This is a genomic window from Pradoshia sp. Z5_111, from assembly GCF_058267535.1.
The window spans coordinates 403,700-461,370 of record NZ_JBZCPQ010000002.1; the positions used below are offsets into that span (position 1 = coordinate 403,700).

Genomic DNA, 57,671 nt, shown 5'->3' on the forward strand with positions numbered 1-57,671 from the left:
AGCCCGGTTCCACGATTAAGCCGCTGCTATATTACACAGCTTTAGAAAAAGGATTCACACCATCGACGACCTTACGAAGTGAAGTGACCACCTTTTCATTTGATGGAGGAAAAGAAGAATATACACCCCATAATTTTAATAACCGATATGCCAATGAATCGATTACACTGGCTCAGGCCCTGGCAGTTTCAGACAATATATTTGCCGTCAAAACACATCTGTTCCTTGGAGAGGATGAACTGGTTAAGGCTGTAAAGCGATTTGGATTAACCACTCCTATGGCCAAGGTTCCCTCACTGGCGCTTGGAACGTCCGGAGTTAAACCTTTGGAGATGACTAATGCCTATAACTTATTTGCCAACGGAGGAAAAAAGGTTAAACCTTACTTTATCACTAAGGTTACAGGGCGTGACGGCGAGGTTCTATATCAGAAAAAATTAGAACGGACAGCCGTACTGAAGCAAGAGGACGCCTATGTCATGACACAAATGCTGACAGGTGTGTTCGATAAAAAGCTAAATGGTTACGCATCCGTGACAGGTGCCTCGATTGCCCCTAAGCTTTCAAGGCCCTATGCCGGAAAATCAGGTTCAACTGAATATGATAGCTGGATGATTGGCTATACTCCACAGCTTACAACAGGTGTTTGGACCGGATATGATCGTTCTCAGAAAATCGAAACCAAGCAAGATAAAATCGCGGCCAAGGAAATTTGGGCGAGCTTTATGGAGCAATCCCTAGAGGATGAGCCTGTTAAAGAGTTTAAACAGCCGAAAAATATTGTTGCAGTAGAAATTGATCCTGAAAGCGGCTTGCTTGCACATGGAGCCTGCCCGGTTAAACGCCTTACTTATTATAAAAAAGGAACCGAGCCGAAACAGTATTGCCATGATCACAGGGGAAGCGACCCAGCCCCTTCTGATGAAAAGAATAAAGAAAAGTCACATGATCCGTGGTACAAGAGAGTGTGGCCATTTGGAAAACTTTAAACAATCCGACCCATGTAAGAAAACAAAAATCCCCAAACCATTAACGGTTTGGGGATTTTTGCGTCCTAGCTCTACGTGCTTGCACACTGTTTTTAGTGTACTTTTTTTACTGAAAACCGACAAGTAATATGCTGAATTAACTTACAAAAAAATCCATAAATTTCACGTTTTTGTCAATATTAGTTAGCGTTCAGCTTTTCCTTCAATTCATCAGGGGAGTTTTGCCAAAGCTCTTCATTATGCTTTTTCAGGAAGTTAGCTAAGATGATTTTTGAAGGTTCATCCATATGCTCAACGATAATATGTCTTTTCAATGATTTATCCATGCGATTCACATGCTCTGGCAATGATTTATAGCCGCGGCGAATCTCCTCATCAACCGTCATTTCACATGCCGTCACACCCGCATAATAGGCTCCCTGTTTCGTCTGTTCGATTGTAACCCAAACCAGCCAATATGGCTTTCCGTTTGGTACTTCCTCTTTATTCGGTAAAAATTTGATTCGTCTTTCAATAGCACTCCTTGCATGCATAGCACCAATATCGACAAATGCTTCGCCTGCCTCCACATCAATAATGACAGGTGAAACATTTTCCAGGCTCAACGCCCCCATTCCAAAGCCTTTATGGCCATCAGTAGGGTCGTTTTTGATGATATTAAAAGTTGGTTTTTTCTTATCTTGACTCATGGGTATGTAGAAGCCTCCCTTTATATAAATATTGAAACTAAGAATTGCTCAATCGCTGGTACTAATTTATAAATGATTGGATCGATTGTGTAATTACCAAGCGGTGTAATCACCAGGATAAGGAAAATCAACGCTCCATATTGTTCATACTGTGTCATTTTTGGACGTATATCAGCCGGAACGAGATCCTCAATAATACGATACCCATCAAGTGGAGGGAATGGCAATAAATTAAATACAAACAGCACGACATTCAAGCGGATAAAAATTTTTAAAAACGTGTAAATAAACTCAGGTAAATTAAATCCAGCGATGCTTATGATATATATCAATAGGACACCAATAAAAGCCAGCACAAGATTACTCAAAGGACCTACCACTGAAACAACAATACTGTTCATCCGTGGATTTTTAAAGAAAAAGCGATTGACCGGTACAGGTTTTGCCCAACCGAATCCGACCAGTATAATAAAAATCGCGCCTAATGGATCAATGTGCCGAAGCGGATTTAATGTCAGCCGTCCCTGATTTTTTGCAGTCATATCTCCAAATTTAAAGGCCGCATAGGCATGTGCATATTCATGAACAGTAAACGCAATGGCGAGAGTTACAAGTGTATATGGTAAATTGACCAGTATGCTTTGAAAATCAAACACCAAAACATCCCCCTTTTCCTTAATATAAAACCTTATCAGTTAGGTTCAACCTTCCATTCTGCTTTTCACCACTTGCTTTCCACCGGCGATTATGAAAAACTATCAACATAATCACTTGTTTTACAAATGAGGAGGACATTATATGCCGTATGTAACCGTTAAAATGTTAGAGGGCCGCACTGAAGAACAAAAAAAGGCCTTATGTGAAAAAGTAACTGAAGCAGTTTCTGAAACAACAGGAGCACCAAAAGAAAGAATTACGGTGTTTATTGAAGAAATGACTAAATCTCATTATGCGGTTGGCGGTGTACGCGCCAGCGATCAATAATTTTTGTTCGGTTGCGCATCTTCATCCCCACGGAACATTATTGATTCAATTAACTAGTATTGGACCCGACTTTCGTTTTTAAGTGGGAGCCAACGGGATAAAAGGAGCCGAATGGAGCAAATACGCTCCATTCTTTTTATTTCTCCATTTTTAAAAAGAATTAATTTGCGTACATTGGTTTATTTTCCTTAATAAGCTGTGCTGCATAATTGAAGGCTTCCTCTATTTCCTCAGGCAAATACTGTTGCTTCGCCTTAAGCTCCTGGATTTTCTTAATAATCTCATCCTTGGATAAATGGTCGAAATAAAAAATCGTAGAAACCAATTCAAGAAAACGTGCATTATGATTGTTCAATCCCTTTACACATGCAGCCAACTCGTCGTTTTCATTGTCTTTGCTGTATAAAGAAAGAAATTCTTTGCCTGCCTCTGTTAAAGAGTAGTCATAATGAACATAGCCATTTTCCTTATCCTTTATTTCAGATAAAAGCCCTAAATTACAAAGTTCTTCTATTTTTAACGTTAATTCCTCTGAATAAGGTCCATAAAAATGAAATTCAAATCTCTCCTGAAAAGGATATTCAAGTTTTTTTGAGATAAACACCATCTTTTGAAGCTTTTTTCTCCCACCAATATGCCCGGCTGCATCTATGGCTGAAAGAATTCTGGCATGCTCCTTCAACAACATTCTTCACTCCTTCAGTATCAATTAATCCCAATCAAGCAATTCTTTTATTTTTTCCTTTATTTCTTTATGATTCGTTTCATCCTCTAAGATATCAGCAGGAAAGTACAGTTTATGATCCGTACGTCGTTTCCCGGAAATCGCGTCTACGATATCTGATTGCCTGGAAAGCTCTTTAAGTTCTTTCGTTTTAGATAACAGATAAATCGGTACCCTTTCTCCCTCTTCTCCAGGCCGATAAAAATCATATGGTAAATCCGATGAAGAATCTAGCACCAAATAATATTCCGGATCAAGTCCGGCTGCTGTGAACAATTGAGTAAGCTCCATCACTTTTTTCATTTCTGCACTGGAGGATGGAAGGAATTCTACATACTGGAATAAATTCCGGTTCATGAATCTCGTGCATAAATCACTCAGTATGCCATCCTCTTCTTCGCCCCATAACTGAAAATAGTACAGCATAACACTATCGTCTAATTTCAAATAATCATATAGGGTAACAGACTGGGTAAATAAAGAAGAAAAATGATGAGGTTCCTGTTTAAATCGATAATTTTTCTTATATAAATCTTTAGCGCGGTGCAGGATTTTTGTTAAAATCACCTCTGCGCTTCGAGATACTGGATGGAAATAAACCTGCCAGTACATTTGATAGCGGCTCATAATGTAGTCTTCTACAGCATGCATCCCGCTTTGCTTGAAAACCACCTGATCCTCCGTCGGTCTCATCACTCGGAGAATCCGCTCCATATCAAACTGGCCGTAGCTCACCCCAGTAAAATAGGCATCCCGTAACAAGTAGTCCATCCGGTCTGCATCAAGCTGACTCGAGATTAAGCTGACAACCAATTTATTGGCATGTGTTTTGGCAATGACTTCAGCTACCTCTTTCGGAAAGCTGGCATCTACCTTTTTTAAAATTGCATTAACCTCAGTATCCCCTAAAATAATCTTCCTTGTGAATTCCTCGTGGTCCAAATCAAAGACTTTTTCGAAGGCATGTGAAAAAGGACCATGCCCGAGGTCATGGAGCAAAGCTGCACATAAAGAAAGAAGACGATCTTTTGGGTTCCATTCCGGTCTATTAGCAAATACCCCATCCACAATTCTTCTCACAATCTCATATACTCCAAGAGAGTGATTAAAACGGCTGTGTTCAGCCCCATGAAATGTTAAATAGGTGGTTCCAAGCTGTTTAATTCGCCTTAAACGCTGGAATTCCTTTGTATCAATTAAATCCCAAATGACCCGGTCATTCACATGCACATAGCGATGCACCGGATCCTTAAATACTTTTTCTTCGTTTAATTTTTCCAGAGAATATTCTATCATTCTATTCCCTCTTCCTAATCGGTCATGGTTTTATTATAGCTTGTTTAATCTAAAAAAACATAATCATCTTCTTCCACAATAATACACAACAAAAACCCTTTGAATAGAAATCGATTCTGTTCAAAGGGCACTTTATCTTTATTTAGTCGTAAATTTCCAAACCGGAGAACGTGACCGCCCTCCATAGCTGTCGCTCACTTCAACATACCAGAAATAATCGTGTTTGTGTTTTAGATCCTTTAGGCGGATTTGTACTTTCTCGTGATTCCTTCCGTCCTTATCTTCACCCAAAATGGTATTCGAATACACATTTACGCCAATATAATCTGTCGCCACCTGTTTCTGAATCGGGTTCAGCTCCATTTGGTCAATCGTAAATTCATCGACTTCAGGCTCAAAATAATTATAGTCATCCAAGTAAGGAGAGTACGTTTTGACTGATAACTGCTTTGCCTCCGGATTAAAATGGAGCATCCGCATATACCCAGCCCCGCCTTCCGGCCCGCTCTGATAGTCGGCAAGCATTTCATACACCTTACGGAATTTCGTTGGGCTTCCCTTTAGAGGAATGGTCGCTACATTGCGGCTTGCCCCTGAAATATGCCCTGCAAGAACCAGCTTAATATTCTCGTATTTCCGAACAATTTCTTTAAAGACCTGATTACCGTTATATGTCCTTTTCCCTTTATGGTCGAGATAATTATGGATGGCCAGCACCACATTTCTATCTGAGTATTGGTTTAATACCTTATCAACCCAATCCAGAGTTGCAGTCGTGGTTTCTTTACCCCAGCCCAGATACAGGAAGAGGAAATCATGCCCGCCAAAGGAAGCTAAATCATAGTGATTCGTGTTATTTTCCATCCCACCTCCGTAATGGGATGTATGCTTAAATCTTTTTTCGCCAAAGTATTTACCATAATTGCGATAATCCAGTACCAAGTTTCCCACATCATGATTACCGGCCACTACCCCATAAGGAACATGGTGTTCATCCAAAATGCCCATACTCTTATCCGCGATATCCCATTGCTCCATATCCCATCTGACATTAATAATATCCCCTGTATGAATGACATATTCCGCATTACCGAGCTGATTTTGGATCCTAATCCAGTTCGTCATCACTGGGAAAATATGTGGGAATGATTCAGAATAATATTGGGTATCTGACATCCAGATCAAATTAAATGGACGATTCACTTCACCAATAATTTGATCCTGCACAAGGACCTGCAGCTTTTGATTTTTTAAATAGGCCGCTGTCTCGACACTAGCTTTCAACGAAAAATCCTTATTGCCGTAGCCATACGCTAATGCATCCCATCTAGATTTTTGTAGGTTCCAGGCATATAGAGTGACCTTTCTTCCCTGTAAGGAATGCCCGACCCACTTTACTTCAACCTCTTTCATCTCCGCAGGTGTTTCATCCAGTGAAATCTCAAACCGCTGATACGGAAATCCTTTATTTGAGGCAGTCACCCAATAAGTCTTATCCGCTTTGGCTATCTGCTTTACCTGCTTGGCTAAGATACCTGTTTCACGCGGATAAGTCTGGTTGGGCGGCGGTTCCTCATCTGCAATATTGGAAAATGCTTTTAATTGATTCCTCCCTTTGGAGGTGTAATCATAACGATTGCCTGAGAAAAACTTAGCCACTATTTGATCATTAGTTGGATCTTCTACCTTCACGCTTAGCTTCGGATGAACAGATACTTTTGTATCATTATCAAGCGGTATGGCTTGATTCATAATAATAGGTGCTTCATCCACAATCTTAAAATGAATCGTTTCCTTTTTGCGATTCCCAGCTGCATCTACTGACATGAAGGTTACCTTGTGTTTCCCTTTAGACAGTCTGCCCGAAGAGGTCGTATATGGCAGAGTGATTTCCCGACCATCAAGATAGCCTTTAATGGAGGCTATTGAAGTCACCTCATCCTCGGGGTTTGCATCAATGGTGAATGTTCCCTTATAGGTTCTGCCATTCAGCGGTGTTTTTACATGGAGCTTTGGTGCTGTATTATCAAAAACAACATCTGCCTGGTGAATGGATGTGCCTTTAGATTGAATACTATGGACTCCATCCTGATAAGCCATCGTATCAATCTCTGCTTCCTCTGCTGTGAACATAGCTGCCGGGATGATAAATTCGTAGGATAGGATTAACACTCCCTGATTACCAACCTTCCATTCCTGGGCTTCCCGAGTGCTTTCTCGATTCTCATCACCATCTCCCGTGATTGAATTTACACTGATTGGGCGAATCATCGTACCATCACCCATCAGCAGCTTTATATTCTTGATAGAAAAGCGGTCGACATCTTTTTCTTCAACTGTACTTCCGGGCATAAATGTTTCCTTCTTCGTGCCTGTGTGGATGGAAATCGTATTTTTGCCCGGTTTGAGTTCATCAATTGGAATTGACAATTCATATGGAAGATATAATCCTGCTGTAGGTTTTAATTTAGATATTAAACGGTCTCCCATGTAAACTGCACTTTTCTTTCTTTCATCAATGCCAAGGCCTTCAAACACAACTGCAGCAGGACGGCTCAAGACCCTCTGTGTCTTCAGTTTTTGTCCATCAACCGTAAGCTTAATCTGTTCCTCAGCTGTTGCCTTTTGAACCTGTATCTTTTTTGTACCTTTTAAAATCGTATTTTTTTGGACAGAAAGCCCTGGCTTTAGGGGTTTGTACATATCTGGATTCCCTATTTTTATCGTCTTTGTCCCTTTTTCGGGGTATCTAATGACATGCTGTCCATCCGATATTTCTATATAATACTCAAAGGTTGGAACAGAACCATATACATCGTATCGAGATATAATTGATTGATAAGAAGTCGTCGTTTTCATAAGCATATTTGCTTGTGTGAAAGCAGAATCCTGACCTCTTTTATAAAAAATTTCTGCCCGCTTAATTAGATGTTCATCCTCAATTTGAATCTCGATGGAGACATCCGATCGCTCTGGGACTTCTTTTGGCATGGTCACCGGTCTGACAATCGGCTTTGTAGTATCCGTCTGCTTATTGGCATTTAACGGGACTTGTTCATTACTCACTTGACCGGGTGTATTCTCTTTAATCTGTTTATCCTCTATTAATTTCTTTGCTCCATTATCCTGCTTATAATGGATGAGTCCCTTATCGTAGGATACATATGAAATAACCGCTCCTGTATCAGTTGCCAGAACAACCGTATTTTTGCTGCTATTGTGTAAGTTACCTTCCAGGCGAATCAGTTGTTTATGATCCACTGAGGTATGAAAATGGCGTTTGAAATCCTTAAAATTAAACTCATCTTTGCTGGCAGCATTTTTAATCCAAATGATTTTCGTAGATTTTGGCTCTATAAAAGTTGATTCTTTTATATCCCATACTTGCATCGATTTATTCATAGAGAGGTATCGCAGATTGTAGTCATGTAAATCGATTGGTACGTCTGTATTATTATAGATTTCGATATATTCATACGTTTTTCCCTGCGCAGAAATCTCTGTAATCAGTAAATCTGGTGGATCATTCGAAAGCGCTATGCTAATTTCGGGATTAAGCCATATACAACAAACTACAGTTAAAATCAGTACACCTATTTTTTTCATATATAATCCCCAATTCCCCATTCAAAGATTGATACCTTAGTATGGATTATTAGACCGGATTTTATGAAAAAAAGTCGCTCTTCTAAAATTTGAACTTTTAGAGGAGCGACTTTTTATTTATTTTATCTTAGCTTTTACTTTTTCAATTAATTCATCTTCTGTTGGTGCAGCTACTGGACGATTATTGACGAACGCAAATGATTTTTTGCGTCCAGGTCCACAGTAGGACTGGCATCCAATCTCAATTTTTGCATCGGGATCGAGCTTGTTTAGTTTTGGTAGCAATGTCTTTAGGTTTGTAGCCTGACAGTCGTCACATACTCTAAATTCGTTCGACATGACCGCCTATCCTTTCTTGCCAAAAAATTTGACTCTTTGTTAGTTGTGAGCCTCTTGGGACTAAAGCGTATTGTATCACTCCGGCTCCCCTATTTGCAAGAATCGGCTAAATATCTATTAGGTTAATGAAAAAATCTAGTAACCTGTATAAACTTTGTTCTTTTTGTCCATGCTAGAACCATAATTTGCAAATTTATTTTAAATCTTATAGAAAAGGGAGTTGCAGATCATGAAAATCAGACAAGATGCATGGACTGAAGAAAATGATTTATTACTAGCAGAAACTGTTTTAAGACACGTCCGCGAAGGCAGTACCCAATTGAATGCATTTGACGAAGTTGGAGATAAATTGAACCGTACCGCCGCTGCTTGTGGATTTAGATGGAATGCGGTTGTAAGACATACTTATGAGAAAGCATTGCAGCTTGCCCGTAAACAGCGTAAACAACGCCAAAGATTGCTTGGAAAGGATCAGGGCGGCAAAAAGAAAATCCTATACCAGCCACCGACTCCATCTTTACGAGACTTTGAAACAGTGACTACCGCAATGGAAGATGAATTGATGGACATGGATATTTCCACCGAACAAAAAGATACTGAAACATTTGAGCAAACAAGCCTATTTCCAGTGCTGGAAGAATACAAGACTCCGGCTTTGACGATGGACGATGTTATTGTATTCTTACAATCTTATGATACAAACAGCCTGAAACTGCAAGCATTACAATCTGAAAATGAAAGATTGCGCCTTGAAATCAGGGAACTGAAAAATACAAATAAAGAATTGCAGCACAAGCTTGATAATGTTGAAGAAAATACCGTTACGATTCAGGAAGACTACGAAACACTCATGAATATTATGAATCGTGCCCGTAAATTAGCTTTATTGGATGAAGATGACCGACAAGCTACTAAATTTAAGATGGATCGTAATGGAAATCTAGAAAAAATCGCAGAATAAATATAAAAAGCCGGCTCCTTCATAAGAGCCGGCTTTCATCTGTACTATCAAACCATTCTCACTTTCATTCAAGCATATAAGATACTACTTTTGACAGCCCCTTCTAAAACAATAGAAAGATTTAATCGATTGCCAATTTCGCATTGCGGTCTTGCATTCTTTCTAAATAGGATTCAAACAGTGGCATTTCTGCTTCCGTCAAAGAATTCATCTCAATCTGCCCGGAATGATCCTGTAATGCCTTCATTAAGCGTAGCATTACATCATTGACAGTCAGCTCGACACCGAGCAAATCAGATAAGGAAGCCATAACTTTTGGATCCACAGTAGGGTAAACAAATTTCGTCTCAGTCCCATTTAGAGCAATTTTATAAAAATCTCTCACTAATGCGGCTCTTTGTTCAGCATCCCCATTGATATCCAAGTAGATTTGTACTGCTACACCATGACGGATTCTCCTTTGAGAGATACCGGCAAATTTTTTGCCATCAATGCTTAAATCATAGCTTCCCGGACAATAAGAGCCTACGATTTCACCCGCTTTAATCTCATTATCAAAGTCTCGAAACATGTACTTGATCAGTTCCCACATAGCGTCATATCCGCGATTAATCTCTATTTTCCGGTCTTTTTCCGGAAAAACAAGCGTCAGGTTCAAAATTCCTTCATCCAATACAACGGCCAATCCGCCTGAATTTCGGACAATACAGTCATAGCCCTTCTCATGCAGGAAATCAGCAGCTTGCTTCAGCATCGGGAGCCTACCGTCCTGTATACCCATCACAACTGTTTTTTGATGAACCCAAGCCCGTACGGTAACCGGTGAGTTCCCAGCTCCAACTGAAGCGCATAATGTATCGTCAATCGCAAATGATTGAATGGCACGTGTATGCATACCTGATTGACTATGGTCAATGATTCTCCAGCGATCCTGTTGTAATAAATTCATCTTACCTCTCTCCATCTATAAAAAAATAGGCGCCAAAGGGCGCCATAGGTCACTTATAAACTTATTTTACCAAAGCTTGAGAAGCTGTGATCAGTGCAAGGTTGTATACATCCTCTGCATTACATCCTCTGGATAGGTCGTTCACAGGAGCATTTAGACCTTGCAGGATTGGTCCAACTGCTTCAAATCCGCCAAGGCGCTGTGCAATTTTATATCCAATATTACCTGCTTCAAGGCTAGGGAATACAAATACATTTGCAGAACCTTGAAGTGGAGAGTTAGGAGCTTTAGATGCAGCAACAGATGGAACAATCGCTGCGTCGAATTGAATTTCTCCGTCTACGATTAATTGTGGGTCCATCTCCGTTACAAGCTTAACAGCATCCGCCACTTTTGTTGTTTCTTCAGATACAGCAGAACCAACTGTGGAGAAGCTAAGCATTGCAACACGTGGATCTAAATCAAACATGCGCGCTGTTCTAGCACTTTCAATTGCAATTTCGGCAAGATCCTGGCTATCTGGAGCAATGTTGATTGCGCAGTCTGCAAATACGTATTTTTCATCACCTTTAACCATGATGAATACTCCAGACGTCTTTTTAACGCCTGCTTTTGTTTTAATGATTTGCAATGCAGGACGTACTGTATCTGCTGTAGAATGCGCAGCACCGCTGACCAAACCATCTGCTTTATTTAGATATACAAGCATTGTTCCGAAATAGTTTTCGTCAAGTAAGATTTTACGTGCTTGTTCTTCAGTCGCTTTACCTTTACGACGTTCAACGAAAGCTGTCACAAGCTCGTCCATCATAATATATGTAGCAGGATCGTAAATTTCCATATTATCTACAGAAATATTCATATCCTTCGCTTTTTTTGTGATTTCATCAATATTTCCAACTAAGATTGGAATGATTGTTTTATCAGCTGCCAATCTTCCGGCTGCTTCAAGAATTCTTTCATCCATTCCTTCTGGGAATACAATTCGCAATTGATTGCCAGAAACTTTTTCTTTTAAAGTTGTAAATAAATTACTCATTTTTTATGTCCTCCTCAAAATGTCACTCTACCTAGAATACACCTTTATGATGAATTATTTAATAGGTTTGCCTTATTTTTTAAAATTATAGCGGTATGTCAAAATATCGACAAGTTTATTGAAGACTTGATTCAAGAAAATATTCCATTGATTGTGATATAGTAAATGGCATGAACGAAATGTTATGTAGGAGATGATAAGTATGAGTGAAGCAGCTAAAACATTAGACGGTTGGTATTGTTTACACGACTTCCGTACAATTGACTGGTTATCCTGGAAAATGTTACCTGAAGACGAACGCGCCACTGCCATCAATGAATTCCTGGGATTGGTTGAAAAATGGAATAAAACTCAGAATGAAAACCAAGGCAGTCATGCTCTTTATACAATTGTCGGACAAAAAGCAGACTTTATGATGATGCTTTTACGCCCAACAATGGAAGAATTAAATGCACTTGAATTAGAGTTTAATAAAACTAAATTAGCAGAGTTCACAATTCCGGCACATTCTTATGTATCTGTTGTTGAGCTAAGTAATTATCTGCCTTCTGATTCAGATGAAGATCCATATCAGAATCCTCATGTTCGTTCCAGACTATACCCGATCTTGCCGACATCTAAGCATGTTTGCTTCTATCCGATGGACAAGCGTCGTCAAGGCAATGATAACTGGTATATGCTTCCGATGGAGGATCGTAAAAAACTTATGTATTCTCACGGAATGATTGGCCGACAATATGCTGGCAAGGTTAAACAAATTATTTCTGGATCCGTAGGATTCGATGATTATGAGTGGGGCGTTACTCTTTTCGCAGATGACGTTCTCCAATTTAAAAAATTGGTTTATGAAATGCGTTTCGATGAAGTGAGTGCCCGTTACGGTGAATTTGGTTCCTTCTTTGTTGGAAATATCCTTACACCTGAACGTATCAGCGAATTTTTACATGTTTAAATAGGATAAAAGGAAGTGCCTTTAAAAGCCATTATACATGGTGGATAGGGCACTTTTTTGTTGTCTAAGCACCAGGATTTTCGCTTTAATAGTCCAGGTTGTGAATACCCAGAACACACTACTTTTTATTTATTTACACAGAAATGATTTATCGAGGAATTTTAGACTTGTAATTTTGAAAGATGACAGCTAAGATTATCAAAATAATCATGATAACAGCAGCTATGAAATAGAAATTAATAATAATATTCATTATATGGAATGGAGCTTCATAATCATAAACAGCCTTGACCCACCGCTTATCATCTTTTACTGCAATTGCAGTGGATACCGGTGTCCCCTTTATTTCATAATACTCTGTCCCCTTCGGATAAAGGTTTGAAGCATTTCCCCAATAACTGCCTGTCTCGTCATTTGCTTCAGTATCCACTTCCCCTATGTTCATACCAATCTCATGATCTTCAATCAATTCGTTTTCTCTAACTTCATAAACCTTCCCTTCCCAAACAACAAAGACTGATGCCCATTTTAATGCCTGAGCATTTGAGGAAGATATAACGATAAATAAAAACGATAACAGCATGATTTTTTTCATAAATACCTCCGGACAGCTAACCTTTTTAAATTTCTTTATAAAAAAAATATGTGAATAATAAATTCCACAATATAAGGCAATCTCCCTGCTGCTCTTATTGAAATGGATTAAGTAATATCCTTTTTTATCATAAGCCGGTCTCCCCCTGCATAATTTTCTATAGTGAGCATACCTTTTACGTATCAACAACACATCATGAAATGACCTATCGAAAAGAGGTGCTTCAAGCATGGCAGTTATAAAAGCTACTGAGGAGGATATAAAAGTTCTCGCCCGATTAATGAGAGCGGAAGCTGAGGGCGAAGGAAACTTGGGCATGCTATTAGTCGGCAATGTCGGCGTCAACAGAGTTCGTGGTGAATGTTTGGATTTTGTGAATATCCGATCGATTCCTCAAATGGTGTTCCAAAACCCCGGTGGATTTGAATCGACACAAAAAGGATACTTTTATCAACGTGCCAGAGAGAGTGAAATCAGGCTGGCTAGAAGAGTCGTCAACGGGGAACGTTTTAATCCGGCCACGAACTCCCTTTGGTTCTTCAGACCAGAAGGAAGCTGCCCGGCCCAATGGTATGGTCAATATAATTCCGGGCGATACAAATCACATTGTTTCTTTTCACCGACACAAGCTGATTGTCCAACAGTTTTTTAGAAAACTATTGTTTAACAGAGGAGGAGTCATTTTATGAAACAACCGGGTTCACAATCATACGGGGGCGGGCAACCGTACGGAGGAGGATATCAAGTCCCTTATAATCCCTATATGGCAGGACAAACAGGCATGGGGCAACAACAACAGTTTCAGCCACAACAACAGCAACAACAACTGCCCTTTCCGGCGCAGTCATATACTCTAGGTGGTGGGTCACCGTTACAAACATCTCCGTCGCTTGCTCCGGGTCAATTCGTAGAACAATCCTATATCGAAAATATTCTGCGCTTGAATCGTGGTAAACTCGCTTCGGTATATATGACATTTGAAGGAAGTAAAGATGGCAATACCCGACTATTCAAAGGAATTATCGAAGCAGCCGGTCGAGATCATGTAATCTTAAGTGATCCTCAAACTGGTATGCGCTACCTGTTACCATTGATTTATCTCGATTATGTAACCTTTGATGAAGAAATCGAGTACTCCTATCCTTTTGGAAACTCGTCTCGTTAATGATGAAGGGTAGACATTTCGAGAATAAAGAAATTTGATGAACCATTCATCACTATAGTACATAGAAAAACCGCTTATGTCAGACATAAGCGGTTTTTCTATAAATCTAGCAAATTATGAATATTTATAAACGGCTACAATCATTAATACCCATGAAGCAATAAATGCAACACCGCCAAACGGCGTTATAATACCTAGCTTACCAATACTTGCTACACTGAGTACATATAGGCTTCCAGAAAAGAGGATAATTCCAACTAACATGAGCCAACCTGACCAATTTAACAATTGATGTGAAGATAATCGATCCCACAGCAATCCGATTGCCAATAATCCACCTGCATGAAACATTTGATACTGAACGGCTGTTTTCCAGACCGCCAGAGACTTTTCAGAAATCTTTCCCTCCAGCCCATGAGCTCCGAATGCACCGCATGCCACGGACATCGCAGCATTAATGGCTGCTATAATAATAAATGTTTTCATCCTCGTTTTCTCCTTTGCGTTTAAAAATCAAGCAGTGAATCCCCGTTTGCATCCTCCATCTTAACTGGTTCCTCCTGCGGAAGAGAGACAGTTGGATTCGTTTGCTGAATTGGATTATATGGAACAGTTTTCTTCACGGTTTGTCCTTCCGCCTTGGTATGATCACTTATGACCAAGTCGATTAAGCTTTGAACTGCAATTAGGTAACCATTCCTTTTTTCAGCAGGCGCCATTTTAGCCTTCTGAATCAGTTCATCCATTTTGTCCAATACCTTTTCTGATGTTATTTCCACAGATTCACACCTCTTACCTTCATCTCTTCTTATTCAATTCTATCCTAACTTCGCCAAGGAATCTATTTTTCACAACCTCATGAATTTGGAATGGACCAGTCGATTTCCTCTAACCCATTTTGTCTGAGAAACTCATTCGTTCTAGAAAATGGCTTGCTTCCAAAGAAACCTCGACGGGCAGATAGCGGGCTCGGGTGAACCGAGGTAATGATGTGATGTTTCTTCTGATCAATTAAATGAATTTTGGATTGTGCTGGTTTTCCCCATAATAGGAAAACAACCGGTTCTGATTTTTCATTCATTGTCTCGATTATTTTATCTGTTAATCGCTCCCATCCTTTCCCCTTATGTGAATGGGCTTCTCCCTGTCTGACAGTCAGAACGGTATTTAACAAAAGTACCCCCTGATCCGCCCAACTTTTCAAATATCCATGGTTAGGGACTGGAATTCCCAAGTCATCATTTAGTTCCTTAAAAATATTTCGCAGTGATGGCGGGAGAGCGACTCCAGGCTGTACAGAGAAACTCAATCCATGAGCCTGATTGGGTCCATGGTAAGGATCCTGCCCGAGCAATACCACTTTGACGGATTTAAAATCAGTATAGTGCAAAGCGTTATAGATATCTTCAGCCTTTGGATAGACAATCTCGTTTTCATACTCCTTTTTTATAAAATCACGCAGTGCTACATAATACGGTTGTTTGAATTCATCCTGTAAATACTCCAGCCAGTCATTCTGTAAAATTTGGTAACTCATCCAATCCACTCCTTTATATACTCAGAAATTATTATATTTCGAACAATATTTTCCTCTTACACTCTCTTACCCTACTCAACTTATGTTTATAGATTTTTTAATAGGTTATATAAACACTGTAACTACATTTTAAATTAAAATCCAAAAATCGAGGTGGATGCAAGATGTATCAAGTTTTTGTAGTAGAAAATTCAGTTCAAGCTAAAGAGAAAGTTGAACAACTTGCAGCTGAGGGTTTTACAAAAGAGAATGTTTATCTGTTTTCCCATAACAAAGAGTTTTCGAAGGACTTAACTGATGCTACGGATACAGGCAACATTGGTATTGGTGAACAAGGTTTCTTTGAAAGTGTAGGAAATCTGTTCAAAAAACGCGGTGACGAATTGCGCAGCAAGCTTCAATCACTTGGATTATCTGAGTTAGAAGCACAACAATATGAAAAAGACCTTGATGACCACAAAATTGTTATTGTTACTTCGAACCAGGCAAGTGATATTGATAATACAAAAATTATGTAACCGACACAGCATAAAAAGGGCTTAAGGATGGGTTCTCCCTTCCTTGAGCCCTTTTTTAATACCCTCTAATAACATCACATTCGTAAATATCCATCTGATGTTATTACACACAATCAATCATTGTCCATTCTTATCTGCCAGGATCAGATTTTGGGTAAGTAGCTAGCAGCGCTGTACTATGTCTTAATTATCATATAAGCGTTATTGTTATCCTCAATTTTTCACTTATAGTATCATTACTATATGAGTTCTTAGCTCTATAAACTCTTACTGTATACTTCCGGTTTATATCCGTGATAAAATACCACAAAATGGTAATTAGATGTTTATGGTTCACGGATTATGTATACAATTAACAGCATCAGTTTTTTTCCATACATATTGTTTTGGTATGTATTATAAAGTATAACTAAATTAAGTTTTATAATGAGGGAGGATAGGCCAATGAGTCTAAAAAAAGCATTGACTATAGCTGGATCAGACAGCAGCGGCGGAGCAGGACTTCAAGCAGATTTAAAAACATTCCAGGAGCTTGGCGTTTATGGAATGACTGCTGTTACTTCAATTGTTGCAATGGACCCTAAAAATAACTGGTCTCATAATGTATTTTCTATTGATGTTTCAACTGTGGAGGCACAACTGGATACAATCCTTTCTACAGGAATTGATGCCATGAAAACAGGGATGCTTGGGACCGTTGATATTATTGAATTGGCTGCACGAAAAATTAAAGAGTATGGCCTTGATAAAGTCGTCATAGACCCTGTAATGGTTTGCAAAGGGACAGATGAAGTGTTAATGCCTGAGAATACAGTGGCAATGAGAGAATTGCTTCTCCCTCTTGCTACGGTTGTAACACCAAATCTTTTTGAGGCTTGGCAATTATCCGGGATTGGCCCCATCACTACTATTGATGAAATGAAACAAGCTGCAAAGATTATCCATGATCAAGGGGCAAAATATGTCCTTATCAAGGGTGGCACTAAACTTGATGGGCAAGATAAAGCAATTGACCTAATTTATGATGGAACAGACTATACCATCCTTGAATCCGAAAAGTTTGCGACTACTTATACCCATGGTGCCGGTTGTACAACTGCTGCAGCCATTACTGCTGAGCTGGCTAAAGGAAAAACAGTTGAAGAAGCCTTGGCTAATGCAAAGGAATTTATCTCAGCCGCTATTGAACATAGCTGGAAGCTAAATGAATTTGTTGGACCAGTTATGCATGGTGCTTACCGTACATATAAATAATTTCTTCTTTATAACAGGCTGTCCGAAATTTAGGACAGCTTTTTTCCATCTCCATTTTTAGCAATTTTTCAGATAATTTAGTATCATAATTAATACAACACTAATTTAATAGGAAACTAATGTGTTCCTTTTTATATAGGAGGTAATCTTAATGAAGCCAATTGACCTGCTTGATTCACAAAAAGCGCTGCAATCATATGCCGGTTTACAGGTTTATTTGCATTTAGAGACAACAAACGGCGCTTATGCCACTCATAATGACGAATCATTCTTCTCAGCAGGTGCGTTTATCCGCAATGTTTCTATTTGTTTTGAAGAAGGTAAAATTATCGGAGACGGTCCTTATCGCGTGGGATTAAGGATGAAGGAAGGCTGGGTATACGCTGAAGGGATTACCCATTATGAAATCGATGAATTTGGCCGCCTTTTAATGGCTGGACTCGACCAGAGCGGAAGACTGGCTGTCGCTTTTGAAATCAGTACTGCCCCGTTTGATAAATAACAAGGAGTTGGGATAAAAATGGATAAAGAGAAACATGTATTAGTCATATTCCCTCATCCTGATGATGAGGCATTTGGGGTTTCCGGAACAATCGCCTCTTATACAAGAGCTGGTACTCCCGTTACCTATGCATGCTTAACGCTTGGTGAAATGGGTCGTAATCTTGGAAATCCTCCTTTTGCAACACGGGAAAGCCTCCCGAAAATCCGTAAGAAAGAATTAATAGACGCTGCACAAATAATGGGTATTAAAGATTTACGTATGATGGGACTGCGCGATAAAACTGTTGAATTCGAAAATGAAGAGTGGTTAGCCAATCAAATGACCAAGCTTATTGATGAGCTTGACCCTTCTCTTATTATTACTTTCTATCCAGGATTCAGCGTCCATCCAGATCACGAGGCTTGCGGAAGAGCTGTTGTACAGGCAGTCTCTAAAATCAATCCTGAAAAAAGACCGAAGCTTCATTGTGTAGCCTTTTCCAACAACCATCAGGATGTCCTTGGAGAGCCTGATATCATAAATAATATTCAGGATGTAATTGAGACTAAACTAAAGGCAATCTCTGCCCACCGCTCTCAAACCGAGGCGATGATGGCTGGTTGGCCTGAATTACTCGCCCAAAAGAATAAAGAGCTTGAAAGCCGCCTTTTCTTTGAAAGATTTTATTCATATAAATGGCCTGAAAAAATATAAGAATTAGGATTTAGAAAAGCTGTCATACTAATGACGGCTTTTTTTGCATAAAAAAACCGCCTTCATTACTAAAGGCGGTTCAAAAAAAAGGGGGGGATACTTTGGAAAACTTCATTGTAGTACTATGATAGCCATATTCTGGCCCATCTATACCTAATTTTTAAAATTATTTTTGAACGATGTGCTTATAAATGATATGGGCGACACCATCATCTTCATTTGTTAAGGTGACATCCTTGCAAAGCCCCTTAATCTCATCGGATGCATTACCCATAGCAACGGACAGTCCCGCTTTTTCGAACATAGATACATCATTAAAGTTATCTCCAACAGCAATTGTTTCTTCAAGTGGGATTTGTAATTTTTTTAGCAATTTCTCCAAAGCTATGCCTTTAGAAACACCACTCTGGTTAATTTCGATATTCCCTTTACCGGATGAAGTGACCGTTAGTCCTTCCATCTCTCCAAGGATTGTGCCCGTATTTTTTAATTTACTCTTATCAGAGGAAAAGACTAGTATTTTGTATATTTCGATATCCTCTTCATTAATTAGCTGGAAGTAATCATCTGTCGCAAATAAGAATCCAAATTTAATTCTGCCTTCAGCAAATTCACGAACTTTTTCTTCTTCCTGATCGGGATTGGCACTCAAGATGATATCGACGAGTGAATCAATAGCCTTTTCGGGGTTTTTGGAAAATGTCCCCCTGTTTGTATACATTTCAAAATAAAGACCCATTTCTTCCAAAAGCTTAACTGTCTCCACTAAGCTCTCTTGCTTCATCGGATTGGAATCTACCAAACTGCCTTCCTGATTATAAACAGCTGCTCCATTTAAACTGATAATAGGGCAGTGAAAGTTAATTTCATCAAGTGCAAACCTTGCTTCTTTATAAGATCGGCCCGTAGCAACAATTACTTGTCCCCCGCTATCCCTTACTGCCTCCATCGCCTTTCGGTTCTCGTCACTTACCATCTGATGTTCATTCAGTAATGTCCCATCCATATCGGTTGCTATACATTTCATACAGGTTCCCCCTTTAGAAAATGCTTACTACCTTCTCTTCTGCTGAGAGGTGCAAGCTCTGTTTTTTTTATAAAGTTCTTCACAGACTCCGGATCCGTTTTTGAATATTCTCTCAGTGCCCACCCAATCGCTTTTTGAATAAAGAATTCTTTACTATTCGCATTCTTCAAAATGTAATCATATAAGATTCTCTCATTTGTTTGACCTTTATAGGATAGTTGAAAGAGGATTGCTGTTCTACGTAGCCACATATTATTATCTATTACCCAATCATTCATGATAGTATCTATTAAATCAGGATTTCTTAATACCAAATCACCAACCAGCTTAGAGGCAATCATGTCTACAGTATCCCACCATGATTTTGTTGTAATTAATGTTTTTAACAACGGTAAATCCTTTACTTCCAGTTTCCCAATATAGTTAGCGAGGTAATCAAGTGCAGCATTTTGCCATTCTCTTTCCGGCATATCCCAAAGCTTTAAGCAAAATTCATGTGAAAGCGGCATAGCAAGAATACCGGTTTCCTTAAAAAATACAGACATACACTTTCTTCTTTCCGGGGTTTTAATCCCGTAAAAAGGAAATTGATTCTTCATATATCGCGCCATTGCTACTGCTTGTTCTTCATTCTTTTCATTCTCAAATAACTGTTTTAAACGATTAATATAATCCACATTTCCACCTCACCTATTCTTCCCTTTATAAGCCAACTTCAGGGCCTAACCGCTCGAGTCATAAGTGTAGCTGCTGCAGTAGAGGAAAAGCGCTCTCCCTCCGTGCTTGTCGGAGCTGGGCAGTCGCCTCAGCTTTTTGATTAATCTAGCTTCGGCTCCTAGCTCCTCGAGGTCATAAGGATAGCCTCTACGGAGGTCAACAGGACGTTGATCACAAAGACGTTGCCACACGATGTGGCGTTCTTAGTCTTTGTTCCTTAATTCGCCTGCCTTCGAGCCTCTCCTTATGCTTGTCGGAGCTGGGCAGTCGCCTCAGCTTTTTGTATAATCCAGCTTTAGGGCCTAGCCGCTCGAGTCATAAGTGTAGCTGCTGCAGTAGAGGAAAAGCGCTCTCCCTCCGCACCTCCTCTTATGCTAGTCGCGGCTGGGCAAGGCCCTTCAGCTTTTTGTATAAAAGAACCTGAGTTGGATAAACATACAATTAATTAATTGAGTGTTACCTCTTTTTTATTAAGTCTAAGAATATTAAACTAAGGAAGTGGCTTCATGGAAGCTATTGCCATAACTTACAATAACCTGGCTATGTATATACATATATTCTACGCATACATAATGCCTGTTTTCAAATTTAGTGATGAAAGAATTAGGAGTGACTACTATGACTAAACAAACTCAATCTCCTTTATCATTTTGGGGAGGTATAGGCTTCACGGCCTTATTGGCACTGCTTGGATTTGTCCTTGCCGAATTGCCGTTTTTTGAATACATAGGGCCATTAGCATGCAGTATTTTGCTCGCCATCCTGTATCGTAATATTCGCAGCTATCCAACAAATTTACGGACGGGCGTTCATTTTTCAGCAAGAATTCTCTTACGTGCTGCCATCATTTTATATGGGTTGAAATTAGATATGCAGATTATTTTTAGTGAAGGTCTTGGCCTTTTGGGTAAAGCTCTGATTTGTATCGTATTCTCTGTAGCCCTCATGGTATTGCTTGGTAAATGGCTGAAGGTCGATCCAATGATTTCTTTCCTGCTTGGTGCAGGGACAGGAATATGCGGCGCAGCGGCTATAGCAGCGGTTTCACCTATAGTGGATTCAAAAGAAGAGGACACGGCGATGAGCGTCGGAATGATTGCATTGATTGGTACAATTTTTTCAGTCGTCTATACCATACTACTTCCAATTCTCCCCCTAACACCTACTGAATATGGAATTTGGTCCGGACTTAGCTTACATGAATTGGCTCATGTAGCTTTAGCGTCTGAGCCTGCTGGGGAAGCTGCTGTTACAATGGCTTTATTAGCTAAATTATGTCGTGTTTTCTTATTGATTCCTTTCTGTTTTGTATTAGTGTTCTGGATGAAACGTAAACAAGGTGCTGGCAGTCAATCATCCATTCCATTTCCATGGTTTCTGTTAGGATTTCTGGCCTTAAGTATTTTTAGAACTTATCTTGCTGGCTCCTGGTTTCCTGAATACCTATATGATTACATTGCCATGCTGACCACTTTTCTACTTTCGATGGCTATGGCTGGGCTAGGCTTAACGATTGATTTAAAAGAGCTTAAGAAACGAGCAAGCCTTCCCTTGCTTACAATGGTTATTACATCCGTTCTTTTATCAATTCTGACATATTTTTGGGCATGAGCCATTTGAGGCTTATGCCTCTTTTTTATGTTTCCTTAAACTATTCTTTTTTGTCGTACAAGCCTGTATACATGCATATGATAATTTGAGCAATTAAAATGGAGGTATAAATTGTATGTATGGATTATTGGGATATGTCTATCTAGGAATTTCCTTATCGGCTCCTATCGGACCAATTAATGCTGCACAAATGGAAATTGGTTTAAGGCATGGATTCTTAAATGCCTGGGTATTCGGTCTGGGCGCTATACTAGCCGATATCTGCTATATGCTTGTTGTTTATACCGGGTTGGCTCAATATATGCAAGTTCCTCTAATCCAAACCTTTCTCTGGCTATTTGGTGCTTTCGTTCTTACTTATTCCGGAGTAGAGAGTCTGGTTGCTGTTTATCATAAAAAAAACCAAAGCAATATACGGAACAAGGATATCACTCGTTCCTTTCGCTCTGGCTTTTTTATGTCGCTATTAAATCCATTGTCCATTCTTTTTTGGCTGGGCATCTATGGCTCTGTACTCGCTAAAACCGTAAGTCACTTATCTCCTCAGCAAATCATCATTAACAGCTTGGCCATCCTTTTGGGGATATTAATTTGGGACTACTCAATGGCGATGATGGCATCCATATTTAGGCGCTATTTAACCAATAAACTCTTAGCGGGAATTTCAATCATATCTGGAATTTCCTTAGTTGGCTTTGGGATCTATTTTGGAGTTATGGGGGTTCAATCCCTAATTTAATCGTTAGTTATGGATTCTTCGCCTTGTTAAAGGCCGTTTTCGTTTTCGAATAATAGCCATAATAATTGTAATCAGGCTTACAAAAGAAACAAAAGCTAGACTTACGAAAAAGCCCATTCTCGTGTCCTTTTCAATGACCGTCCCAACAATAGCCAGCAAAATAAGCCCAAGCCCTATAGTTCGTTTTATTTTATCCTTTGTTTTTAGGTCAGCGAGCTTGGAATACGTCAACAGGATTAATATCCAATTGTACAGGATGAGTAAACTCGCACCAGTCGTAAAGTATTCATAGACCTTATCCGGCATCACTCTTGACAGAACGATAGAGATCAGCAAACCAGTCACTGTTACAGCAAAAGCAGGCAGAGGGATTGCGAACCGCCCTTTTTTTCCCAATATTTTCGGGGCATCTCGATCCTCAGCTAAGGTCGTCAGCATATTTGCAACAGAAAAAAGTGAAGCCGACATTGTTGAAAAACCGGCAATTATCAGAGCTCCATTAAAAAGATGCATAATGAACCTAAATGGATAATAACTAAGCACCGTTAAAAACGGGCTTTCTTTTAGATTAACCTTATCCCATGGCAACAGCATTACGACTAAGCCTAGGGATATGATGTAAATAACGGTTAATGCTAGAATCATGACTCTCCCTGCTTTTGGAGCATCCTCTTTTTTCTCTAATCGCATAGACATAATACCCAGAACTTCAATACCTCCAAAGGCAAAAAAAGCAAAAACGAGAGATGACCAAGTTTTCTTCCAATCTGTAGGAAAAACCTCCTTAACCGTTGAAGGAAAATCAAGTGTTTCTTTTCCATCAATCACACCACACAAGCCAAGGATCACGATAATGACAAACATTAAAATTGCGGATACTTTAACGATTGCACTGACATTCTCCATCGGTTCAAACAGCTTTGCCCCAATAATAATAACAATCAGTCCAAGTGCTCCGTAGATGGCTGCAAATATCCATAAAGGAAATTCAGGAAACCAAAACCTAGAAAACAGGGACAGGGCTGTTAATTGGCTTCCCATTATAAGCATTTCTGAAAACCAGTAAACCCACCCATTTAAGAATCCAAAAGAACGTCCAAACGCCTTACGGGAGTATGTACGAAAAGACCCTTTTTGAGGATCTTTTTCCGTCATCTTTGCTAAAGCCTCATATACGATATATGTCGTACAAGCGGCAAGTATAAACGCAATTAATATTGATGGGCCGGCAAGCCTGATTCCTAATCCGGAACCTAGGAAAAAGCCGGTTCCAATTGTACAGCCTATCCCTATAAGGGAAAGCTGCCACCATTGCAGTTTTTTCTTTTCTTGATTTTTTGTCGCTGCTGCTTTTTTCATATCCTATTCCGCCCTTTGATTTATATCAGACTGTATCCTCAATTAATCTGCTCCATCCAGGCGAAACTTATGCTTTATTTGCTTGCCAATATAAAAAGGGTACAATCCGAAAAGGATTGTACCCGATGGTTTTAAATTTAATTAGATACGCTCTACATTAGCAGCTTGTGGTCCGCGATTTCCATCAACGATTTCGAATTCAACTTCTTGACCTTCTTCAAGAGTTTTGAATCCTTCACCTTGAATAGCAGAGAAGTGTACGAATACATCGTCACCATCTTCACGCTCGATAAAACCAAAACCTTTTTCTGCATTAAACCATTTTACTTTTCCGACCATTTTTTTGGCCCCCTAACTTTTAGTGAAAATTTTAAAAGTAGAAAACCAGAAAAACCTTTTCTGTCTAAGCATGTACTTAAAGACTGTAAAAATTTTTTTGATCTTCAAACCTTTTTGCTGTTTTATTGTAACATACCGTTTCCTAATTAACAAACAATTTAAACAAATCAAACTAATCCAAAATGTGATGGTTATTCCAATATAGGGTAAAAATATAGTTTGTATATTCTTTATCAATACAAAATGAAACTTTTGAACTGTCTTCTTCGTAAAGGCTCGTTAATTCAACTAGTACCACTTGATCTTCACCAGTCTCCTGATTTTTAACAAAAACGCCTATCCTCTGAAATTAGGATAGGCATTTTTGACTTTGAAAAATCAACTTAATTCTCTAGTCAAACTTCATTCCTTTTAATAAATCAGCAAATGGATTGTTGATAGGCTCCGTTTCCTTTTCTTGTTGTTTCAGGTACTTTTGTACAGTTCGTTTATCCACTTTTCCGCCAGACTCTTTTTTACGTCTCTCTTCAAAAGCAGATAATTTTTCACGGTATCCACATTTACAGGTAAATATTTGGCCCTGACCTTCGCCACGGAGTTCCATTTTCTTTTTGCATTGAGGGCATCGTGCATTAGTGACACGTGACACGTTCTTTCTATGACCACATTCGCGATCTTGGCAGACAAGCATTTTGCCTTTCTTTCCGTTTACTTCTAACATTGGTTTCCCGCATTCTGGGCAGGATTTTGTGGAGATATTGTCGTGCTTATACTTTTTATTGCTGGCTTTAATTTCTGCCACAATTTCTTTTGTATGCTCTTTCATCTCATTAATGAACACAGCCTTTTTCATTTTCCCTTTAGCGATTAGCTCAAGTTTTTGTTCCCACTCTGCTGTTGTAGTTGGCGACTTCAATTCTTCCGGTACTAAATCAAGTAACTGGCGTCCTTTAGAAGTAATATATATATCTTTTCCACCACGTTTTTCGATTAAGAATGAATTGAATAATTTATCTATAATATCTGCACGGGTTGCAACTGTACCAAGCCCCCCAGTTATCTTTATCGTATCTACAAGCTTTTTATCTTTAGTTTCCATGTACTTCGTAGGGTTTTCCATCGCTGACAGTAAAGTAGCCTCTGTAAAACGCGCAGGTGGCTTAGTTTGACCTGAAGTTTGCGATATTATCGTAATTGCTAATTTGTCATCCTTATTGATTTTCGGAAGTAACTGTTCCTTCACTTCATCGCCAGATTCCTCTTCCTCAAAACGATTGTTATAGACTTCCTTCCAGCCTGGCTGAATCACTGTTTTACCACGGGCGATAAAGGACTCTGGGCCAATCTTCGCATGGACTGTTAATTGCTCGAATTCATGGGCCGGAAATAGAACAGCGAGGAACCGTTTCACGACCAAATCATAAATTTTACGTTCCTTATCATTAAAGGCAGCATAGTTAACGAAGCCTTCCGTTGGAATGATGGCATGGTGGTCGCTGACTTTACTGTCGTCAACAAAGGCCTTCGTCGCCTTAATAGGCTTATTTATAATCTTATTTACTAACTTACGATACTCATTACCGCCGATTGCCTTTAAGCGCTCTGGAATGGTGCTGACAATATCAGATGATATATAGCGTGAATCAGTACGTGGATATGTTAGTACTTTATGTTGTTCATATAGTTTCTGCATAATATTCAGTGTTTCTTTAGCTGAATAGCCAAAGATCTTATTAGCATCACGTTGAAGTTCTGTTAAATCATATAAGGCAGGTGAAAAGTTTTTCTTTGCTTTGCGTTCAATAGAAACTACATTCGCATCTTTATATCCAAGTGATTTAACAATTGCATCTATTTTTTCTTTATTAAAACTGCGGCTATTACCATTCACATCTTGCCATGTTAATTTAAGCCCATCAGCTTGCGCTTCAATACCATAATAAGTTTGCGGTTTAAAGTTTTTGATTTCATCTTCACGTGCTGCTACCATAGCAACTGTTGGTGTTTGGACACGACCACAATTTAATTGTGCATTAAATTTAGTTGTTAATGCACGACTTGCATTTAAACCGATATACCAGTCTGCTTCTGAGCGTGCTACTGCGGAAGCATATAAATTTTCATACGATTTGCCAGGTTTTAAGTTATTAAATCCGTCTTTTATCGCTTTATCTGTTACAGAAGATATCCATAGGCGCTTGATTGGCTTATTGACTTTTGCTTTATCAATAATCCAACGGGCAACTAATTCTCCTTCCCTTCCCGCATCAGTAGCCACAATTATTTCATTCACATCACCGCGACTTAATTGTGCTTTTACAGCATTAAACTGTTTTCCAGTTTGTTTAATGACAACTAATTTCATACGTTCTGGAAGCATAGGAAGATCTTCTAGATTCCATGTTTTATATTTATTATCATAAGCTTCAGGATCAGCTAAAGTAACTAAATGCCCTAATGCCCAAGTAACTATATATTTGTTTCCTTCGAAAAATCCATTGCCCTTCTTTGTACATTTCAGTACATTCGCAATATCACGGGCAACGGAAGGTTTTTCAGCAATGACTACACTTTTTGCCATATTTCTAAACTCCTTTACTAACTATGTACTGTCAATATACCATAGTTTCAATGTTTGAATTGAATAGACATCCTATCGCTTTTTTTCCAAATTAAAACTGCCCCATAAAAGTTAGATTTAGTCTAACCTCTAGTGGGCAGTTCAACTATCTTTCATTTAGACTTCAATAATTTCTTCAAATCATCACGGACTGTACGGTCGGTAAGTTTTACGTTTGAGCGATAAGCTGCCCGGCAGATGATATGGCCTGCTACCGGAGCAGTCAGGAATACAAAGAATATTCCGAGAAGCAGCCGTATACTAACATATCCTTCACCAATTAAAAAAAACAGAAATGCTCCCAGAAGGATGAATAGTACTCCAAGTGTTGTACTTTTTGAAGCTGCATGTGATCGTGTATAAACATCCGGAAGCCTAATCAGCCCTACACCACTTAGAAGCGTTAAGATTGTCCCCGTAAGAATACAGACAGCAGCAATCCACTCACTTATCATTTCCACGTTCAATGACCACACCCCTTTCTATGAATCTCGCAAACGCGATAGTCCCGATAAAAGAAAGGATCCCTAACAACAATATGATGTCCAAGAAGGCATGGGATTTGAACAGTACAGAAAAAATAGCCACACCTGAAATTAAGTGGATTCCAATTGAATCCAGTGCCATAACCCTGTCTGGCATAGATGGACCTTTATAGAGGCGATAGATGGAAATGAGAATGGATAACGTTAAAATGAATAGCGCTACAGTCATGGCTTTTTCAAACATTATCGTGTAACCTCCTTAATCGCCTTTTCAAAGCTCATTTTTGCCTGAATAATCGCTTGTTTAGATTCTTTCAAGTCCATGGCATGAATATAGAATGTTTTGTTGTCCGGCGAAATCTCCAATACCACGGAGCCTGGTGTCAGCGATAATAGCAAAGCCAACAATGGTATTTCCCAATCTCCATTCAGATCTGTCTTTAAGGCAAAAACCGCCGGCTGAACATCTATTTTTTTACGTGTGACCTGCCTCAGAACAAGCACCGTAGAAGAAACGAGCTCTTTAAGAAATACAAATAGCAACTTTAATATAGAGAGAAATGTCCCCATGTAGAAGGATTTATTGAAAAAGCGACGCACAAAAAACAAAATAACGATTCCCACTAGATATCCGGCAAAGAACGAAGGGAAACTCCATTTATCCTGCAAGAGCATCCATAAGAAACCAATGAATATATTAAGCAAGACTTGAACGGGCACAACGACCACCCCTTTTTGTTTATAGACTAGCTACTATTCTCCTAAGACCGCATCGATATATAAATCAGGGTTCATCAAGCCTTCGGCAGCCAACTGGATATAAGATGAGATTATTTCTCCACCCAATCCCAGAAAAATTGTTGCAGCCGTCAAAAGCGTAATTGGTATAATAACCCCTCTTGTTGTCCCTTTCTCCATTTCTTCACTTAGGTTTGTCTCACCCCAGAATGCATTCATGAAGATTTTCATAACAGAATATAGCACTAACAAGCTTGATAGTAACCCAATTGCCCCCAGCCAATAATCTCCGGCTTCAAAGGTACCTTTTGTAATCAGCATTTTCCCGAGGAAACCACTGAAAGGTGGGATACCTGCCAACGCCAAGGCTGCGACAAAGAACATCCAGCCAAGAAACGGATGAGTCCGGATCAAGCCGCTGATTTCCTTTAATTTAGCAGTGCCAGTTAGGTAAATAACTGTACCGCCGATTAGAAAAATCAGTGCTTTCACATTGATGTCATGCACAAGATAAAAAATGGATCCTGTGATGCTGCCTGTGGTGAAGGCAGCAAGTCCGGCCATAATCAAACCGACAGAAATGATAACATTGTAGGTCAAAATTCCTTCTATATCCCATCTCGAGACCGCACCGATTGCTCCGAGTAACATTGTCGCTGCCCCTAGGATTCCGATCAACAAGTGGGTGATTTCCGGTTGATGATAGAAAATCAATGTAAACATGCGGAAAATAGCATAAATTCCAACCTTGGTGAGCAAAGCCGCAAAGATTGCTGCCACCGCTGTAGGTGGAACGCTATATGATCCTGGTAACCAATGAAATAGCAAGAGACCGGCCTTCAGGCTGAAAACCATGAGCAGTAAAATCGCAACGGTCGTCAGCAGCCCGCTTTGTCCCGCTTCCGCAACACGGACAGACAGATGCGCCATATTCAACGTACCTGTTACAGCATATAGGTAGGCAACGGACACAAGGAAAAAGAAGGATGACATGACATTAATCAATATATATTTGATTGATTCCCTGAGCTGTTTTTTCTCCCCGCCAAGTGTAATCAATGCATAGGAGGAAATCAGCATCAGTTCGAAAAAGACAAATAGATTGAAGATATCTCCGGTCAAAAAAGATCCGTTCACACCGCTGATCATATACAGGAACAGTGGATAGAAGAAATTTTTCTCTCTTATCTTTCCAATTGTGTAAAAGGCGTAAAGCAAACAACAGAAAGACACAAATGCCGTTATAATCAACAGAATGACCGCAAACATATCGGCGACAAGGCTAATTCCATAAGGAGCCGCCCATCCCCCTGCCTGCAGAACCTGTATGCCCTCCACCTTTACTTTCATAGCCATTAGCACTGAAACCATTCCCGTGGCTAGAATTGCCAGAAGAGCAATTGATCTTTGCGCATATAAGTTTTTTCTGAATATGACCATGATAAGTCCCGCGATAAGCGGAATAATGACCGGCAGAATGATTATATTATTCATCTTCATTTCCCCTTAATTCATTCATATCGTCAGTTCCCAAGACTCGGTAACTACGATAGGCAACCACCAGAAAAAGACCTGTAACTGCAAAGTTAATAACAATCGCTGTCAGGATGAGCGCCTGTGGCAACCCGTCCGTAAAGGAAGTGCTTTTCAATCCTAACAATGGCGGACCCCCGGTCTTTAATCCCCCCATTGTTAAGATTAAAAGATTGACAGCGTGGCCTATCACCGAAGTTCCAAGTATGATTCTCAACAGGCTTTTGGATAAGACCATATATGTTCCAATTGTGAAAAAAATACCTACAAGTATACACATGACTGTTTCCATAATTATCGATCCTCACTTATGCTCAGGATGATTGTCACAGCTGAACCAATGACAGCTAACGCTACACCAGTGTCAAATATAAGCGCGGTAGCTAGTTCCGTTTTACCTAAAATCGGAAAATCAACATAACCGTATGTTTGGGAAAGAAAGGGAACCCCGAACAGAAATGAACCGACACCCGTAAGAACTGCAATTAGTACCCCTACCGCAGCCACTGTTTTAAAATCCACAGGAATAATCTTATTGACCGCTTCCGTCCCAAGCGTCAAATACATGAGTACTAGTGCACTGGCAATTCCCAACCCTCCGATAAATCCTCCTCCTGGGTTGTGATGCCCCGAGAAGAACAAATCAATGGAAAAGGTGAGGATAATCAATACTGCAGCTTTTGTTACGGCCGTCAATAAAATATCATTAGGCTTCATTTTTTATCCCTCCCTGTAACATTGACCTTGATTAATGTAAAGACAGCCAATCCTGCAATACACAGGACCGCCACTTCGACCATCGTATCAAGTCCCCTGAAGTCAACCAAGGTCGCGTTCACTATATTTTTAGCTCCGGCAAGCGTATAGGAATCTTCGAAATACCCAGAAATCGTTTCAAACAAACGGGTTCCATTGGCGGAAAGGGCCAATAGTGTTACCGTCAACCCCACTCCAACTGAAATCAACATATTGGTGAATTTGAAACGAACTTTACTTACTTCTTTTCGAAACTCCGGCAAATGATAGAAGCACAGCAGGAATAAAGCTACTGTCACTGTTTCTACAACCAATTGCGTAAGCGCCAGATCGGGTGCCTGAAAAATAACGAAAAGAATAGACACTAGATATCCAAGGGCACCAACAGCAATAATCGATGTCAGTCGATACTGGGAAAACAGTGCGATTAAAGCGGTCACCACCATACCAATGACCATCACAGCTTCATAAATGCTCACCGGTGAATCCTTAGACATATCGAAAGCAAAACCGTTGAACAGCCACAGAGAACCACCAACAATGAAAATAAAAAACGCAAAAATATAAACTAGGTAATCACGTGTATATCCAGTCATGTACTTCTTCGTTGCATAAGCAGATATCGATTCCATAAGCAGCAAAGACTCATTGTATATATTGTTAAACGTCAGGCTTTGCGGATACCAGCTGAATACCCTGATCCACTTAGGCAGCAGCTTGTATAGCAATAGGCCAACTAATACGACACCGATTGTCATCAATAATTCTGTATTAAAACCATGCCAAGCACTAATCTCCTTACCCAACCCTCCTGCTGCCGCATAATCCGGCAAGATTGATATAAGGGCAGGATCTAAAATGTATTTTGCCAAAATGTTGGGGAAGAAGAATATCAGCACTACAAACATCGCCAATATAGCAGGCGGAATCAGCATACCGACGGGCGGTTCATGAGCAGCCTTTGACAGCATCTCAGGTTTATGTTCTCCAGTGAACGTTTTAAAGACCATAATCATACAGTAGACGAACGTTAGGATACTTGCTATCCAAGCAACAACAGGGAATATCATGCCGAACTTTTCCATCCCGAAAATATCCATCCCTGAAGCATTCACCACGCCGGTAAAAAACATTTCTTTACTCAAAAATCCATTGAATGGCGGTAATCCTGCCATAGAGAAACTTCCAATCATAGTGATCGTGAAAGAAATCGGCATGAGGCTCATTAACCCACCCAGCCTTTGCAGATTCCGGGTTCCTGTCTCATGGTCAATGATTCCGACAACCATGAACAGACTTCCCTTAAAGGTTGAATGGTTAACCAAATGGAATACAGCCGCCATAATAGCGATCGCATATACTTTCGATTCATCGCCATAGCCAAAATAAATGGCAGCAGACCCCAATCCTAGTAGACTCATGATCAAACCTAGCTGACTAATTGTCGAATAAGCGAGCAAGGCCTTTAGATCTTTCTGACGAACTGCATTCCAGGATCCGTATAATAAAGTTACAATTCCGACCAAGGATACCGTCCAGAACCAAACTGCATCACCGCCAAACAAAGGGGTTAACCTAGCCACCAAATAGATGCCGGCTTTAACCATTGTAGCCGAATGGAGGTAAGCACTGATTGGTGTCGGTGCCTCCATCGCATCAGGTAGCCAAAGACTAAACGGAAACTGAGCTGATTTAGTGAAAGCTCCCAGTAAAATTAAAATCATCGCAGGCAAAAAGAGAACATCCTCCGGCAATGAACCGGCTTTTGAGATCATTTCACGGATGCTATATGTATCGGTGATGATGGAAAGGAGCAACAAACCAGCCAACATAGATAATCCACCGAAAATGGTGATCAGCATCGACTTCCGTGCTCCTTCTCTGGATTTTTTCCGTTGGTACCAATAAGCAATCAACAAGAAAGAAGAAATACTGGTCAGTTCCCAGAACACGTATAGTACGACAACATTATCCGAGAAAACAACTCCCAGCATGGCCCCCATAAACAACATCAAATATACATAAAAGTTATGCAGCTCCTCCCGAGCCCTGGACATATAGAAAATCGAGTACAAAATGACAAGCGATCCAACACCTGTGATTAACAAGCCGAATAAGAGGGACAATCCGTCGACATAGGCCGTGAAATTAATCCCAAACGATGGCAGCCATTTAAATTCACTGGTCAATGTATTCCCCGCAGTTGTAATTGGGATATACTGTAACAAGGAGATAAAGATGATGACCGGCAAAAAAAGAACAAACCAGCCTATATGTAATTTTTTATTGAACATACTATAGAGGAAAGGTATCAGAACCGCAAAGAAAAACGGTAATAAAATCATTAAATTAATCATGTCCTCGCGCTCCCTTCATCATAGAATACTGTACGCACACACAAAAGTGACGATATATCCAACGAACCCTTTTTATATTAGAAATATTTACGCTATTTTGTGTAATAATAATTGACTGAAAATCTGGCATAGGCTATATTCGTAATAGTCCAATGAACTACCATCTATTTAGAGGTGAACTTTTAATGAAAAAATGCAAAAGCCGAATGGACGAAAGCATCCTTGTGTGTGTCTATTACGGCCCCAATGGTGATCGCTTGATCCAGCGTGGCAGTAAAATCGCCAACATGTTGGATTGTCCCCTGTATATCTTGACAGTGGACCCAAGTCCTTTTGATGAACTAGACGCTGAGAAATCCGAAAGTATTGAGAGATGGCGTCAGCTCGCCGAGGAATTGGAAGCAGAGGAATTCATTTTGAAAGATAATGAGAAACGACCGTTTGCAAAAGTAATAGCGGATGTCGCACGTGAAAAACAAATTTCACAGATCATCCTTGGTCAAACAGCACAAAGCCGTTGGGAACAGATTGCTAAAGGTTCGATTATAAATACTTTGTTGCGAGATATTCCATTTGTTGACATTCATATAATATCCGTCGCCCGGGCATTGAGAGATGACCCAGACGGCCTTTACGAAAAAGGCGTACGTGCCTATCTCGAAAAAGAAGACAATCATTATCGGCTGAGCTTTGAACATACAAAGAAAAGTGAATTTGAGGGTATCTTCTTTAAAGAAATCGGTACTGATTTCAATACTGGTATCTTTAAATTTATGAAAAACCAAAAAACACTGCAAGTAACCGTGACTGATAACTATGTCAAAGAAACTTTATGATGTGACACCTCCACAAAAAATGTGGGGGTTTTTTCTTTTCTAAGGAAACTGGAGTCTGTTATACCTATAGATTCACATCAACTTTGACAGGAAGTTTTTCATTTTTGTCGATTCCCAAATACCGTAATGTTTCACCAGGACTATGATGATGATAAATGTTCATCAGGATTGAAATAGCAATCCCTTTTCGATAGGCATGATAACCGAATGTCTTCCGTAACGTATGGGTTCCGATTTTCCCCGGTATCCCCACTTCCTTAGCTGCACAATTAATAATCCTGTATGCCTGTTGCCTTGAGATTGGCTGCTGATTTTTTTTGGATTTGAATAAATAATCATCCGTAGAGAAATCAAAGGTTTCTAAATAATGTTTCGCAGCTTCTCTCACATTTTGGTTGAGGTAAAAAGCCCTCTCTTCCGAAGTCTTTGTATCTTTTATATAAAGGAACTCCTTGAACTTCCCGTCTTCCCAGATATCACCCACCCGCAAAGAGAGCAGTTCACTGACACGGAGACCAGTATTAATTCCAAAAACAAATAATAGTAAATCACGCAAAGATTGCTTTTTAAGAATCCTTTTTATTGCTGTAATCTTGCGGATATCCTTTATGGGATCAACGTATTCCAAGGAAATACCCCCTAACTATAATGTTACTTAATTATGATATTATCAAAAATTAAGTAACATTACAAATATAGAGACTTGTTTGTTTTTTTAATTTAAAACGCTTTATAAAGAGGCTTTATTAAAGTAAGGCAGCTCCATTTTACTCGCTGTTCGAGGTTCTGGCAGTGGCCTGCAGGACCACTCGGTCGATATTATTAGCAATCCTATGTAGTAATAATCTTTTAGAATACAGGCTAACGAGGAAGTATTTAATTGTTACTTAGGAATAAAAAGAGTTAAAAAAAGCGCCCCAAAATTGGGACGCACTCAAATTGCTTAGTTTTGATATTCCTTTATTAATTCATCCAGCGATAGATAAGATGTATTGCTGTATAGGAGATCCGCTTTAGCCAGTTGTTCTTTAGAGCCTATTCCGACCGCAAACATGCCAGCACTCTTAATGGCTTTAACTCCTGCTTCTGCGTCCTCAATCCCAATGCATTCATCAGCAGGGACACCTAGCTTTTCAGCGGCTTTTAAGAAAATCTCCGGATCCGGTTTACCTCTCTTAATTGTATGCGCATCAACCATATAATCAAACTGGTCACTGAGCTGTAAGGAGTTCATCACAGCCGGCGCGTTTTTGCTAACAGAAGCAAGACCCAGCTTATAGCCGGCAGCTTTTATATCAAGCAACAGCTGTTTAATGCCAGGTAAAATATCATTTGGTGTAATTTGCTTGATTAGCTCCATATAATGCTCATTTTTCTGCGCAGCCAGTTTTTCTTTTTCTTCAACCGTATAGGAAGATTGCTTATTCCCAATTTCCAGAATGATTTCAAGGGATTCCATTCGAGAAATTCCCTTTAATCTTTCATTATCCGCTCTGGTAAACTCAATTCCCAACTCACTGGCAAGCTGTTTCCAGGCAAGATAATGATATTCTGCTGTATCCGTAATAACACCATCCAAATCAAAGATAAACGCCTTCAATTCCTTACTCACGCGACCGTGTCCTCCTTCATAAGCGGTATATTTACTACACCATCCGCAGGTAACTCACATTCACTGCCGTAAACCTTTAGTTTCATAGCCAGGCCAGTTTGTGAAATACTCACTTCGTTTTTATTCACTTCAATAGTTAAATGATGATCTCTGTAATTGATATTAAAGCTATAGCGATCCCATGCTGCCGGAATAAATGGCGCAAACGACAGCTCCTCATTAAATGTTTTCATGCCGGCAAAACCTTGTACAATCCCTAACCAGGAACCTGTCATACTTGTAATATGAAGGCCATCCTCCGTGTCATTGTTATAGTCATCCAGATCAAGCCTTGCTGTTCTGGTATACATTTCATACGCTTTATCTTCCAGTCCTAGTTCAGCAGCAAGAATTGCATGAATACATGGAGACAGAGAAGATTCATGAACGGTCATTGGCTCATAGAAATCAAAGTTTCGACGTTTTTCCTCAGTTGTATATTCATTATTCAAGAAATAAATTCCCTGCAGGACATCCGCTTGCTTGATAAAGCAGCTGCGCAGAATTTTATCCCAGGACCATTTCTGATTTAGCGGGCGGTCTTCTGGCTTTAATTGCGAAGCAGGCATTAAATCTTTATCCATAAATGTATCATGCTGAATAAACACTTGATTCTCCTCATCATATGGATAATACATTTTATCAATGATATCCTGCCATTTATTTAATTCATCATCTGTCATATATAAATCTGAAAATCTCGCTTCATGCCCATTCTCTTTCAAATATCCAATAACTTCAAGGGTGTAACGTAAAGTCCAGGCTGCCATTGTATTCGTATACCAGTTATTATTGACATTATTTTCGTATTCATTTGGACCGGTTACTCCATGAATCATATATTGCTCTTTCATTTTATTGTAATGGACACGGTCTGCCCAGAAGCGTGAAATCCCGACCAGTACATCTATGCCATATTCGTTAAGGTAACTCTTATCCCCTGTATAATTCACATAATTATAAATAGCATAGGCAATAGCTGCATTACGGTGGATTTCTTCAAAGGTAATTTCCCACTCATTATGGCACTCCACTCCTGTGAAAGTGACCATTGGATATAGTGCCCCTTTTAACCCCTGTCTCTCAGCATTGAGATAGGCTCCTTCGAGCTGGTTATGACGATAGATTAAAAGATTGCGAGCCACTTCAGGCTGAGCTGTTGCCAAATATAATGGAATCGCATATGCTTCAGTATCCCAATACGTTGCACCACCATATTTCTCGCCTGTGAATCCCTTAGGTCCGATGTTTAATCTGGCATCTTCACCATAATAGGTTGAAAACAGCTGAAATAAATTAAAACGGATTCCCTGCTGCGCTTCAATATCTCCATCAATTTGGACGTCCGCTAACTCCCAGCGCTCTGCCCATCGATCGCAATGTGCCTTTAAACAAGCTTCATAGCCTTGTTGCATAGCTGTATTAACAATTTCCAGACCCTTTTCACTTAAAAATTCTGAAGCATGATCACGGTCTGTTGTGATAGCCACATATTTAGTTAACGTAACCGTCTTACCTTCTTCAGTTGGAACTTCAATTTTATTATCTACATATTCTTCGTGTTGGAACGGCTTGATATCCGCTGTGTTGCCATTGATTTCAAGACCCATCGTCGCAGAGACTGTAAATCTATCTGTTCCGAAAGGGTTTTCATTTGTTTGCATAACCAAATTACCTATGAGCTCAGATGAGCTGGAAGAATTAAAATTCCAGAAGTCTTCTTCATAATTGGAATCTTCATTACGGACTTCACCATCTAGATAAGGAATAAAGGTAATCACACTATCATGGTTTATTGGTGTAACCGCATACTTAATCACCGCTAGTTGCTTCTCTGCAATTGATAAATAGCGAACTACCTCAACAGCTGTTTCTTTACCAGCTTGTGAGACCGTAAAGGATCTCGTAAGAACACCATTTTTCATATCGAGTTCACGACGGTAATTACTCACTTCCACTTTATTAAGGTCAATTTCCTCCTCACCAATGAACACACGTATTCCAATAAAATTAATGGTATTAATCACTTTACCAAAGTAATCGGGATAACCATTTTTCCACCAACCAACCCTGGTTTTATCCGGAAACCATACGCCTGCTACATAGGTCCCTTTATGACTATCACCTGTATAGGTTTCTTCAAAATTACCTCTTAAGCCCATATGACCGTTTCCAAGACTTGTCATACTTTCAGCAAGTCTAAAGTCTTCTTTATGTAACTCTTCTTCAATAACTTTCCACGGATCTATTGAGAACAGCCTTTTCATATAATGCCCCTTTCCATCTTGCCTCGATTATTTATTTAATTGATTATATATAGGCTTCTACTGGTGTGCAATCGGTTGCATAAAAGTACATTCTCATTATAACCGATACATTAACTTATGAAAGCATAAATTTAAAAATTCTAAAATTTATCTGCAATTTATTACATCTAAGTGAAATTGAATAGTAGGGTAGAAAGCAATTTTTAACGTGCCCTATTCTTTTTTTAACTTACTGGAAAAATAAAAATACCTCTAAAGAATTCCTATTCCTTAGAGGTTATCCATGCTTTGTTATTCGTTAGATTCAGTCCCAGGACTGTTTTCATGCGGAGGCTTACCAGGGTGGGTACCTCCAAAAGGATGTGGAGGAATATATCCGTTTGCCTGTATCCTTTCAAATCTTTTATCCATATGATTCTTTAACATATCAGCATTCTGCTTAGACATTACACCGAATTCTACATACTTTTCAACAATAGCCTTTTCCTTTTCCATTACTTCTTTATGCATCGCAGCAAGTTCTGCTTTCTGCTGCTCCGTTAAAGTTGGCTTTGTTTGATTATCGCCATTTTCTGCCGCATGTACGACGTCATTGGAAATACCTATGGAGGTAAAGCTCAAAACACAGACCATTATCACAAAGAGAGACAATTTTTTCATTATACCTTTCACTCCTTCTTTATTTTCTGCCCCTAGTTTTTACCACCTTTGATTATTTATACATACCTCTTTTCCTATAATAAAAAGGCTGAACTCCAATAAGAGCCAGCCCAATTCATTCTTTATTTTTTATATCTTTTAGGATTTGGTTTCTTCTTTATAGACTTTGAATTTTGATTATATACAGGTCTCTGATCTACAATTTTACCTTTAAACAGTTCCTTTTTCTGAACTTCAATATGCAGTTCACGAGCGTATTTCTTTAATTCACGTTCTTCCCGAGCCGTTACAATTGAAATAACCGTTCCACTTTCTCCCTGGCGCCCAGTCCTACCTGAACGATGCACATATTGAGCAATCGTTTCAGGGAAATCCACATGGATTACATATGGCAGCCCTTTAATGTCCAAGCCTCTTGCTGCCACATCTGTAGCAAGTAATATAGTTGACTCCTGCCTACGAAACTCACGTATAGCCGCTTCTCTTTCCATTTTCTTGGAATCGCCATGAATAACTCCTAAATCTACTCCCTTGAAACGAAGCTTTGAAGCCATCACATCCAGATTACCGATGTCCTTTCCAAACACCAATGCACGCATTTCAGGCATTTTCACCAATTTTTCAAGAATATTGATTTTATCGCGCGCCTCGGTGACAAAATAAATATGATCCACCTTTGATTGAACGGTATCTTCCTTTTTAACCCGTACTTTAACAGGGTCATTCATCCATTGTTCGGCTTCTTCCTCTAACCCAGCCGGCAAAGTAGCTGAAAACAAAACGATCTGACGGTCTCTCATTGTACTTTTAATGATTGTCCCAACAGTTGGCAAATGCTCAGGAATCATGAGCTGGTCCCCTTCATCCAGCACAATTGTTTTCACTTCATGCATTTTTAGTTTTTTCTGCTTAATCAGTTCTTCTAGTCTGCCTGGTGTTCCAATGACAATATGCGGATGCTTTTTCAGCTTTTCCAATTGACGCTTTGGATTAGCACCACCGATAAACGAAGCAGCCGTAATGCCTGTTTCTTTCGCCCATGCTTGTACAACTTCAAAAATTTGCATAACAAGCTCTCTTGAAGGGGCAAGAATAACAGCCTGTACCTTTTGTTCGTCTGCTTTTATTTTATTTAAGATTGGCAGAACATAAGCAAGTGTCTTTCCTGTTCCAGTTGGTGACTCTGCCAAAACATCATTTCCTTCATATATAGGGCCAAAGGTCTCCTTCTGGACTGTAGTTGCTTCTTTAAACCCGGATAACTCCCATTGTTTTTTTAATCCATTTATTAACTCATTGACGATTGAATCATTTGTATTCATTAATTTCTCCTAACTAAACACATACTTGTATGATTCTTATTATACATATGCCAAACGATGATTATCAATAAAGGAGAGGCCCCTCTAAATAATAAAGAGGTCTCTCCTTACAAAGCCATTTTTATTTTAGATTTTTAAACCTTAACCATTTGAAGAATTAAAATGGTTTTTTCCAACGGTAAATCAACTGTTTTAAGTATTAATTTATCTTTTACCACTTTATAATTTTTAGCCGGCTGCAGAACTCCATTAATAAATAGATTCGTATATGATACGTCCTCTGGTGAAGGGATTTTGCTATCTCGATACTCGTTCACCTGATCACAGTAAGAGAAAACACGCTGGTTTTCTTTAGCATACATATAAAATTCATATAACTCGACCTTTTTCGGAATTTTATACCTATATGTCTCTGTCTCCAACATTGGATGCATAAGTAATGGCTTTGGCAAGGATGCGGTATAACTATAACAATCGATATCCGTTTTTCTCATTAGCTTCACTTCCCTCGTTATCTCCTCACCTCAAAATGGTTGCTCACTTATCCCATGAGGACAATTTCATTAAACCTTTTTATTCCTTTTTCATATATATACACATGGGTTAAAAGTTTAGTGAATAAAGATATTTTGCATTACCTGTTAGAAAGGAGTGTTTATTTTGCCTTTAGTAATTATGAAATTGGCAATTGATGCTACAACTACCACTGCGGTATCTCCTGTATCTACACGGTATTTTACAGTCGTAACAGGTGATGTTGCCGGGGGTGCTACACTTACGATTGATACTGCTGAATTTTTTGATGATGCCGGAAATACGCCAGCAGGCTTGCCTGCATTAAATCCAGATAATGCTGCCACTCAATTATTTATAAATGGGGTACTCCAAATGGATGGAATTTATGTCTATACACCGGGTGCTACAGGTGCAGGAAGTGTAGTGATTACCGTTCCTGAAGCGGGGTCTATTCTGGCTGGAAGTCCAATTGTGCTCGAAATTGTCAACTATACTCCTACTTCCATTACAGATGTCTCCACATAAACAACAAATAAAATGAATGATTATAGTCCGGATGGCTTGCTCCGGGCTATATTTTTAAGCATTATGATGTATTGGCAGGAGGAAATACAGTTATACTACATATAAACAATAAAATTACTATATTAGAAGAACGCACAAATAGTGAAAATGTAATTATTTTTAGGCTTCTTGCGACATGTGATTATTTCCATTAGAATGAAACTACTAGTTTATGCGAAAGAGGTTGAAGATGGTGGAGCACAATACGTCAAATTTTATTCGTAACATCGTTATTGATGATATAAAATCAGGTAAAACAGATCAAATTATTACTCGTTTCCCTCCTGAACCAAACGGTTATTTGCATATTGGACATGCAAAATCTATCGTTTTAAATTTTGAACTTGCTGATGAATTTAAAGGAAAAACAAATCTACGTTTTGATGATACAAATCCGTTGAAAGAAGATACGGAGTATGTTGAATCTATTAAAGAAGATGTCAAATGGCTTGGATTTGATTGGGACAACCTCTTCTTTGCCTCTGATTACTTTGAAGAAATGTATAATCGCGCAATTCTTTTAATTGAAAAAGGATTGGCCTATGTGGACGATTTAACCGCAGACGAAATTCGTGAATATCGCGGTTCTTTAACTGAACCAGGTAAAGAGAGTCCCTACCGTAATCGTTCTGTAGAAGAGAATTTGGAGCTATTTAAACGTATGCGCGATGGCGAATTTGCCAATGGTGAAAAGGTACTTCGTGCCAAAATTGATATGAGTTCACCAAACATTAATTTGCGTGACCCGGTTATTTACCGAATCGCTCATGCAACTCACCATAACACTGGTGATAAATGGTGTATCTATCCTATGTATGCTTTCGCCCATCCAATTGAGGATGCTATTGAGGGCGTCACTCACTCCATTTGTACGTTGGAATTTGAAGACCAGCGTCCTCTTTACGACTGGGTTATTAAAGAATGTGAGATGGAAAGCACACCAAGGCAGTATGAGTTTGGACGTTTAAATTTAACAAATACAGTTATGAGTAAACGTAAGCTAAAACAATTGGTTGAGGAAGGCTTTGTAGATGGTTGGGACGACCCAAGAATGCCTACTATTTCCGGTCTGCGAAGAAGAGGCTATACTCCAGAAGCAATTCGTAATTTCTGCCGAGAAATTGGTGTCGCTAAAACAAGCGGAATAGTGGATGAGAAAATGCTCGAGCACTTCGTAAGAGAAGATTTGAAATTAAAAGCACCAAGAACGATGGGAATCTTAAAACCATTAAAGGTGGTTATCACCAACTATCCGGAAGGACAAGTTGAAATGCTTGATGCAGAAATCAATCCAGAAAATCCTGAGATGGGAACTCGCCAAATTCCTTTCTCAAGAGAAATCTATATTGAGCAAGAGGATTTCATGGAAAATCCTCCAAAAAAATATTTCCGACTATTCCCTGGAAATGAAGTGCGTCTGAAGCATGCTTACTTCATCAAATGTGAAGAAGTTATTAAAGATGAGGAAGGCAATGTGATCGAGCTTCGTTGTACCTATGACCCTGAAACAAAGAGTGGAACTGGTTTCACTGGACGTAAAGTAAAGGGAACTATTCACTGGGTTGAAGCTACACAAGCTATTCCAGCTGAATTCCGCTTATATGAGCCGCTTATTCTTGATGAAGAAGCAGAGGAAGACGGAAGCTTCCTTGATCATGTAAACCCTAACTCTTTAATTATAGAAAACGGCTTTGTTGAACCAAATATGAAGGATGTTCAACCAAATGAGAAATTCCAATTCTTCCGTCATGGGTACTTTAATGTTGATCCTAAAGATACAACAGCTGAACATTTAATCTTCAACTTAATTGTATCTCTGAAGAGTTCCTTTAAAATCTAAGGCTATAAACACTGAAGGACCGTGGTCATACACGGTCCTTTGTCATGTTGATTTTGAATTGGAATCATGATTGTTACTCATCATAATTGTTTGCTTTTAAATACTCCCTCGGTGACAGCCCAAATTCCTTTTTAAAGGCCCTTACAAAGGTTGAGTAATCATTAAAACCTGCACTTTGGGAAATATGTGTCATCGATTCTCCCTTCGAGAGCATCGATTTTGCCAGATATAATCTCTTCTGCAGGATATACTGATGTAACGTGTACCCTGTATAGGATTTAAACTTTCTCATTAAATGATACTTACTTAAATAACATTTAGAAGCTAATACAGGTACCGAGAGATCCTCATTTAAATGTTGATTAATATACGTTAGGACGTCTGTTATATTTTTATCAAAAAGGATATCCTGTGAATGTGTTGTTGCTTCATCATGGATAAAAATACGATTAAGAATAATCAGCAATTGCATTAACAGAGCTGATTTTAAAATATCGTCTCCAAAAGCAGCCTCCCGTTCAGTCTCTATTAATTCCTGAACAATGCTTTTAATTTTTTCAAGCGGCTTATCCGAAATCCGCATTAGATTAATTTCACGGCGGGCAGCCAAATTAAAACACATCAACAAATTGCTATTTTCTCTGCTATGCTTGGAAACCATAGCTGGGTCGAACCAAATGATAAAACGCTCATATTCTTCTGTTGGGTCGATAATAGGCTTATGGATTTGTCCATGCCCTATGATGAGCAAATCCCATGGCTTCAGTTTATAAGCTTTTCCTTCTATCATGTAAGTGACGTTTCCTTTAATAAAGATGATGATTTTATTAAAATCATGATAATGATATTCGAATTCATTCACAATTTGGTCCTTAATGTGAAAGACTTTTATTTCCTGATTTAGGATTCCCCTTCTCTCTGATTGCCATCTATTGAATTCATGCATGATATTCCTCCTGTTTAAGAGCACTTTTTACCATGTTTTAAGCAATATTTTCATAGAACGTGGTAAAATAGTCAAGTATGCTTAAAGTACTAATTATTTGAGAGGCAGTGAAAATAGTGAAACAAGTTTTTTTGAATTATAAAGGTTCCATCATCTTACTGCTGGCGATTGCGATTGGTGGGGTAGCGGGATATCTTATCGGTCCCGATATAGCAGTTATTAAACCATTCGGAGATTTATTTCTGAACCTATTATTCATGATTATCGTTCCGCTTGTATTTTTCAGTATCACCTCCGCTATTGCAAATATGAGTGAAATGAAGCGTCTCGGGAAAATCATGGGCAGTATTGTCATCGTATTCTTCACAACCGCTCTTATTGCGGCTGTACTCGGCTTCATCGGTACAACTTTTATGAATCCAATTGGCGATTCCGATGTATCATCCATTAAGGAATTAATGTCAAACACTGAAGTGGTTGACACAGAAGAAATTTCTTTCCTGGGCCAGTTAGTTAATACTTTTACAGTAAGTGATTTCTCAGAGCTCTTATCCAAAAATCATATATTACAATTAATCGTATTTTCCGTATTAGTTGGATTGGCTACAGCTATGGCTGGGGAAAAAGGTCGGCCTGTTGCACAATTGATGAGCTCAGCAACTGAAGTATTAATGAAGGTTGTCAAAATTATCATGTACTATGCCCCTATCGGATTAGGCTGTTATTTTGCCACAATTATTGGGGAGCTTGGGCCGCAAATTCTTGAAGGATATGCCCGTTCATTTGCTCTGTATATGATTTTAAGTATCATCTACTTCTTTGGTTTCTTTACTTTATATGCTTATATAGCAGCAGGTAAAAATGGTATCAATGTATTTTGGAAGAATGCCCTTCCTCCATCCGTAACTGCTATAGCAACATGCTCAAGCGCTGCTTGTATACCTATCAACCTGGAAGCTACTAAGAGAATCGGAGTTCCAGACGATATTGCTGAGACAGTCATTCCTCTTGGTGCCAATACACATAAAGATGGATCTGTCTTTGGAGGGGTTTTGAAGATTGTCTTCCTATTCAGCCTCTTCGGCAAAGATATGACAAGCGTATCAAGCATTTTAAGTATTCTTGCTGTTTCCTTCCTTGTTGGAGCTGTCATGGGGGCGATTCCTGGCGGCGGTATGATAGGAGAAATGCTCATTCTTTCTGTATTTGGTTTCTCACCAGAGGTGCTGCCAATTATCGCTGTAATCAGCACAATTATTGATATTCCTGCAACCTTATTGAACTCAACCGGAAACACAGTATGTGCGATGCTCGTAGCTCGTCTAGTTGAGGGTAAAAATTGGCTGCAAAACTCACTTAGTAAAACAGCTAAAGCGTAATATCTTCTTATGATTTCAGTGAATTAAAAAAACAGCAGACAAACTTCCTATGTGAAAGAAGTTTATCTGCTGTTTTTTCTATTGCTATAAGTCCCATTACTCTTATCCTTAAAAATCACATGTCATAGAAAAAGCTCCTTTACACGAAGGGGCTTATTCTATGAAACAATCTGCTTATAAACTCAGGGGCTGCTAGAACCTTATTTTTGTGCACGAATTATCCGATAGCCCATTGCTTCACGATATTGATGCAAAAACCTTTCATGCTGTTCCAGTAATTCAAATAAAGCATCGGGTATATCCTCTGATGGCTGAAATTCTGTCAGAGGCTCATGATCATCATAAAAGGAGGGCAACTTTCTAATTTGTACGTCCGCAAACCCAGCCTTTTTCATAGCATCTTTCCATCTATCCTCGTTCCACATCTGTTGAAATCCATAAAACTGTCCAATCTGTTTTTGTTCTATTTCAGAAAGAGGTCCTTGCATGGTCAGTTCTATGGCATACAAAACACCATCAGGCTTTAATACTCTTTTTAATTCTCTAAGTACTGGCACTATATCAACAAAGGATAGAACGGATTCAGCCAGACAATAATGAACATATCCCTCATCCATTGGGATGGCTTCCAATGAAGCCTCTACTGTCTGTATAGGTAATTGCAATTGCAAAAACCTGTTTTTCGCTTTCTGAATCATGAGCGGATGGGCATCGAGCGCTATGATGTTCGCATGATACGTATTATACAAATAAGCACTGGTTTGTCCCGTACCACAGCCCGCATCAAGAATGACGGTGTCTTGATTAATAGGCTCACCCTTCAGCATAATTTCTGTTGCCCTTAGCCCTCCCGGATGAGCTCCTCCAATTCCAAGCTTAGATAATAAATCCATATACGTAAATGTGGTCATCATCCACCTCTGTCAGTGTTTTACACATTGTATGCCTCTTCTTTTTTTTGGTTCTTGGCTTAGCATCGGATTTTTATTGGAATTATAGGTAAACAAACAGTCAAGTTGTCCATCTATCAATACAATACAAAGAAGACATTATTTGAAAGGGGCATCAGGTGAATGAACTATTACAACCTTTGCAATAAACATATTGGTAGAAATGTTCGCATAACTGACCGTCATAATCGTGTTCATGCCGGGACAATTACACGAGTCACTAGAAGTCATGTATGGATTAAGCCGCATGGCGGACAGTACGGCTATGGCTATTGGGGATGGGGCGGAGGCTGGGGCTATCCAGTTGGACTTGGCCTTATTACCGGCTTTGCTCTCGGAGCTTTATTTTTCTAAAAAGAAGGCCTCGTATATTCATTACGAGGCCATTTTTATTATCTTCCTAATTGGATAAACACTACTTTTAAGTAATTACCTTCTGGGTATTCATTGATTGTTCTAAAATCATCAGGCAATGAAAATTCTTCAACAATTTTATATTTCTGATGCATTTCCTTACATGCACTATCGATAAAGGATTTAAATTTATCCATTCCAAACAGACTGCAGTTTGTTGAAGCAACAATCAGACCACCTTTTTCCGTGATTGCGATTGATTCCTTCAGTAGATTTGTATAATCCTTAGCTGCACTGAAGGTAAATTTCTTCGACTTGGCAAAGCTTGGCGGGTCGAGAATAACCATATCAAACTTTAACTCTTTTCTGCGTGCATATTTAAAATACTTAAATACATCCTCTACAATGATATCCTGTGCTTCATAATCAATGCCATTTACACTGAACTGTTCGATCGTTTTCGCCCGGCTTCTATTGGCAAGATCCACACTGGTCGTCTTTTTCGCTCCACCTAATGACGCAAACACAGAAAACGCTCCCGTATAAGAAAACATATTTACAACTGTTTTTCCTTTAGCATATTGGTCCCGGATTGTTTTGCGTACATCACGCTGATCTAAGAAAACACCTACCATAGCACCATCATTTAGATTGACTGCGAAGTTTACGCCATTTTCCTTTACGATGATCGGAAACTCACCTTCTTGTCCCTCAACGAAATCATCATCTTCAATGTATTTTCCTTTTGTATCGAAGCGTTTTTTTTCATAGATTCCTTTAAAATCTGTTAATCTGCGTAAAGACTCTAAAACATATTCTTTAAATGAGTAAATCCCTTGGCTGTACCATTGAATGACAAAGTAACCATCATAAAAATCGATAATGAGACCGCCAATTCCGTCACCCTCACTATTAAATACACGGAAAGCTGTCGTATCTTCCTGTTCGAAATAGTGCGCTCGCTTATCCAGAGCCTTTCGGATTTTTTCATCAAAGAAAGCTTGGTTAATAGATTCATTTTCCTGTCTTGTTAATACCCAGCCATATCCTTTGTTCTGCTTTCCAAAATATCCTTTGGCAACAAAACGACCTGAATCATCAACAAGCTTAAGAATTTGACCTTCCTCCTGCAGTTTTTGAGGAGACACAATAGCCTCCTTTAAAATAAGCGGAAATCCATTTCTTAATTTTTTGCTATCTCTTGGTTTTACTTCACAAATTATTTCCTTATTACTTGAATTCATCTATATTTCACATACTCTCTTTTAATCTTTTCTACTTACAGTATATCGAAAACTGCCTTCCTCTCAAAACTAATACTAAGCAAAATGAAGGATTTTCCGCTTTCTCCATCAAATACTTTATGTTACATTCACAGGAAGGAGGGAATTACATGAAGGTTAAATTACTTACTCTTCTCATTTTAGCAATGAGTATTATCTATATTTTTTTCATTCCAGCTGAGCCGTTTGGAATCAAAATGCTATTCAAGCTAATACCAATGTGGTTGATTATCTACTTTGCCTATCTTCAAAAACCTGCTGAAGGACACAAAAATAAAGGGCTCATCCTTACCGGCCTGTTTTTTTGTATGCTCGGCGATGGACTGCTTCACTGGTTTATAATTGGGCTAAGCTTCTTTCTGATTGGACATCTCATTTATATTGCAGGCTTTCTAAAGAGATGGAATTTCTCTAAAATCCGCCTTTTATCCATTATCCCGCTCCTTACATTTGACCTAATCATCGGCAATAAACTTATAAATGCTCTTCAAGATGCGGGAAATGATGGGTTGATTATTCCTGTTGTTATCTATATTGGCGCTATTTCTTTTATGGCATGGGCAGCCTTCATGACCGGGAATATGTATGCGATAATCGGCAGCTTACTCTTCGTCATTTCTGACACTATATTATCATGGAATATGTTTATATCTGATGTTCCATACTCGCATTTTTTAATCATGTCAACTTATTATGCTGCTCAATACACAATAGCTTCCAGTATTAGCAAGACATCTGGTCTCACTTCTTTACGTATAAAGCAGTTAAGGGGATAATTTCTTAGTACTGTAAACTTCAAAATTTCTAAACCTATCAAAAAAAAAGCAGATTCGCACTCGAACCTGCTTTTTTCTAACTTATATGATTAGAGAACCAACCCTACAATGATACCGGATAATACGCTTACAAGCGTAGCTCCAAAGAGTAATTTTAAACCAAAACGTGCTACAACATTTCCTTGCTTTTCATGTAGACCTTTCACGGCACCGGATATAATTCCGATTGAGGAGAAGTTTGCAAAGGAAACAAGGAATACAGAGATAATTCCTAGAGTACGTTCACTAAACGTATTAGCTATTTCTGTCAGGCTGATCATTGCAACAAACTCATTAGTTACTAGTTTAGTAGCCATAATTCCACCTGCGGATACTGCTTCAGACCATGGTACACCCATTATGAAGGCAAATGGTGCAAAGATATATCCAAGTATTTGTTGGAAGGATACACCAATAGTCATATCAAACAAGGCATCTATACACGCCATTAATGCCACGAAACCAATTAGCATGGCACCTACGGTAACTGCGACTTTAAAGCCATCCATGATATATTCGCCAATCATTTCGAAAAAGGTTTGTTTTTCGCCCTCTTCTGCTACAACGAGAATATCATCTTTATCATCGACTTCATAAGGATTGATCAGTGAAGCAATAATAAATCCACCAAATAGATTGACCACTAAAGCGGTTACGACATATTTTGGATCGATCATTGTCATATATGCGCCGACAATCGACATTGAAACTGTAGACATAGCCGATGCACATAAAGTATATAAACGGTGAGGCGGTAACTGCCCTAATTGTTTTTTCACCGTTATGAATACCTCTGATTGTCCGACCATAGCTGAGGCAACTGCATTGTATGACTCAAGTTTACCCATTCCGTTCACTTTACTTAACAGAAGGCCAATTCCCTTCATAATAAAAGGAAGTATTTTGAAGTGCTGTAATATTCCGATTAATACGGATATAAAAACAATTGGCAATAGAACTGTGAGGAAAAATGGTGCTTCTCCTTCATTTGCCATTCCGCCAAATACAAATGATATCCCTGCTTCTGCAAATTCCAGTAAGTATCCAAATACAGTGGCAATCCCCTGGATTAAAACAAAGCCGAATTTAGTATTTAATAACAAAGCTGCTAATGCAATCTGAATAACAACCATTAACCCAATATATTTATATTTGATTTGTTTTCTGTTTGAACTCACTAACAAAGCCAATCCTACCACTGCAAGTAACCCGATGATTGAAATTAAATATCTCATAATTCCTCCACTAAGATGTTTAGATTGTTTTACGTACACCTTAACTAAAAAACCCATTCCACTTTACAGAATCCGGCTCCAATACTACTGTTTAGAGATTGGAGCCGAACACTGCTGTTGGTTAATGATTTAAATTATCCCGTTCAACTATTGGCCGGTGGGACCCCACCGAGGCATTAGTTTCACTTTATTTCCCCATGTCCGTCGATTTAAAAAATCCTGGCAGTAATTCTGCAATTGAAGTTTCCAACAAATCACCCTTCAAGTTGGATAGATAGACTTTTGTATTGTTATCACTAAACTCAGCTATTACTTGTCGGCAAGCTCCACATGGTGAAACCGGACCTTCCGTATCAGCAACAATAGCAATTGCCTCTACTTTTGGTTCACCTTCTGAAACAGCTTTAAATATGGCTGTGCGTTCAGCACAATTTGTCAGGCCGTATGATGCATTTTCGATATTACATCCACGGAAAACACGTCCACTTGTAGTTAAGACAGCTGCTCCCACCTTAAATTTAGAATAAGGTGTATATGCCTGTTTACGTGCTTCGATTGCTTCGTGAATTAAACTGTTTTTATCCATTAGGGAACCTCCCACATACTTCTTCTTTAATTAATAGTCTGAGTTTGCTGTTTCGCCTTTTGCAATAGAGACCCCAGAGCTTGCACCAATACGTGTAGCACCAGCTTCTGTCATTGCTTTAGCATCCTCAAGACTTCTAACGCCGCCGGAAGCTTTAACGCCAATTTCTGCTCCAACTGTTTTTCTCATTAGAGCGATGTCTTCCACTGTTGCACCGCCTGTAGAAAATCCAGTTGATGTTTTAACAAAATCTGTACCAGCAGAAACAGCCAGCTGACATGCTTTCTCAATTTCTTCTTTTGTTAATAGGCATGTTTCGATGATCACTTTTACTAATGCTTTACCTTTTGCTGCATCAACTACAGCTTTAATATCAGCCTCAACCTCGTCATAACGGCCATCCTTCATAGCACCGATATTGATTACCATATCGACTTCGTCTGCACCATTTTCGATTGCATTAGTCGTTTCAAACGCTTTTACTTCAGGTGTATTCGCTCCAAGAGGGAAACCAATTACTGTACATACTTTTACTTCCGGTGTATCTTTTAGCATTTCTGCACATTTTTTTACCCATGTTGGATTTACACATACAGATGCAAATTTATATTCCTTTGCCTCTTCAACAATTGTCGTTACTTGTTCTTCTCTAGCATCCGCTTTTAATAACGTATGGTCGATTAAAGATGTTAATTTTGTAGTCATGTCTTAATTCCTGCCTTCCAAAAACTTATATTAATGAATTTCTGTATAAATTAATGTTGGAGCTTGTACTTTTTCAGCACTGATGTTGTATGCTCCATAGATTTTTTCCAATACATTCGCGATTTCTTCTGAGTTGGAATGTACAGTTACAAGTGATTCGCCTTCCGCAACTTCATCGCCAACTTTTTTATTCAAAACAATTCCAACAGCCAAGTCAATTACAGATTCTTTCGTAGCACGGCCTGCTCCAAGCATCATGGCAGCAACACCAATTTCCTCCGCCTGAATACCAGCAACATATCCAGAAGACTTTGCAGGGACTTCAATAAGGTATTTAGCCGTTGGAAGTTTGGATGGATCATCTATCACAGATGCATCTCCGCCCTGTGAAGCAAGGAATGTTTTGAATACTTCAAGTGCTTTTCCATTATGCATAACTTCCTCAAGCATGCCACGTGCCTCTTCAGTTGTCTCAGCTTTACCAGCTAGTATAACCATATGGCTTCCCAATGTTAAGCATAGTTCATGTAAATCAGCTGGACCTTTACCTACTAACGTGTCGATAGCTTCTTTGATTTCCAATGCATTACCAACTGCAAATCCAAGTGGTTGACTCATGTCTGAAATGATAGCTTTTGTATTTCTGCCAACTCCATTCCCGATATCAACCATTGCTCTTGCCAATTCTTTTGCATCATCAAGGTTTTTCATGAATGCGCCATCGCCTGTTTTAACATCCAGGACAATAGCATCTGCTCCAGCTGCAATTTTCTTGCTCATGATGGAGCTTGCAATTAGAGGAATAGAATCTACTGTAGCTGTTACATCACGTAATGCGTATAACTTTTTGTCAGCTGGTGTTAAGTCACCACTTTGTCCAATAACAGCGATTTTATTTTTATTTACAAGATTAATAAAATCCTCATTTGAAATTTCTACATGAAATCCTGGAACAGCTTCCAGCTTATCAATGGTTCCGCCTGTATGACCCAGACCACGTCCGGACATTTTCGCAACCGGTACTCCAAGTGCCGCTACTAAAGGTGCCAACACAAGTGTAGTTGTGTCACCAACACCACCAGTGCTATGCTTGTCTACTTTTACGCCATTTATTTGTGAAAGATCAATTTGATCTCCTGATTCAACCATTAGCTCAGTTAGGTTAACTCTTTCTTCTTGAGTCATACCTTGAAAATAAATCGCCATAGCAAATGCTGACATTTGATAATCGGGTATACTTCCATTCGTAAATCCTTCAATAACAAACTGGATTTCACTTTTATTCAACTCATGACCGTTACGTTTCTTTTCAATAACGTCAACCATCCTCATGATTTTACACCTCATTTTTGAATTATCGTAAAATAGCCACCATTACTTGGAATAACCATGTAAGTGAAAATATTGGTAGCACTTACAAAACTAACTATACCATATTAATTGAACAAAAGTAACATTAAAGTATGAACAAATGTAAAACATTTTGTAGGCGTATCCTTATTGACCCCTTTATCCAATTTTTAACACCAAAAACCCCCTATTAGGATAAACAGGAGGTTAGAACCATATTCATATATAGTTGATATATTTATTTATCCAAAATAAACCTTGCCGTATATTGATCGGTGATTAATACATTGGCGAATTGCCCCTTTAGAGCCGCATGAATAGAATCTACCTTTTGGATGCCACCGGCAACCAATATTGAATATTCTTTTACCTTCAGCTCCTCGAGTTCGATTCCCAATGTACGTTGGTTCAATGAGTTGTTACATATATTCCCTTTTGAGTCAAAAAAGCGTGAGCAAATATCACCCACAGCCTTGGAATAAAGCATCTCCAAGTCTTCTTCCGTAAAATACCCAAGTTTAAAGAGCAGTGACTCTGGTTTAACCGGCCCACACGTGAATAATGCAATATTGGCCTCTTTTCCAGTATCAATGATGCCTTTAATATGTCTATCTGCCATCATTGCTTGTTTAACAACTACCTGATCGACGATCGCCGGTAAAGGTAAATGAAATGGTGTAGTATGGAAAGCCTTCCCGAATAAATAAAGAATTTCCGATACATACGTATGCGTCTCGGAATGGCTGATTCCACCTTTAAGCTGCACAATCTTCACATTATTTACTGCCTTTTTCTTCAACTCCACTGCTACATGATAGATAGTCGTTCCCCACGTTACTCCTATGATGTCCTCATCCTTGACGATTGTATCAAGATATTCTGCAGCCTTTAATCCGATGGAAGTTTTAATAATGTGATCCTCATATTGCGGTACAGGTGTTACTACTACCTTTTTCAACTTATATTTTTCCTTAAGTTTAACCTCTAGATTCTCCAAATTTTCTTCCATATCATCTATTTTAATTTGGACAATCCCTTCTCTTTTAGCCGTTTGCAGCATACGTGAAACTGTAGGCCTTGAAACACCGAGTTTTTTTGCAATTTCATTCTGTGTATAATCCAGTAAATAATAAAGTTTAGCTGCTTCTATCACTTTACTTTTTTTATCCGCTTCCATTTTGGTCCCCTAGTTTTCCACTAATTTTCACTCATTTATATGATTAGCCTAAAAAACAATTGTTTTATTCCCCTGAACAATAATCCTATCCTGCAAGTGCCATTTCACAGCCTTGCCTAGCACATTTCTTTCAATAGATTGTCCTATTTTCTTCAATTGCTGGACATTATCCTGATGATTAACCCGCATAATATCCTGTTCAATGATGGGTCCTTCATCCAAATCATCCGTTACATAATGACTGGTTGCTCCAATCAATTTAACCCCACGAGCAAACGCTCTTTCATACGGCCGTGCTCCCATAAACGCCGGCAGAAAGGAGTGATGAATATTAATGATTTTATTCTTATACATTTCAACAAAGCTTGGCGAAAGAATTTGCATATAGCGCGCTAACACGATCAAATCGATTTGATGTTTATCGAGTAGTTCCTTCTGCTTTTTCTCCGCATCATCCTTTGTTTCCTTTGACACAGGTATGTAGTAATAAGGGATGTGCAGCGATTCTACCAGCTCTTTAGCAGCCAGATGGTTACTGATTACGATTGGAATCTCTGTCAATAAATCCCCTGATTGCCACTCCCATAGCAGCTCTCTTAAACAATGAAGCTCCTTTGAAACAAATATGGCCGTTTTCTTTATGTGATAGTTAAAAACTATATCCCACTTCATCTTAAACTTATTCGCTATTGAAAGAAATTCTTCTTTTAGTTTCTTCTCGTTTTTAGCCAGATCAGGACATTCGAATTCAATCCTCATAAAAAATGTACCGCCATTACTGTCTGTTGAATATTGATTTGATTCCAGGATGTTAGCGCCTTGTTTAAACAAGACATCAGATACAGCTGCCACAATTCCTTTTTTATCCGGACAGCTAATTAGCAAGCGCCCTTTATCTCGCTGACTCTCTTTATACAGATTTACATGCTTTTCAGCGATTGTTTCCATTCCCTCACCATCCTGATCTGTCACAGATATATATTTTTCTGCTTACATTTCTTACATTTTATCACAAATATTCCATCCTACCTGTTGATATATTTTTATACGAATAAATTAGTTATTTCGGTAAAAAGGCAAGATGAAGCGCTTCCTTACCATATCGTTATAATCGCTGATTTACCAGCATTATAATTTTATTCACTAACTTACTATATTTCACCATGTGAATGTTAATTCTTTATACATTTTGTCTATTTTTTTATTCCATCTTAAGAGATGCACTTCTCAAAACAAATACAATTTTTAATTATATTTTCATTTCATGTTTCTAAAGGTATGCCTTGTGGGTAAATAGGTAAATATTGTTTTATTAGCTGAAGCTGCTAATAGAGAAATGCGAGGTGGTACAAATGGGGCATAATCATACAATGATGCAATTTTTTGAGTGGCATATTTTACCTGATGGTACTCATTGGAAACGGTTGAAGGAATTAGCGCCAGTATTAAAAAACTGCGGAATAGATTCTGTTTGGATCCCACCCCCAACGAAAGGACAAACACCTGAAGATACAGGTTATGGTATATATGATTTATATGATTTAGGGGAATTTGATCAAAACGGCTCTGTACGCACGAAATATGGTACGAAGGATGAGTTGATAGAAGCAATTGAAGCATGCAAAGAGAATGATATTTGTGTGTATGCAGACATCGTTATGAACCATAAAGCAGGTGCAGATGAAACAGAGAGATTTAAAGTTGTAGAAGTTGATCAGAACGATCGTACACAAGAGATTTCGGAACCATTTGATATTGATGGCTGGACGAAGTTCACGTTTCCTGGACGCGGCAATACATATTCTGATTTCAAATGGAATATGGAGCATTTCAATGGAACTGATTATGATGAAGGAACCATTCGAACAGGTGTATTTAAAATTCTCGGTGAACATAAAGGCTGGAATGAACATGTTGATAAAGAATTTGGAAACTATGACTATTTAATGTTTGCCAATATTGATTATCGCCATCCAGATGTACGAAATGAAATGAAAAATTGGGGAAGATGGCTCGCTGAAACAATTAAATGTGAGGGATATCGCTTAGATGCCGTTAAGCATATTGATTATACCTTTATTAAGGAATTTGCCATTGAAATGAGAGAAGCTCACGGTGATGACTTTTATATGGTAGGAGAATACTGGAATCCCGATTTACAGGCATGCCAGGAGTATTTAGAAAAAGTTGATCATACACTTGATTTATTTGATGTGCCTCTCCACTATAAATTACATCAAGCTTCTCAAATGGGACGAGGTTTTGACCTTACAACCATTTTTCATAATACTCTAGTAGAATCTAATCCATTAAATGCCGTTACCTTTGTAGACAACCATGACTCACAGCCGGAAGAATCTCTGGAATCATGGATCGAAGATTGGTTTAAACCGTCTGCTTATGCACTCATCTTACTTCGCCATGACGGTTACCCGTGTGTTTTTTACGGGGATTATTATGGCGTTGGCGGCGAAAACCCAGTTGGGCGGAAAAACAAACTGATTGATCCGCTTCTTTATGCCAGGGTCCATAAAGCCTATGGAGAACAGGTCGATTACTTTGACCATCCAAATACTATTGGTTGGGTAAGATTAGGAACGGAAGAAAAGGAGAACTCTGGCTGCGCTGTTGTTATTTCAAACGGTGACGAGGGCGAAAAAAGAATGTATGTAGGAGCTGAACGAGCCGGGGAATTATGGACTGATTGTACAGGCAACCGACCAGATAAGATTGAGATTGACGAGGAAGGCTGGGCAACATTCCATGTAAATGGTGGCAGTGTTTCTGTGTGGACCAAGCCTGACCCAGAAGAATAAAAAGCTTAAGCTAGAGTAGCATCCAGAATTTATATAAACAGGGGGCTTATGAGTGATGAAACACTGTTTACTGCAGTGTTTCATCACTCATAGCCCCTCATATTTTTCATCATTTCACTAAATCATACGATATGATTGCCGGTTTACCGGTTCTGGGATCCTCTACAATAGAAGCATCAATCTGAAACACTTCTTTTAATACTTCCGCACTCATAACTTCATTAGAACTCCCCTGTAAAATTAACTGCCCCTTTTTAATGGCAACCAATTCATCTGCAAACCGGCTAGCATGATTCAAATCATGGATTACCATCACAATGGTTCGGCCATCCTCGTGATTCAGTTTTTTTAAAAGCTCAAGAACCTCCAACTGATGTGCCATATCCAAATACGTGGTTGGCTCATCCAGTAACAATAACCCCGTCTCCTGGGCAATTGCCATTGCAATCCACGCACGCTGACGTTGCCCGCCAGATAAGGAGTCCACTGCATGATCTTTAAAATCGCTTAATCCGGTAACACGAATCGACCAATCGACCATTTCTCTGTCATGTTCAGTTAAGCGTGAGAAACCGCCCTGATATGGAGTTCTTCCATAAGAGACCAAGTCGGCTACAGATAGACCGTTAGGAGCCTCCGGTGACTGGGGCAGGATGGCCATTTTTCTGGCAATTTCCTTTGTAGGTGTATTCTTAATATCTTTTCCATCTAAAATAACTGATCCATACATAGCAGGATGTAATCTTGCCATTGTCTTCAAAATGGTCGATTTCCCACAGCCATTTGGACCAATAATGGCTGTAATCGCTCCTTTTTTTATATCTAAATTCAGTGAAGGAACAATTACATTCCCGTCGTAGCCTATTTTTAAATTCCGAGCTGACAAATCCAAAAGGTTTACCCCTCCCCCTACTTTGATTTCATTAAAAGATAAATAAAATATGGAGCACTGATAATAGAAACAATCATCCCTGAAGGAATATCAACACGGAACATATTTTTACCCAGCATATCTGCCAACAGTAAAATAAAGGCTCCAATCATAGCTGAGGCTGGTAAAAATGCCCCATGTTTAGGGCCAACAAGCTTCCTTGCAATATGGGGTGCTATTAGTCCAAGAAAAGCGATCCCCCCACCAACTGTCACCCCTAACCCAGCCAATGCAACGGCCGCTCCAATTAAAACTAAGCGCTCTTTTTCTGTACGAATCCCCAGTCCTGTCGATACAAGACTCCCAAGATTCAATATATTTAGTGTGTGTGATTTATATAAAATAAATGGGATTAAGATTAAAAACCACGGCAGCAAGGCCCACACATATTTCCACTGAGTAGCCCAAAGAT

The 57,671-nt window shown here is 39.1% G+C and carries 60 protein-coding genes (2 of these 60 running past the window's edge); 19 read left to right on the forward strand and 41 right to left on the reverse strand.

Annotated features, from left to right (window positions below; genetic code table 11):
* On the forward strand, positions 1 to 989 hold the end of the coding sequence (locus AC4D4A_RS06200; RefSeq protein WP_490995079.1) for a transglycosylase domain-containing protein. The gene continues 1,087 nt to the left of window position 1, outside the view; the window shows 989 of its 2,076 coding nt (coding positions 1,088-2,076); its start codon lies beyond the left edge, outside the window; the stop codon is at positions 987 to 989.
* Positions 990 to 1,168: 179 nt separating this feature from the next.
* Here the strand turns inward: AC4D4A_RS06200 and AC4D4A_RS06205 are convergent, their stop codons facing one another.
* Both AC4D4A_RS06205 and AC4D4A_RS06210 read right to left on the reverse strand, forming a co-directional pair.
* Positions 1,169 to 1,678, reverse strand: coding sequence for a YwhD family protein (locus AC4D4A_RS06205; protein WP_490995080.1), 510 nt, complete (start codon positions 1,676 to 1,678; stop codon positions 1,169 to 1,171).
* A 20-nt stretch (positions 1,679 to 1,698) separates the two neighbouring features.
* Positions 1,699 to 2,337, reverse strand: coding sequence for a site-2 protease family protein (locus tag AC4D4A_RS06210; protein ID WP_490995081.1), 639 nt, complete (start codon positions 2,335 to 2,337; stop codon positions 1,699 to 1,701).
* A 139-nt stretch (positions 2,338 to 2,476) separates the two neighbouring features.
* Here AC4D4A_RS06210 and thmT point away from each other — a divergent pair, with 139 nt between their 5' ends.
* Positions 2,477 to 2,662, forward strand: coding sequence for a 2-hydroxymuconate tautomerase (gene thmT, locus AC4D4A_RS06215; protein WP_066109407.1), 186 nt, complete (start codon positions 2,477 to 2,479; stop codon positions 2,660 to 2,662).
* A 160-nt stretch (positions 2,663 to 2,822) separates the two neighbouring features.
* On the opposite strand, the gene AC4D4A_RS06220 is transcribed toward thmT, so the two are convergent.
* The 4 genes from AC4D4A_RS06220 to AC4D4A_RS06235 all read right to left on the reverse strand — a co-directional run bounded on the left by AC4D4A_RS06220 (position 2,823) and on the right by AC4D4A_RS06235 (position 8,627).
* Positions 2,823 to 3,347 (reverse strand): YwgA family protein, encoded by a 525-nt coding sequence (locus tag AC4D4A_RS06220; protein ID WP_490995206.1) that lies wholly within the window; start codon positions 3,345 to 3,347, stop codon positions 2,823 to 2,825.
* Between the two features lie 24 nt (positions 3,348 to 3,371).
* On the reverse strand, positions 3,372 to 4,682 hold the full coding sequence (locus AC4D4A_RS06225; RefSeq protein WP_490995082.1) for an HD domain-containing protein: 1,311 nt from the start codon (positions 4,680 to 4,682) through the stop codon (positions 3,372 to 3,374).
* Between the two features lie 138 nt (positions 4,683 to 4,820).
* Positions 4,821 to 8,288, reverse strand: coding sequence for a lamin tail domain-containing metallophosphoesterase family protein (locus AC4D4A_RS06230; RefSeq protein ID WP_490995083.1), 3,468 nt, complete (start codon positions 8,286 to 8,288; stop codon positions 4,821 to 4,823).
* A 117-nt stretch (positions 8,289 to 8,405) separates the two neighbouring features.
* Positions 8,406 to 8,627: a YuzB family protein gene (locus AC4D4A_RS06235; protein WP_066109413.1), complete on the reverse strand. Its 222-nt coding sequence runs from the start codon at positions 8,625 to 8,627 to the stop codon at positions 8,406 to 8,408.
* A gap of 229 nt (positions 8,628 to 8,856) precedes the next feature.
* Between AC4D4A_RS06235 and AC4D4A_RS06240 the strand changes: the two genes are divergently transcribed.
* Positions 8,857 to 9,588, forward strand: a complete 732-nt coding sequence (locus AC4D4A_RS06240) for an RsfA family transcriptional regulator (RefSeq protein ID WP_066109416.1) — start codon at positions 8,857 to 8,859, stop codon at positions 9,586 to 9,588.
* A gap of 121 nt (positions 9,589 to 9,709) precedes the next feature.
* On the opposite strand, the gene lipL is transcribed toward AC4D4A_RS06240, so the two are convergent.
* Both lipL and pta read right to left on the reverse strand, forming a co-directional pair.
* Positions 9,710 to 10,537, reverse strand: a complete 828-nt coding sequence (lipL, locus tag AC4D4A_RS06245) for an octanoyl-[GcvH]:protein N-octanoyltransferase (protein WP_490995084.1) — start codon at positions 10,535 to 10,537, stop codon at positions 9,710 to 9,712.
* Between the two features lie 61 nt (positions 10,538 to 10,598).
* Positions 10,599 to 11,576 (reverse strand): phosphate acetyltransferase, encoded by a 978-nt coding sequence (pta, locus tag AC4D4A_RS06250; RefSeq protein ID WP_490995085.1) that lies wholly within the window; start codon positions 11,574 to 11,576, stop codon positions 10,599 to 10,601.
* Between the two features lie 202 nt (positions 11,577 to 11,778).
* On the opposite strand from pta, the gene hemQ reads away from it, so the two are divergent.
* Complete coding sequence (gene hemQ / locus AC4D4A_RS06255) at positions 11,779 to 12,528, forward strand: hydrogen peroxide-dependent heme synthase (RefSeq protein WP_490995086.1); 750 nt, start codon at positions 11,779 to 11,781, stop codon at positions 12,526 to 12,528.
* Positions 12,529 to 12,676: 148 nt separating this feature from the next.
* Here the strand turns inward: hemQ and AC4D4A_RS06260 are convergent, their stop codons facing one another.
* Entirely contained in the window at positions 12,677 to 13,123 is a 447-nt protein-coding gene (locus tag AC4D4A_RS06260) for a hypothetical protein (protein WP_490995087.1), read from the reverse strand.
* 229 nt (positions 13,124 to 13,352) lie between these two features.
* On the opposite strand from AC4D4A_RS06260, the gene AC4D4A_RS06265 reads away from it, so the two are divergent.
* Together AC4D4A_RS06265 and gerQ are read left to right on the forward strand one after the other, a co-directional pair.
* Positions 13,353 to 13,775 (forward strand): cell wall hydrolase, encoded by a 423-nt coding sequence (locus tag AC4D4A_RS06265; RefSeq protein WP_490995088.1) that lies wholly within the window; start codon positions 13,353 to 13,355, stop codon positions 13,773 to 13,775.
* Between the two features lie 33 nt (positions 13,776 to 13,808).
* Complete coding sequence (gerQ, locus tag AC4D4A_RS06270) at positions 13,809 to 14,288, forward strand: spore coat protein GerQ (protein WP_490995089.1); 480 nt, start codon at positions 13,809 to 13,811, stop codon at positions 14,286 to 14,288.
* A 114-nt stretch (positions 14,289 to 14,402) separates the two neighbouring features.
* On the opposite strand, the gene AC4D4A_RS06275 is transcribed toward gerQ, so the two are convergent.
* The 3 genes from AC4D4A_RS06275 to AC4D4A_RS06285 form a co-directional block, all read right to left on the reverse strand.
* Positions 14,403 to 14,774 (reverse strand): DUF423 domain-containing protein, encoded by a 372-nt coding sequence (locus AC4D4A_RS06275; RefSeq protein ID WP_066109432.1) that lies wholly within the window; start codon positions 14,772 to 14,774, stop codon positions 14,403 to 14,405.
* Positions 14,775 to 14,794: 20 nt separating this feature from the next.
* Positions 14,795 to 15,067 (reverse strand): DUF5327 family protein, encoded by a 273-nt coding sequence (locus AC4D4A_RS06280; RefSeq protein WP_140461906.1) that lies wholly within the window; start codon positions 15,065 to 15,067, stop codon positions 14,795 to 14,797.
* A 77-nt stretch (positions 15,068 to 15,144) separates the two neighbouring features.
* The gene (locus tag AC4D4A_RS06285) at positions 15,145 to 15,825 is read right to left on the reverse strand and encodes a uracil-DNA glycosylase (RefSeq protein ID WP_490995090.1); all 681 of its coding nucleotides are present in this window, start codon (positions 15,823 to 15,825) and stop codon (positions 15,145 to 15,147) included.
* A gap of 164 nt (positions 15,826 to 15,989) precedes the next feature.
* On the opposite strand from AC4D4A_RS06285, the gene AC4D4A_RS06290 reads away from it, so the two are divergent.
* The 4 genes from AC4D4A_RS06290 (at position 15,990) to bshB2 (ending at position 18,795) form a co-directional block, all read left to right on the forward strand.
* Entirely contained in the window at positions 15,990 to 16,343 is a 354-nt protein-coding gene (locus AC4D4A_RS06290) for a YflT domain-containing protein (RefSeq protein WP_066109441.1), read from the forward strand.
* Positions 16,344 to 16,787: 444 nt separating this feature from the next.
* Positions 16,788 to 17,597, forward strand: coding sequence for a pyridoxine/pyridoxal/pyridoxamine kinase (gene pdxK / locus AC4D4A_RS06295; protein WP_490995091.1), 810 nt, complete (start codon positions 16,788 to 16,790; stop codon positions 17,595 to 17,597).
* A 151-nt stretch (positions 17,598 to 17,748) separates the two neighbouring features.
* Positions 17,749 to 18,099, forward strand: a complete 351-nt coding sequence (locus tag AC4D4A_RS06300) for a YojF family protein (RefSeq protein ID WP_066109446.1) — start codon at positions 17,749 to 17,751, stop codon at positions 18,097 to 18,099.
* A gap of 18 nt (positions 18,100 to 18,117) precedes the next feature.
* Entirely contained in the window at positions 18,118 to 18,795 is a 678-nt protein-coding gene (gene bshB2, locus AC4D4A_RS06305) for a bacillithiol biosynthesis deacetylase BshB2 (protein WP_490995092.1), read from the forward strand.
* A 166-nt stretch (positions 18,796 to 18,961) separates the two neighbouring features.
* On the opposite strand, the gene AC4D4A_RS06310 is transcribed toward bshB2, so the two are convergent.
* Together AC4D4A_RS06310 and AC4D4A_RS06315 are read right to left on the reverse strand one after the other, a co-directional pair.
* Positions 18,962 to 19,822: a Cof-type HAD-IIB family hydrolase gene (locus AC4D4A_RS06310; protein ID WP_490995093.1), complete on the reverse strand. Its 861-nt coding sequence runs from the start codon at positions 19,820 to 19,822 to the stop codon at positions 18,962 to 18,964.
* On the reverse strand, positions 19,819 to 20,499 hold the full coding sequence (locus AC4D4A_RS06315; protein ID WP_490995094.1) for a DNA alkylation repair protein: 681 nt from the start codon (positions 20,497 to 20,499) through the stop codon (positions 19,819 to 19,821). Before AC4D4A_RS06315 ends, AC4D4A_RS06310 begins: the two co-directional genes overlap by 4 nt.
* A 658-nt stretch (positions 20,500 to 21,157) precedes the next feature.
* Between AC4D4A_RS06315 and AC4D4A_RS06320 the strand changes: the two genes are divergently transcribed.
* Both AC4D4A_RS06320 and AC4D4A_RS06325 read left to right on the forward strand, forming a co-directional pair.
* Positions 21,158 to 22,150: a YeiH family protein gene (locus AC4D4A_RS06320; RefSeq protein WP_490995095.1), complete on the forward strand. Its 993-nt coding sequence runs from the start codon at positions 21,158 to 21,160 to the stop codon at positions 22,148 to 22,150.
* Between the two features lie 115 nt (positions 22,151 to 22,265).
* The gene (locus AC4D4A_RS06325; protein ID WP_066109461.1) at positions 22,266 to 22,889 is read left to right on the forward strand and encodes a LysE family transporter; all 624 of its coding nucleotides are present in this window, start codon (positions 22,266 to 22,268) and stop codon (positions 22,887 to 22,889) included.
* A 3-nt stretch (positions 22,890 to 22,892) separates the two neighbouring features.
* Here the strand turns inward: AC4D4A_RS06325 and AC4D4A_RS06330 are convergent, their stop codons facing one another.
* From AC4D4A_RS06330 to AC4D4A_RS06375, 10 genes are all read right to left on the reverse strand, one after another.
* Positions 22,893 to 24,248 carry an amino acid permease gene (locus AC4D4A_RS06330; RefSeq protein WP_490995096.1) on the reverse strand — a complete coding sequence of 452 codons (1,356 nt, stop codon included), beginning with the start codon at positions 24,246 to 24,248 and terminating at the stop codon, positions 22,893 to 22,895.
* Positions 24,249 to 24,389: 141 nt separating this feature from the next.
* Complete coding sequence (locus AC4D4A_RS06335) at positions 24,390 to 24,587, reverse strand: cold shock domain-containing protein (protein ID WP_066109465.1); 198 nt, start codon at positions 24,585 to 24,587, stop codon at positions 24,390 to 24,392.
* Between the two features lie 391 nt (positions 24,588 to 24,978).
* Positions 24,979 to 27,168: a DNA topoisomerase III gene (locus AC4D4A_RS06340; RefSeq protein WP_490995097.1), complete on the reverse strand. Its 2,190-nt coding sequence runs from the start codon at positions 27,166 to 27,168 to the stop codon at positions 24,979 to 24,981.
* A gap of 152 nt (positions 27,169 to 27,320) precedes the next feature.
* A complete protein-coding gene (gene mnhG / locus AC4D4A_RS06345; protein ID WP_217491087.1) occupies positions 27,321 to 27,674 on the reverse strand; it encodes a monovalent cation/H(+) antiporter subunit G in 354 nt (117 codons plus the stop codon).
* Entirely contained in the window at positions 27,652 to 27,936 is a 285-nt protein-coding gene (locus AC4D4A_RS06350) for a Na(+)/H(+) antiporter subunit F1 (RefSeq protein WP_066109471.1), read from the reverse strand. The genes mnhG and AC4D4A_RS06350 overlap by 23 nt, the downstream gene beginning before the upstream one ends.
* Positions 27,936 to 28,412 carry a Na+/H+ antiporter subunit E gene (locus tag AC4D4A_RS06355; protein ID WP_490995098.1) on the reverse strand — a complete coding sequence of 159 codons (477 nt, stop codon included), beginning with the start codon at positions 28,410 to 28,412 and terminating at the stop codon, positions 27,936 to 27,938. Before AC4D4A_RS06355 ends, AC4D4A_RS06350 begins: the two co-directional genes overlap by 1 nt.
* Positions 28,413 to 28,445: 33 nt before the next feature.
* Positions 28,446 to 29,924: a Na+/H+ antiporter subunit D gene (locus tag AC4D4A_RS06360; protein ID WP_490995099.1), complete on the reverse strand. Its 1,479-nt coding sequence runs from the start codon at positions 29,922 to 29,924 to the stop codon at positions 28,446 to 28,448.
* Positions 29,917 to 30,255: a Na(+)/H(+) antiporter subunit C gene (locus AC4D4A_RS06365; RefSeq protein ID WP_490995100.1), complete on the reverse strand. Its 339-nt coding sequence runs from the start codon at positions 30,253 to 30,255 to the stop codon at positions 29,917 to 29,919. The genes AC4D4A_RS06360 and AC4D4A_RS06365 overlap by 8 nt, the downstream gene beginning before the upstream one ends.
* A 2-nt stretch (positions 30,256 to 30,257) precedes the next feature.
* Complete coding sequence (locus AC4D4A_RS06370; RefSeq protein ID WP_490995101.1) at positions 30,258 to 30,680, reverse strand: Na(+)/H(+) antiporter subunit B; 423 nt, start codon at positions 30,678 to 30,680, stop codon at positions 30,258 to 30,260.
* On the reverse strand, positions 30,677 to 33,076 hold the full coding sequence (locus AC4D4A_RS06375; protein WP_490995102.1) for a Na+/H+ antiporter subunit A: 2,400 nt from the start codon (positions 33,074 to 33,076) through the stop codon (positions 30,677 to 30,679). The genes AC4D4A_RS06370 and AC4D4A_RS06375 overlap by 4 nt, the downstream gene beginning before the upstream one ends.
* A gap of 185 nt (positions 33,077 to 33,261) precedes the next feature.
* Here AC4D4A_RS06375 and AC4D4A_RS06380 point away from each other — a divergent pair, with 185 nt between their 5' ends.
* Entirely contained in the window at positions 33,262 to 33,912 is a 651-nt protein-coding gene (locus tag AC4D4A_RS06380; protein ID WP_066109492.1) for a universal stress protein, read from the forward strand.
* A 64-nt stretch (positions 33,913 to 33,976) separates the two neighbouring features.
* On the opposite strand, the gene AC4D4A_RS06385 is transcribed toward AC4D4A_RS06380, so the two are convergent.
* The 6 genes from AC4D4A_RS06385 to AC4D4A_RS06410 all read right to left on the reverse strand — a co-directional run bounded on the left by AC4D4A_RS06385 (position 33,977) and on the right by AC4D4A_RS06410 (position 40,306).
* Complete coding sequence (locus AC4D4A_RS06385) at positions 33,977 to 34,540, reverse strand: site-specific integrase (protein ID WP_490995103.1); 564 nt, start codon at positions 34,538 to 34,540, stop codon at positions 33,977 to 33,979.
* Positions 34,541 to 34,855: 315 nt separating this feature from the next.
* Positions 34,856 to 35,524 (reverse strand): beta-phosphoglucomutase, encoded by a 669-nt coding sequence (gene pgmB, locus AC4D4A_RS06390; RefSeq protein WP_490995104.1) that lies wholly within the window; start codon positions 35,522 to 35,524, stop codon positions 34,856 to 34,858.
* Entirely contained in the window at positions 35,521 to 37,830 is a 2,310-nt protein-coding gene (locus tag AC4D4A_RS06395) for a glycoside hydrolase family 65 protein (RefSeq protein ID WP_490995105.1), read from the reverse strand. The genes pgmB and AC4D4A_RS06395 overlap by 4 nt, the downstream gene beginning before the upstream one ends.
* A gap of 291 nt (positions 37,831 to 38,121) precedes the next feature.
* Positions 38,122 to 38,490, reverse strand: coding sequence for a YckD family protein (locus tag AC4D4A_RS06400; protein ID WP_490995106.1), 369 nt, complete (start codon positions 38,488 to 38,490; stop codon positions 38,122 to 38,124).
* A 122-nt stretch (positions 38,491 to 38,612) separates the two neighbouring features.
* The gene (locus AC4D4A_RS06405; protein WP_490995107.1) at positions 38,613 to 39,812 is read right to left on the reverse strand and encodes a DEAD/DEAH box helicase; all 1,200 of its coding nucleotides are present in this window, start codon (positions 39,810 to 39,812) and stop codon (positions 38,613 to 38,615) included.
* Positions 39,813 to 39,946: 134 nt separating this feature from the next.
* Entirely contained in the window at positions 39,947 to 40,306 is a 360-nt protein-coding gene (locus tag AC4D4A_RS06410; protein WP_490995108.1) for a DUF4183 domain-containing protein, read from the reverse strand.
* A gap of 157 nt (positions 40,307 to 40,463) precedes the next feature.
* Between AC4D4A_RS06410 and AC4D4A_RS06415 the strand changes: the two genes are divergently transcribed.
* Positions 40,464 to 40,853: a DUF4183 domain-containing protein gene (locus AC4D4A_RS06415; RefSeq protein WP_490995109.1), complete on the forward strand. Its 390-nt coding sequence runs from the start codon at positions 40,464 to 40,466 to the stop codon at positions 40,851 to 40,853.
* Between the two features lie 229 nt (positions 40,854 to 41,082).
* Entirely contained in the window at positions 41,083 to 42,732 is a 1,650-nt protein-coding gene (locus tag AC4D4A_RS06420; RefSeq protein ID WP_490995110.1) for a glutamine--tRNA ligase/YqeY domain fusion protein, read from the forward strand.
* A gap of 73 nt (positions 42,733 to 42,805) precedes the next feature.
* On the opposite strand, the gene AC4D4A_RS06425 is transcribed toward AC4D4A_RS06420, so the two are convergent.
* A complete protein-coding gene (locus tag AC4D4A_RS06425) occupies positions 42,806 to 43,678 on the reverse strand; it encodes an AraC family transcriptional regulator (protein ID WP_490995111.1) in 873 nt (290 codons plus the stop codon).
* A 113-nt stretch (positions 43,679 to 43,791) separates the two neighbouring features.
* Between AC4D4A_RS06425 and AC4D4A_RS06430 the strand changes: the two genes are divergently transcribed.
* On the forward strand, positions 43,792 to 45,057 hold the full coding sequence (locus AC4D4A_RS06430; protein WP_490995207.1) for a dicarboxylate/amino acid:cation symporter: 1,266 nt from the start codon (positions 43,792 to 43,794) through the stop codon (positions 45,055 to 45,057).
* A 200-nt stretch (positions 45,058 to 45,257) separates the two neighbouring features.
* Here AC4D4A_RS06430 and AC4D4A_RS06435 read toward each other — a convergent pair whose 3' ends face one another.
* Positions 45,258 to 45,968, reverse strand: coding sequence for a class I SAM-dependent methyltransferase (locus AC4D4A_RS06435; RefSeq protein WP_490995112.1), 711 nt, complete (start codon positions 45,966 to 45,968; stop codon positions 45,258 to 45,260).
* A gap of 162 nt (positions 45,969 to 46,130) precedes the next feature.
* Between AC4D4A_RS06435 and AC4D4A_RS06440 the strand changes: the two genes are divergently transcribed.
* Complete coding sequence (locus AC4D4A_RS06440; RefSeq protein WP_490995113.1) at positions 46,131 to 46,361, forward strand: hypothetical protein; 231 nt, start codon at positions 46,131 to 46,133, stop codon at positions 46,359 to 46,361.
* 38 nt (positions 46,362 to 46,399) lie between these two features.
* Here AC4D4A_RS06440 and AC4D4A_RS06445 read toward each other — a convergent pair whose 3' ends face one another.
* Positions 46,400 to 47,605 (reverse strand): class I SAM-dependent rRNA methyltransferase, encoded by a 1,206-nt coding sequence (locus AC4D4A_RS06445; protein WP_490995114.1) that lies wholly within the window; start codon positions 47,603 to 47,605, stop codon positions 46,400 to 46,402.
* Positions 47,606 to 47,754: 149 nt separating this feature from the next.
* On the opposite strand from AC4D4A_RS06445, the gene AC4D4A_RS06450 reads away from it, so the two are divergent.
* Positions 47,755 to 48,420 (forward strand): lysoplasmalogenase, encoded by a 666-nt coding sequence (locus AC4D4A_RS06450; protein ID WP_490995115.1) that lies wholly within the window; start codon positions 47,755 to 47,757, stop codon positions 48,418 to 48,420.
* Between the two features lie 89 nt (positions 48,421 to 48,509).
* Here the strand turns inward: AC4D4A_RS06450 and AC4D4A_RS06455 are convergent, their stop codons facing one another.
* The 6 genes from AC4D4A_RS06455 to purU all read right to left on the reverse strand — a co-directional run bounded on the left by AC4D4A_RS06455 (position 48,510) and on the right by purU (position 54,460).
* The gene (locus tag AC4D4A_RS06455; protein ID WP_490995116.1) at positions 48,510 to 49,694 is read right to left on the reverse strand and encodes a NupC/NupG family nucleoside CNT transporter; all 1,185 of its coding nucleotides are present in this window, start codon (positions 49,692 to 49,694) and stop codon (positions 48,510 to 48,512) included.
* Between the two features lie 187 nt (positions 49,695 to 49,881).
* Complete coding sequence (locus AC4D4A_RS06460) at positions 49,882 to 50,280, reverse strand: cytidine deaminase (protein ID WP_490995117.1); 399 nt, start codon at positions 50,278 to 50,280, stop codon at positions 49,882 to 49,884.
* Between the two features lie 30 nt (positions 50,281 to 50,310).
* Positions 50,311 to 50,985: a deoxyribose-phosphate aldolase gene (deoC, locus tag AC4D4A_RS06465; RefSeq protein ID WP_066109538.1), complete on the reverse strand. Its 675-nt coding sequence runs from the start codon at positions 50,983 to 50,985 to the stop codon at positions 50,311 to 50,313.
* A gap of 30 nt (positions 50,986 to 51,015) precedes the next feature.
* Positions 51,016 to 52,317 (reverse strand): pyrimidine-nucleoside phosphorylase, encoded by a 1,302-nt coding sequence (locus AC4D4A_RS06470; protein WP_490995118.1) that lies wholly within the window; start codon positions 52,315 to 52,317, stop codon positions 51,016 to 51,018.
* Between the two features lie 256 nt (positions 52,318 to 52,573).
* Entirely contained in the window at positions 52,574 to 53,512 is a 939-nt protein-coding gene (gene deoR / locus AC4D4A_RS06475; RefSeq protein ID WP_490995119.1) for a DNA-binding transcriptional repressor DeoR, read from the reverse strand.
* A gap of 48 nt (positions 53,513 to 53,560) precedes the next feature.
* Complete coding sequence (purU, locus tag AC4D4A_RS06480; protein ID WP_490995120.1) at positions 53,561 to 54,460, reverse strand: formyltetrahydrofolate deformylase; 900 nt, start codon at positions 54,458 to 54,460, stop codon at positions 53,561 to 53,563.
* 404 nt (positions 54,461 to 54,864) lie between these two features.
* On the opposite strand from purU, the gene AC4D4A_RS06485 reads away from it, so the two are divergent.
* On the forward strand, positions 54,865 to 56,328 hold the full coding sequence (locus AC4D4A_RS06485) for an alpha-amylase (protein ID WP_490995121.1): 1,464 nt from the start codon (positions 54,865 to 54,867) through the stop codon (positions 56,326 to 56,328).
* A 109-nt stretch (positions 56,329 to 56,437) separates the two neighbouring features.
* Here AC4D4A_RS06485 and AC4D4A_RS06490 read toward each other — a convergent pair whose 3' ends face one another.
* Positions 56,438 to 57,220, reverse strand: a complete 783-nt coding sequence (locus AC4D4A_RS06490; protein ID WP_490995122.1) for an ABC transporter ATP-binding protein — start codon at positions 57,218 to 57,220, stop codon at positions 56,438 to 56,440.
* A 17-nt stretch (positions 57,221 to 57,237) separates the two neighbouring features.
* On the reverse strand, positions 57,238 to 57,671 hold the final stretch of the coding sequence (locus AC4D4A_RS06495) for a FecCD family ABC transporter permease (RefSeq protein WP_490995123.1). The gene runs 571 nt beyond the window's last position; 434 of the gene's 1,005 nt are visible here — the last part of the coding sequence; the start codon falls outside the window, past its right edge; it ends in the stop codon at positions 57,238 to 57,240.

Excerpts from the sequence above, each read along its gene's own strand:
- AC4D4A_RS06485 (WP_490995121.1), top strand. The coding sequence starts at position 54,865 with ATGGGGCATAATCATACAATGATGCAATTTTTTGAGTGGCATATTTTA.
- AC4D4A_RS06380 (WP_066109492.1), top strand. The coding sequence starts at position 33,262 with ATGAAAAAATGCAAAAGCCGAATGGACGAAAGCATCCTTGTGTGTGTC.
- hemQ (WP_490995086.1), top strand. The coding sequence starts at position 11,779 with ATGAGTGAAGCAGCTAAAACATTAGACGGTTGGTATTGTTTACACGAC.
- AC4D4A_RS06325 (WP_066109461.1), top strand. The coding sequence starts at position 22,266 with ATGTATGGATTATTGGGATATGTCTATCTAGGAATTTCCTTATCGGCT.
- AC4D4A_RS06205 (WP_490995080.1), bottom strand. The coding sequence starts at position 1,678 with ATGAGTCAAGATAAGAAAAAACCAACTTTTAATATCATCAAAAACGAC.
- AC4D4A_RS06420 (WP_490995110.1), top strand. The coding sequence starts at position 41,083 with ATGGTGGAGCACAATACGTCAAATTTTATTCGTAACATCGTTATTGAT.
- AC4D4A_RS06350 (WP_066109471.1), bottom strand. The coding sequence starts at position 27,936 with ATGTTTGAAAAAGCCATGACTGTAGCGCTATTCATTTTAACGTTATCC.
- AC4D4A_RS06265 (WP_490995088.1), top strand. The coding sequence starts at position 13,353 with ATGGCAGTTATAAAAGCTACTGAGGAGGATATAAAAGTTCTCGCCCGA.
- AC4D4A_RS06400 (WP_490995106.1), bottom strand. The coding sequence starts at position 38,490 with ATGAAAAAATTGTCTCTCTTTGTGATAATGGTCTGTGTTTTGAGCTTT.
- AC4D4A_RS06235 (WP_066109413.1), bottom strand. The coding sequence starts at position 8,627 with ATGTCGAACGAATTTAGAGTATGTGACGACTGTCAGGCTACAAACCTA.
- AC4D4A_RS06470 (WP_490995118.1), bottom strand. The coding sequence starts at position 52,317 with ATGAGGATGGTTGACGTTATTGAAAAGAAACGTAACGGTCATGAGTTG.
- AC4D4A_RS06435 (WP_490995112.1), bottom strand. The coding sequence starts at position 45,968 with ATGACCACATTTACGTATATGGATTTATTATCTAAGCTTGGAATTGGA.
- gerQ (WP_490995089.1), top strand. The coding sequence starts at position 13,809 with ATGAAACAACCGGGTTCACAATCATACGGGGGCGGGCAACCGTACGGA.
- bshB2 (WP_490995092.1), top strand. The coding sequence starts at position 18,118 with ATGGATAAAGAGAAACATGTATTAGTCATATTCCCTCATCCTGATGAT.
- AC4D4A_RS06455 (WP_490995116.1), bottom strand. The coding sequence starts at position 49,694 with ATGAGATATTTAATTTCAATCATCGGGTTACTTGCAGTGGTAGGATTG.
- AC4D4A_RS06275 (WP_066109432.1), bottom strand. The coding sequence starts at position 14,774 with ATGAAAACATTTATTATTATAGCAGCCATTAATGCTGCGATGTCCGTG.
- AC4D4A_RS06370 (WP_490995101.1), bottom strand. The coding sequence starts at position 30,680 with ATGAAGCCTAATGATATTTTATTGACGGCCGTAACAAAAGCTGCAGTA.
- AC4D4A_RS06335 (WP_066109465.1), bottom strand. The coding sequence starts at position 24,587 with ATGGTCGGAAAAGTAAAATGGTTTAATGCAGAAAAAGGTTTTGGTTTT.
- AC4D4A_RS06425 (WP_490995111.1), bottom strand. The coding sequence starts at position 43,678 with ATGCATGAATTCAATAGATGGCAATCAGAGAGAAGGGGAATCCTAAAT.
- AC4D4A_RS06260 (WP_490995087.1), bottom strand. The coding sequence starts at position 13,123 with ATGAAAAAAATCATGCTGTTATCGTTTTTATTTATCGTTATATCTTCC.
- AC4D4A_RS06410 (WP_490995108.1), bottom strand. The coding sequence starts at position 40,306 with ATGAGAAAAACGGATATCGATTGTTATAGTTATACCGCATCCTTGCCA.
- AC4D4A_RS06445 (WP_490995114.1), bottom strand. The coding sequence starts at position 47,605 with ATGAATTCAAGTAATAAGGAAATAATTTGTGAAGTAAAACCAAGAGAT.
- pta (WP_490995085.1), bottom strand. The coding sequence starts at position 11,576 with ATGAGTAATTTATTTACAACTTTAAAAGAAAAAGTTTCTGGCAATCAA.
- AC4D4A_RS06395 (WP_490995105.1), bottom strand. The coding sequence starts at position 37,830 with ATGAAAAGGCTGTTCTCAATAGATCCGTGGAAAGTTATTGAAGAAGAG.
- AC4D4A_RS06285 (WP_490995090.1), bottom strand. The coding sequence starts at position 15,825 with ATGAGTTACCAAATTTTACAGAATGACTGGCTGGAGTATTTACAGGAT.
- AC4D4A_RS06240 (WP_066109416.1), top strand. The coding sequence starts at position 8,857 with ATGAAAATCAGACAAGATGCATGGACTGAAGAAAATGATTTATTACTA.
- AC4D4A_RS06375 (WP_490995102.1), bottom strand. The coding sequence starts at position 33,076 with ATGATTAATTTAATGATTTTATTACCGTTTTTCTTTGCGGTTCTGATA.
- lipL (WP_490995084.1), bottom strand. The coding sequence starts at position 10,537 with ATGAATTTATTACAACAGGATCGCTGGAGAATCATTGACCATAGTCAA.
- AC4D4A_RS06225 (WP_490995082.1), bottom strand. The coding sequence starts at position 4,682 with ATGATAGAATATTCTCTGGAAAAATTAAACGAAGAAAAAGTATTTAAG.
- AC4D4A_RS06330 (WP_490995096.1), bottom strand. The coding sequence starts at position 24,248 with ATGAAAAAAGCAGCAGCGACAAAAAATCAAGAAAAGAAAAAACTGCAA.
- AC4D4A_RS06300 (WP_066109446.1), top strand. The coding sequence starts at position 17,749 with ATGAAGCCAATTGACCTGCTTGATTCACAAAAAGCGCTGCAATCATAT.
- AC4D4A_RS06405 (WP_490995107.1), bottom strand. The coding sequence starts at position 39,812 with ATGAATACAAATGATTCAATCGTCAATGAGTTAATAAATGGATTAAAA.
- AC4D4A_RS06230 (WP_490995083.1), bottom strand. The coding sequence starts at position 8,288 with ATGAAAAAAATAGGTGTACTGATTTTAACTGTAGTTTGTTGTATATGG.
- pdxK (WP_490995091.1), top strand. The coding sequence starts at position 16,788 with ATGAGTCTAAAAAAAGCATTGACTATAGCTGGATCAGACAGCAGCGGC.
- AC4D4A_RS06460 (WP_490995117.1), bottom strand. The coding sequence starts at position 50,280 with ATGGATAAAAACAGTTTAATTCACGAAGCAATCGAAGCACGTAAACAG.
- AC4D4A_RS06320 (WP_490995095.1), top strand. The coding sequence starts at position 21,158 with ATGACTAAACAAACTCAATCTCCTTTATCATTTTGGGGAGGTATAGGC.
- thmT (WP_066109407.1), top strand. The coding sequence starts at position 2,477 with ATGCCGTATGTAACCGTTAAAATGTTAGAGGGCCGCACTGAAGAACAA.
- AC4D4A_RS06365 (WP_490995100.1), bottom strand. The coding sequence starts at position 30,255 with ATGGAAACAGTCATGTGTATACTTGTAGGTATTTTTTTCACAATTGGA.
- deoR (WP_490995119.1), bottom strand. The coding sequence starts at position 53,512 with ATGGAAGCGGATAAAAAAAGTAAAGTGATAGAAGCAGCTAAACTTTAT.
- AC4D4A_RS06440 (WP_490995113.1), top strand. The coding sequence starts at position 46,131 with ATGAACTATTACAACCTTTGCAATAAACATATTGGTAGAAATGTTCGC.
- AC4D4A_RS06360 (WP_490995099.1), bottom strand. The coding sequence starts at position 29,924 with ATGAATAATATAATCATTCTGCCGGTCATTATTCCGCTTATCGCGGGA.
- AC4D4A_RS06340 (WP_490995097.1), bottom strand. The coding sequence starts at position 27,168 with ATGGCAAAAAGTGTAGTCATTGCTGAAAAACCTTCCGTTGCCCGTGAT.
- AC4D4A_RS06290 (WP_066109441.1), top strand. The coding sequence starts at position 15,990 with ATGTATCAAGTTTTTGTAGTAGAAAATTCAGTTCAAGCTAAAGAGAAA.
- purU (WP_490995120.1), bottom strand. The coding sequence starts at position 54,460 with ATGGAAACAATCGCTGAAAAGCATGTAAATCTGTATAAAGAGAGTCAG.
- AC4D4A_RS06450 (WP_490995115.1), top strand. The coding sequence starts at position 47,755 with ATGAAGGTTAAATTACTTACTCTTCTCATTTTAGCAATGAGTATTATC.
- AC4D4A_RS06310 (WP_490995093.1), bottom strand. The coding sequence starts at position 19,822 with ATGAAATGTATAGCAACCGATATGGATGGGACATTACTGAATGAACAT.
- deoC (WP_066109538.1), bottom strand. The coding sequence starts at position 50,985 with ATGACTACAAAATTAACATCTTTAATCGACCATACGTTATTAAAAGCG.